This window comes from Pseudoclavibacter terrae (assembly GCF_008831075.1).
In the GTDB taxonomy this organism is placed as follows: domain Bacteria; phylum Actinomycetota; class Actinomycetes; order Actinomycetales; family Microbacteriaceae; genus Pseudoclavibacter; species Pseudoclavibacter terrae.
Genome location: NZ_WBJX01000007.1, coordinates 112,377 through 168,543, shown reverse-complemented (window position 1 = coordinate 168,543; position 56,167 = coordinate 112,377). Strand labels below are relative to the sequence as shown.

53 protein-coding genes (2 of these 53 only partly in view) are annotated in these 56,167 nt (G+C 68.8%); 26 read left to right on the top strand and 27 right to left on the bottom strand.

The features are described 5' to 3' along the window. From F8O03_RS17440 to F8O03_RS17420, 5 genes are all read left to right on the top strand, one after another. Positions 1–429: the final stretch of a class I SAM-dependent methyltransferase gene (locus tag F8O03_RS17440; protein WP_151425000.1), read on the top strand. It extends 687 nt beyond the left edge of the window; the window shows 429 of its 1,116 coding nt (coding positions 688–1,116); its start codon lies beyond the left edge, outside the window; its stop codon occupies positions 427–429. A 94-nt stretch (positions 430–523) separates the two neighbouring features. Next, positions 524–2,062 (top strand): maltokinase N-terminal cap-like domain-containing protein, encoded by a 1,539-nt coding sequence (locus F8O03_RS17435; protein ID WP_151424999.1) that lies wholly within the window; start codon positions 524–526, stop codon positions 2,060–2,062. A 178-nt stretch (positions 2,063–2,240) separates the two neighbouring features. Beyond that, a complete protein-coding gene (locus F8O03_RS17430; RefSeq protein ID WP_151424998.1) occupies positions 2,241–2,537 on the top strand; it encodes a hypothetical protein in 297 nt (98 codons plus the stop codon). A gap of 44 nt (positions 2,538–2,581) precedes the next feature. Beyond that, positions 2,582–2,869 (top strand): hypothetical protein, encoded by a 288-nt coding sequence (locus tag F8O03_RS17425; RefSeq protein ID WP_151424997.1) that lies wholly within the window; start codon positions 2,582–2,584, stop codon positions 2,867–2,869. Beyond that, complete coding sequence (locus tag F8O03_RS17420) at positions 2,866–3,993, top strand: zeta toxin family protein (protein WP_151424996.1); 1,128 nt, start codon at positions 2,866–2,868, stop codon at positions 3,991–3,993. The genes F8O03_RS17425 and F8O03_RS17420 overlap by 4 nt, the downstream gene beginning before the upstream one ends. Positions 3,994–4,024: 31 nt before the next feature. Here the strand turns inward: F8O03_RS17420 and F8O03_RS17415 are convergent, their stop codons facing one another. Both F8O03_RS17415 and F8O03_RS17410 read right to left on the bottom strand, forming a co-directional pair. Next, positions 4,025–5,284, bottom strand: coding sequence for an alpha/beta hydrolase (locus tag F8O03_RS17415; RefSeq protein WP_151424995.1), 1,260 nt, complete (start codon positions 5,282–5,284; stop codon positions 4,025–4,027). A 165-nt stretch (positions 5,285–5,449) separates the two neighbouring features. Then, the gene (locus tag F8O03_RS17410) at positions 5,450–6,229 is read right to left on the bottom strand and encodes an L-threonylcarbamoyladenylate synthase (RefSeq protein ID WP_104254793.1); all 780 of its coding nucleotides are present in this window, start codon (positions 6,227–6,229) and stop codon (positions 5,450–5,452) included. Between the two features lie 145 nt (positions 6,230–6,374). Between F8O03_RS17410 and F8O03_RS17405 the strand changes: the two genes are divergently transcribed. Continuing rightward, positions 6,375–7,325: a hypothetical protein gene (locus F8O03_RS17405; protein ID WP_151424994.1), complete on the top strand. Its 951-nt coding sequence runs from the start codon at positions 6,375–6,377 to the stop codon at positions 7,323–7,325. A 124-nt stretch (positions 7,326–7,449) separates the two neighbouring features. Continuing rightward, complete coding sequence (locus tag F8O03_RS17400) at positions 7,450–7,866, top strand: META domain-containing protein (protein WP_167516628.1); 417 nt, start codon at positions 7,450–7,452, stop codon at positions 7,864–7,866. Between the two features lie 15 nt (positions 7,867–7,881). On the opposite strand, the gene F8O03_RS17395 is transcribed toward F8O03_RS17400, so the two are convergent. Together F8O03_RS17395 and F8O03_RS17390 are read right to left on the bottom strand one after the other, a co-directional pair. Further along, positions 7,882–8,736 (bottom strand): hypothetical protein, encoded by an 855-nt coding sequence (locus tag F8O03_RS17395; protein WP_151424992.1) that lies wholly within the window; start codon positions 8,734–8,736, stop codon positions 7,882–7,884. A gap of 190 nt (positions 8,737–8,926) precedes the next feature. Further along, positions 8,927–14,329, bottom strand: a complete 5,403-nt coding sequence (locus tag F8O03_RS17390; RefSeq protein ID WP_151424991.1) for a chitinase N-terminal domain-containing protein — start codon at positions 14,327–14,329, stop codon at positions 8,927–8,929. A gap of 240 nt (positions 14,330–14,569) precedes the next feature. On the opposite strand from F8O03_RS17390, the gene F8O03_RS17385 reads away from it, so the two are divergent. Further along, on the top strand, positions 14,570–15,658 hold the full coding sequence (locus F8O03_RS17385; protein ID WP_151425021.1) for a substrate-binding domain-containing protein: 1,089 nt from the start codon (positions 14,570–14,572) through the stop codon (positions 15,656–15,658). 3 nt (positions 15,659–15,661) lie between these two features. On the opposite strand, the gene F8O03_RS17380 is transcribed toward F8O03_RS17385, so the two are convergent. Further along, positions 15,662–16,213 (bottom strand): methylated-DNA--[protein]-cysteine S-methyltransferase, encoded by a 552-nt coding sequence (locus F8O03_RS17380; protein ID WP_151424990.1) that lies wholly within the window; start codon positions 16,211–16,213, stop codon positions 15,662–15,664. Between the two features lie 187 nt (positions 16,214–16,400). Here F8O03_RS17380 and F8O03_RS17375 point away from each other — a divergent pair, with 187 nt between their 5' ends. The 3 genes from F8O03_RS17375 to F8O03_RS17365 all read left to right on the top strand — a co-directional run bounded on the left by F8O03_RS17375 (position 16,401) and on the right by F8O03_RS17365 (position 20,654). Then, on the top strand, positions 16,401–18,572 hold the full coding sequence (locus F8O03_RS17375; RefSeq protein ID WP_104254787.1) for an ATP-dependent Clp protease ATP-binding subunit: 2,172 nt from the start codon (positions 16,401–16,403) through the stop codon (positions 18,570–18,572). Positions 18,573–18,816: 244 nt separating this feature from the next. Then, positions 18,817–19,344, top strand: a complete 528-nt coding sequence (locus F8O03_RS17370) for a hypothetical protein (RefSeq protein WP_151424989.1) — start codon at positions 18,817–18,819, stop codon at positions 19,342–19,344. Positions 19,345–19,445: 101 nt separating this feature from the next. Continuing rightward, positions 19,446–20,654, top strand: a complete 1,209-nt coding sequence (locus tag F8O03_RS17365) for a hypothetical protein (protein WP_151424988.1) — start codon at positions 19,446–19,448, stop codon at positions 20,652–20,654. A gap of 114 nt (positions 20,655–20,768) precedes the next feature. On the opposite strand, the gene F8O03_RS17360 is transcribed toward F8O03_RS17365, so the two are convergent. Both F8O03_RS17360 and F8O03_RS17355 read right to left on the bottom strand, forming a co-directional pair. Next, on the bottom strand, positions 20,769–21,548 hold the full coding sequence (locus F8O03_RS17360) for an isocitrate lyase/PEP mutase family protein (RefSeq protein ID WP_151424987.1): 780 nt from the start codon (positions 21,546–21,548) through the stop codon (positions 20,769–20,771). A gap of 123 nt (positions 21,549–21,671) precedes the next feature. Then, on the bottom strand, positions 21,672–22,253 hold the full coding sequence (locus F8O03_RS17355; protein ID WP_151424986.1) for a nitroreductase family protein: 582 nt from the start codon (positions 22,251–22,253) through the stop codon (positions 21,672–21,674). 170 nt (positions 22,254–22,423) lie between these two features. Between F8O03_RS17355 and F8O03_RS17350 the strand changes: the two genes are divergently transcribed. Genes F8O03_RS17350 through F8O03_RS17340 form a run of 3 tightly spaced genes read left to right on the top strand, consistent with a single transcriptional unit; the run spans position 22,424 to position 24,670 of the window. Next, the gene (locus F8O03_RS17350) at positions 22,424–23,122 is read left to right on the top strand and encodes an NUDIX domain-containing protein (RefSeq protein ID WP_151424985.1); all 699 of its coding nucleotides are present in this window, start codon (positions 22,424–22,426) and stop codon (positions 23,120–23,122) included. Further along, a complete protein-coding gene (locus tag F8O03_RS17345) occupies positions 23,115–24,008 on the top strand; it encodes a dihydrodipicolinate synthase family protein (RefSeq protein WP_244296357.1) in 894 nt (297 codons plus the stop codon). Before F8O03_RS17350 ends, F8O03_RS17345 begins: the two co-directional genes overlap by 8 nt. Before the next feature lie 50 nt (positions 24,009–24,058). Then, positions 24,059–24,670 carry a 2'-5' RNA ligase family protein gene (locus tag F8O03_RS17340; protein WP_151424984.1) on the top strand — a complete coding sequence of 204 codons (612 nt, stop codon included), beginning with the start codon at positions 24,059–24,061 and terminating at the stop codon, positions 24,668–24,670. A gap of 130 nt (positions 24,671–24,800) precedes the next feature. Here the strand turns inward: F8O03_RS17340 and F8O03_RS17335 are convergent, their stop codons facing one another. Continuing rightward, positions 24,801–25,820, bottom strand: a complete 1,020-nt coding sequence (locus F8O03_RS17335) for an EamA family transporter (RefSeq protein ID WP_151424983.1) — start codon at positions 25,818–25,820, stop codon at positions 24,801–24,803. A 38-nt stretch (positions 25,821–25,858) separates the two neighbouring features. Here F8O03_RS17335 and F8O03_RS17330 point away from each other — a divergent pair, with 38 nt between their 5' ends. After that, positions 25,859–26,404 carry a CGNR zinc finger domain-containing protein gene (locus F8O03_RS17330; RefSeq protein WP_151424982.1) on the top strand — a complete coding sequence of 182 codons (546 nt, stop codon included), beginning with the start codon at positions 25,859–25,861 and terminating at the stop codon, positions 26,402–26,404. Between the two features lie 105 nt (positions 26,405–26,509). Here the strand turns inward: F8O03_RS17330 and F8O03_RS17325 are convergent, their stop codons facing one another. From F8O03_RS17325 to F8O03_RS17315, 3 genes are all read right to left on the bottom strand, one after another. After that, positions 26,510–26,848: a P-II family nitrogen regulator gene (locus F8O03_RS17325; RefSeq protein WP_104254769.1), complete on the bottom strand. Its 339-nt coding sequence runs from the start codon at positions 26,846–26,848 to the stop codon at positions 26,510–26,512. Between the two features lie 121 nt (positions 26,849–26,969). Then, the gene (locus F8O03_RS17320) at positions 26,970–28,223 is read right to left on the bottom strand and encodes an ammonium transporter (protein WP_151424981.1); all 1,254 of its coding nucleotides are present in this window, start codon (positions 28,221–28,223) and stop codon (positions 26,970–26,972) included. 82 nt (positions 28,224–28,305) lie between these two features. After that, positions 28,306–29,355: a phosphotransferase enzyme family protein gene (locus F8O03_RS17315; protein WP_167516626.1), complete on the bottom strand. Its 1,050-nt coding sequence runs from the start codon at positions 29,353–29,355 to the stop codon at positions 28,306–28,308. A gap of 235 nt (positions 29,356–29,590) precedes the next feature. Here F8O03_RS17315 and F8O03_RS17310 point away from each other — a divergent pair, with 235 nt between their 5' ends. From F8O03_RS17310 to F8O03_RS17295, 5 genes are all read left to right on the top strand, one after another. Next, positions 29,591–30,922 (top strand): aspartate aminotransferase family protein, encoded by a 1,332-nt coding sequence (locus F8O03_RS17310; RefSeq protein WP_208851903.1) that lies wholly within the window; start codon positions 29,591–29,593, stop codon positions 30,920–30,922. 298 nt (positions 30,923–31,220) lie between these two features. Beyond that, positions 31,221–31,883 (top strand): GAP family protein, encoded by a 663-nt coding sequence (locus F8O03_RS17305; protein ID WP_151424979.1) that lies wholly within the window; start codon positions 31,221–31,223, stop codon positions 31,881–31,883. Positions 31,884–31,928: 45 nt separating this feature from the next. Continuing rightward, positions 31,929–32,489: a hypothetical protein gene (locus F8O03_RS17300; RefSeq protein ID WP_208851902.1), complete on the top strand. Its 561-nt coding sequence runs from the start codon at positions 31,929–31,931 to the stop codon at positions 32,487–32,489. Positions 32,490–32,578: 89 nt separating this feature from the next. After that, on the top strand, positions 32,579–32,956 hold the full coding sequence (locus F8O03_RS18545; RefSeq protein WP_341872801.1) for an alcohol dehydrogenase catalytic domain-containing protein: 378 nt from the start codon (positions 32,579–32,581) through the stop codon (positions 32,954–32,956). Then, positions 32,908–33,603, top strand: a complete 696-nt coding sequence (locus F8O03_RS17295) for a zinc-binding dehydrogenase (protein ID WP_341872800.1) — start codon at positions 32,908–32,910, stop codon at positions 33,601–33,603. Before F8O03_RS18545 ends, F8O03_RS17295 begins: the two co-directional genes overlap by 49 nt. 134 nt (positions 33,604–33,737) lie before the next feature. Here the strand turns inward: F8O03_RS17295 and F8O03_RS17290 are convergent, their stop codons facing one another. Next, positions 33,738–34,382, bottom strand: a complete 645-nt coding sequence (locus F8O03_RS17290; protein WP_151424978.1) for an NAD(P)-dependent oxidoreductase — start codon at positions 34,380–34,382, stop codon at positions 33,738–33,740. Positions 34,383–34,560: 178 nt separating this feature from the next. On the opposite strand from F8O03_RS17290, the gene F8O03_RS17285 reads away from it, so the two are divergent. The 3 genes from F8O03_RS17285 (at position 34,561) to F8O03_RS17275 (ending at position 36,556) form a co-directional block, all read left to right on the top strand. Next, a complete protein-coding gene (locus tag F8O03_RS17285; RefSeq protein ID WP_104254762.1) occupies positions 34,561–34,929 on the top strand; it encodes a winged helix-turn-helix transcriptional regulator in 369 nt (122 codons plus the stop codon). Between the two features lie 102 nt (positions 34,930–35,031). Continuing rightward, a complete protein-coding gene (locus F8O03_RS17280) occupies positions 35,032–35,883 on the top strand; it encodes an SDR family oxidoreductase (RefSeq protein WP_151424977.1) in 852 nt (283 codons plus the stop codon). A 61-nt stretch (positions 35,884–35,944) separates the two neighbouring features. Continuing rightward, on the top strand, positions 35,945–36,556 hold the full coding sequence (locus F8O03_RS17275) for a hypothetical protein (protein WP_151424976.1): 612 nt from the start codon (positions 35,945–35,947) through the stop codon (positions 36,554–36,556). 15 nt (positions 36,557–36,571) lie between these two features. On the opposite strand, the gene F8O03_RS17270 is transcribed toward F8O03_RS17275, so the two are convergent. The 4 genes from F8O03_RS17270 to F8O03_RS17255 form a co-directional block, all read right to left on the bottom strand. After that, positions 36,572–37,009, bottom strand: a complete 438-nt coding sequence (locus tag F8O03_RS17270; RefSeq protein ID WP_104254815.1) for a VOC family protein — start codon at positions 37,007–37,009, stop codon at positions 36,572–36,574. 71 nt (positions 37,010–37,080) lie between these two features. Further along, positions 37,081–37,854 (bottom strand): class I SAM-dependent methyltransferase, encoded by a 774-nt coding sequence (locus F8O03_RS17265; RefSeq protein ID WP_151424975.1) that lies wholly within the window; start codon positions 37,852–37,854, stop codon positions 37,081–37,083. 40 nt (positions 37,855–37,894) lie between these two features. Continuing rightward, positions 37,895–38,599: an esterase/lipase family protein gene (locus F8O03_RS17260; protein WP_244296356.1), complete on the bottom strand. Its 705-nt coding sequence runs from the start codon at positions 38,597–38,599 to the stop codon at positions 37,895–37,897. Beyond that, positions 38,596–39,342 (bottom strand): DUF429 domain-containing protein, encoded by a 747-nt coding sequence (locus F8O03_RS17255; RefSeq protein WP_151424974.1) that lies wholly within the window; start codon positions 39,340–39,342, stop codon positions 38,596–38,598. Before F8O03_RS17255 ends, F8O03_RS17260 begins: the two co-directional genes overlap by 4 nt. Before the next feature lie 239 nt (positions 39,343–39,581). Here F8O03_RS17255 and F8O03_RS17250 point away from each other — a divergent pair, with 239 nt between their 5' ends. Next, a complete protein-coding gene (locus tag F8O03_RS17250; RefSeq protein WP_244296355.1) occupies positions 39,582–40,532 on the top strand; it encodes a DMT family transporter in 951 nt (316 codons plus the stop codon). A 62-nt stretch (positions 40,533–40,594) separates the two neighbouring features. On the opposite strand, the gene F8O03_RS17245 is transcribed toward F8O03_RS17250, so the two are convergent. From F8O03_RS17245 to F8O03_RS17225, 5 genes are all read right to left on the bottom strand, one after another. Continuing rightward, on the bottom strand, positions 40,595–41,851 hold the full coding sequence (locus F8O03_RS17245; RefSeq protein WP_425280959.1) for an MFS transporter: 1,257 nt from the start codon (positions 41,849–41,851) through the stop codon (positions 40,595–40,597). A gap of 144 nt (positions 41,852–41,995) precedes the next feature. Continuing rightward, positions 41,996–43,543: a glycoside hydrolase family 1 protein gene (locus F8O03_RS17240; protein WP_151424972.1), complete on the bottom strand. Its 1,548-nt coding sequence runs from the start codon at positions 43,541–43,543 to the stop codon at positions 41,996–41,998. Beyond that, positions 43,540–45,504, bottom strand: a complete 1,965-nt coding sequence (locus tag F8O03_RS17235) for a beta-glucoside-specific PTS transporter subunit IIABC (RefSeq protein WP_151424971.1) — start codon at positions 45,502–45,504, stop codon at positions 43,540–43,542. Before F8O03_RS17235 ends, F8O03_RS17240 begins: the two co-directional genes overlap by 4 nt. 133 nt (positions 45,505–45,637) lie before the next feature. Next, a complete protein-coding gene (locus F8O03_RS17230) occupies positions 45,638–46,462 on the bottom strand; it encodes a PRD domain-containing protein (protein ID WP_104254754.1) in 825 nt (274 codons plus the stop codon). A gap of 130 nt (positions 46,463–46,592) precedes the next feature. Then, positions 46,593–47,711 carry a Gfo/Idh/MocA family protein gene (locus F8O03_RS17225; protein ID WP_151424970.1) on the bottom strand — a complete coding sequence of 373 codons (1,119 nt, stop codon included), beginning with the start codon at positions 47,709–47,711 and terminating at the stop codon, positions 46,593–46,595. Between the two features lie 213 nt (positions 47,712–47,924). On the opposite strand from F8O03_RS17225, the gene F8O03_RS17220 reads away from it, so the two are divergent. Together F8O03_RS17220 and F8O03_RS17215 are read left to right on the top strand one after the other, a co-directional pair. Then, a complete protein-coding gene (locus tag F8O03_RS17220; RefSeq protein WP_151424969.1) occupies positions 47,925–51,092 on the top strand; it encodes a glycosyl hydrolase in 3,168 nt (1,055 codons plus the stop codon). Between the two features lie 111 nt (positions 51,093–51,203). After that, entirely contained in the window at positions 51,204–51,803 is a 600-nt protein-coding gene (locus F8O03_RS17215) for a TetR/AcrR family transcriptional regulator (protein WP_151424968.1), read from the top strand. Between the two features lie 41 nt (positions 51,804–51,844). On the opposite strand, the gene F8O03_RS17210 is transcribed toward F8O03_RS17215, so the two are convergent. The 6 genes from F8O03_RS17210 to F8O03_RS17185 form a co-directional block, all read right to left on the bottom strand. After that, the gene (locus F8O03_RS17210) at positions 51,845–52,876 is read right to left on the bottom strand and encodes an NADPH:quinone oxidoreductase family protein (RefSeq protein ID WP_244296354.1); all 1,032 of its coding nucleotides are present in this window, start codon (positions 52,874–52,876) and stop codon (positions 51,845–51,847) included. A 28-nt stretch (positions 52,877–52,904) separates the two neighbouring features. After that, a complete protein-coding gene (locus F8O03_RS17205; RefSeq protein ID WP_151424967.1) occupies positions 52,905–53,219 on the bottom strand; it encodes a DMT family transporter in 315 nt (104 codons plus the stop codon). Next, positions 53,219–53,596 carry a DMT family transporter gene (locus F8O03_RS17200; RefSeq protein ID WP_151424966.1) on the bottom strand — a complete coding sequence of 126 codons (378 nt, stop codon included), beginning with the start codon at positions 53,594–53,596 and terminating at the stop codon, positions 53,219–53,221. Before F8O03_RS17200 ends, F8O03_RS17205 begins: the two co-directional genes overlap by 1 nt. Continuing rightward, a complete protein-coding gene (locus tag F8O03_RS17195; protein ID WP_244296358.1) occupies positions 53,593–54,234 on the bottom strand; it encodes a TetR/AcrR family transcriptional regulator in 642 nt (213 codons plus the stop codon). The genes F8O03_RS17200 and F8O03_RS17195 overlap by 4 nt, the downstream gene beginning before the upstream one ends. A gap of 131 nt (positions 54,235–54,365) precedes the next feature. Continuing rightward, positions 54,366–55,070: a GntR family transcriptional regulator gene (locus F8O03_RS17190; protein WP_167516625.1), complete on the bottom strand. Its 705-nt coding sequence runs from the start codon at positions 55,068–55,070 to the stop codon at positions 54,366–54,368. 4 nt (positions 55,071–55,074) lie between these two features. Beyond that, on the bottom strand, positions 55,075–56,167 hold the 3' portion of the coding sequence (locus tag F8O03_RS17185; RefSeq protein ID WP_167516624.1) for a phosphotransferase. Its footprint extends 5 nt past the window's final position; only the last 1,093 of its 1,098 coding nucleotides appear in the window; its start codon lies beyond the right edge, outside the window; it ends in the stop codon at positions 55,075–55,077.

Sequence of the window (56,167 nt, the reverse complement as noted above, 5' to 3'; positions counted from 1 at the left end):
GCGGTGGACCTCGGTTGCGGCACCGGCGTGCTCGCGGTGTCGCTCGCGAGGCTCCGCCCCCGGCTGGAGGTCATCGCGAGCGACCGCTCCTGGGCTGCGGCCGCCTCCGCCCGCGAGACGGTGCGGCTGGCGGGCGTCGAGGACCGGGTGGAGGTGCGTCGGGAGGACGCGGGGTCCAGCATCGAGACCGAGACGGTCGACCTGGTGCTGCTCAACCCGCCCTTCCACGACCGCCACGAGGTCGTCGAGGACATGGCGCATCCGCTCTTCGAGCAGGCTGCGCGCATGCTGAAGCCCGGCGGCGCCATGCTGACGGTGTTCAACTCCGGTCTCGCGCATCGTGCCGCGCTCGAGCGGATCGTCGGCCCGAGCGCGCAGGTCGCTCGAGGCGCGAAGTTCACCGTTGTCCTCAGCCGTAGACGCGACTGATCGTCGCCTGCGCCATGCCAGGCAACACAGCGGCGGATTGACGCAAACCGGCGGGCATCCGGTCGGTAGGCTGATCATCTGAACCGGAGGCGCAATGACCGATCTCATCCACATGCTTCGCGACTGGATGCCGAAGCAGCGCTGGTACTCGGGCGGTGAGGGCCGGGCACCGCAGCTCACCCACCTCGGCAGCTACGTGCTCGCCAACCCGAACGGCGAGGCGGGTGTGCACCTCGTGACGGTGCCGTGCATGCTCGATTCCTCCGGGGACGTGCCGGTCGTCTACCAGGTGCCGATCGTGCTCCGCGAGGTGGATGCTCGCGTGCCCGCCCTCGGCTACATCGGGTCGATCAGCAACGCGGCCGGGCGCGTGAGCGCCGTCGTGGACGGGCCGCACGACATCGCGTTCGCGAAAGCGCTCCTCGCGCTCCTCGAACGTGAGGGGCATGCGACCGGCGCTGGGGGGCGGAGCGACATCGCCGCGTACGGTCTGCCGATGCCGGGGGCCGTGGTCGGCAGCTTCGTCACCAGCCGGGTGCTCTCAGGTGAGCAGTCGAACACGTCCATCATCTGCGAGATGCGGCTGCCGGATGGCAGCGATGCTCCACCGCTCATCCTCAAGGTCTTCCGGATGCTGCACGACGGTGAGAACCCGGAGGTGACGCTCCAATCCGCGCTCACCGCGGCCGGGTCGGTGCGTGTGCCCCCTGCCATCGGGCATCTCTCGGGCTTCTGGCCCGACCCGCGCACGAGCAGCGGGCGCGCGTCGGGGAACTTCGTGTTCGCGCAGGAGTTCCTTCCGGGTGTCGAGGACGCCTGGCGCGTCGCGCTTCGGGCCGCCGAGACGGGTGACGACTTCGGCGACGCCGCCTACACCCTCGGAACGGCAACCGCTGAGGTGCATCGCACGCTGCGCGACGTGCTTCCGAGCGTCGAGGCGACCGTGCCGAAGGTGCAGGCTGAGGTCGCCGCCATGCGCCAGCGACTGGATGCGGCCATCGCGGTCGCACCGTCGCTGGAGCGTCTCCGAGGCGCGGCGGAGGAGGTCTACGCGCGTGCGGCGGACATGAACTGGCCGCGCCTGCAGCGTGTGCACGGAGACCTTCACCTGGGCCAGGTGCTGGCCGTCGAAGATCGCGGCTGGGTGTTCCTCGACTTCGAAGGGGAGCCGTTGCGCAGCATCGAGCAGCGCAACACCGCTGATGCGCCGCAGCGTGACATCGCCGGAATCCTCCGCTCGTTCGACTACGTCGCAGGGTCGCTCGAGATGACGACCGGCCGCAACGTCGCGGGCGATTGGGCTGCGCGGGCCCGCCAGTCGTTCCTCAACGGCTACGCGGCGGCCACGAGCGGCGAGTCGCGGGTCGGTCGACACACGGGGGCGATCACCCTCGACGGTCGGGCGGCCCGCCGACAGTCGCAGGATGCCCGCGGTGGCGACGGCGCGGGCGCGTCAGGCGTTCACCTGCCAATGGACTCGTCGGGGAGCCAACCGCTGAGCGCCGCCGAGGCTGCCGCGCTCATCCGCGTGTTCGAACTCGACAAGGCCCTCTACGAAGTGATCTACGAAGCCTCGCAGAGGCCTGCCTGGCTCCGGATCCCCGTGCGGGCCGTGCAGCGCATCCTCGCCTGAGCGGAGGCGGGCTTGCCACTCGGCCGCGATACCTGACGTCTGGTTGTCGGCGTGGGATGCAGTCGAAGTTGTCCACAGATCAGGCACGGCATCGTTCCGGGTGCGTCCTCGCGACTACGTTCGCGAGTACGCAATCGGAAGGACGTACGTGACGCGTGACAACACTTTCAACAGTTTCGTGAGCGACCCGCGAGGGGTGCCGAGCGCCGGAGGCTACTCGCCCGAGGTGTATGACCTGCTGCTGGACGCGGGGGGCCGGCTGGCTTCGTTCTACGCGGCGAGAGCCGCTCGGGCTCGAAGCGCCCACGAGTACCGGCGCTGGCAGGACAAGCTCGCCGCGCTCAGCGCGGAGGTCGCCGACGTCGATGCGCAGTCGAACGTGAGCGTCGTCACCAAGCGCAACGAGCTGGTCGAGCGCTACCGCGCCGAGACGCGCGGCAGCGAGGGAGCTGGCACCGTGCGCGGTGCGAGCTGACCGCGACGGCGATGCGTGCAGACCACCACGAGGAGAGGACGAGCATGACCGAGGAACCCAAGAACGACGAGCGGGTCGAGCCTGCCGAGCCTGCCGACGACTACGACCCCATGATCTACGACGCGATGCGTGAAGCCGCGAACCGGCTCGGCGGCTTGTACATGGAGCGCTGGCATCAGGCGAGGACCACTGAAGAACGCGACCTGTGGTTGCAGAAGAACATCGCTGTGAGTCTGGAGGCCGATGCCGTCGACAGCTACTCGTTGGCTGAGGTGCAGGCCAAACGGGCAGAACTGGTGCGGAGGTTCGAAGCCGAGGACCGACGGGCATGAGCGCCGGTCACGAGCTCAGCAGGCAGGAGCTCACAGAGCTCTTCGACAACGCGATCGCACCGTGGGTCGAGGCTCGCCTGGCGCGAGCTGCGCCTGGACCCGCGACCCTGGTCCTGGTCGGTGCGCAACCCGGCGCAGGGAAGACGCGTGTCGTCTCACGAGCCAGTCGGGACACGGGCAGCGCCGTCGCCGTGGTCGGGGACGATCTTCGACAGTTTCACCCCGACTACGCGCGTCTCATGCGTGAGGATCCGCTGCGCATGCCGGAGGTGACGGCGCAGGCGGCGGGTGCGTGGGCGCGCATGTCGAGCGACTACCTTCGGGAACGCCAGGCGTCGGTGGTGTTCGAGACGACGTTCAGGCAACCGGACGCGGTCGTGGCGACGGCAAAGGAGTTCCGGGATGCCGGCTACCGCGTCGAGGTGCGTGCGCTTGCCGTTCCCGAGGCCGTCTCACGGCTCGGAGTGCTGTCGCGCTACGCGGAGCAGGTCCGCGATCAGGGAGTCGGCCGCTGGACTCCGCAGGAGTTCCACGACAACGCCGCCGAGCAGATGCCGAAGTCGCTGGAACGTGTGATCTCCGAGGGGTACGTGGACAGGGCGCTCGTCGTCGACCGCGCCGGTCGCACGCTCTACGCCGCCGACATCGACCCCGCCCATGCGACCTCGCCAGGCGCGAGAGACGGCGCCCACGCTCGTGCCGCTGTCGGCCGCGGCAGGGCACTGGGGAACCTCGACCGTGCCTCCGCCCGCTCATGGCTCGGCACGCTCGACCGAGACGCGAACGATGTCCTCGACCGCGCCACTCTGGGCCGCGACGTGCTGTCCACCATCGACGACCTCCGCCGAGACGGCACCCGAATCGCGCCCCTCGCGCACGAACCGAACAGCGCAGCAGCATCCACCGCGACCGCCAAGCTCTCGGCCCTCGGCGAGCGCACCAGCCAAGCGCGAGACTCTCTGGAACGCGGCGCCGGCCACGGCCACGCTGCAGCGCCCCGCACCCGACACGTGCAGTCGCAACTCGCCACGAACCTCGACACGACGATCGCCACCAGTTCCCGACCGAAGCCTGCAAGCGCGCGCACGCACACGCAGCAGGCAACCCCCGGCCAAGAGCGCTGAACCGCCACCCAGATCACCGGGCTGCGTCAGATCAACCGATCCGGCGCAGCTCCGGCTCCCGCACCCGCAGGAACGGCGCATACGGCAGCAGGAACCGCTGCGCGAGCCGACCCAGAACTCCGACATCCGGAGCCAGCTCCACCTCAGCACCACCGCCAACCAGCACCGCCGCCAGATTGCGCTTCGCCGTCGTACCCCACTGCTCCAGAATCGACGTGTGCCCCGTCAACAGGTCCCCGAAAGCCAACGGCGCCCCAGAGGCCCGCTTCTCCTGAGCGGCACCCAGCACACCCGTCTCAAGACGAACAACACCCCGCACGTGCGCCGGATCCGCTCCGTGCCCGAAATGCCCCGCCCGGCCCAGGAACGGGAGATGCACATTGATGCCGAGAATCGGACCCACCGACGGATCCACAGGAGCCAGCAACGCATAGTGCGGCACACGAGCCGACGCAGGCAGATCATCAAGCGACGTCACCCCGTGCCCAAGACCGGCGCTCGACACGTGCACAACACGATCGACGCGCATCCCCAACGACATGGCACGCCCCGTCACCCCGCCGCCGAAGCTGAAGCCGAACGCCGTCAACGCGACCCTTCCATCCCGAGGAATCGCATTCACGAACGCCCCCAGCTTCCGGGCAAGACCGTCCGCCATCGCCGCCGACAACGCCAGCGGGCCACGGGGGAACCGGCCGCCCTGCCACACCACCAGCCCAGCCTCCCCAGCTGGTGCGAGCTTCAACAACTCCGACATCGTGTGCGCCTTGCCCTCGAAGTCCAGCAACCTCGCCTCGTTGCCAGGCACGAAGATGCCCACGGAGGAGACGCCCTCGGCAAACGGGGAAGCCAGGGGATCCTCCGTCTCCGAGATGGCGGTCCCCACGTACTCGACGATCGAATCGCGTTCAGGATCGAACGCCAACACAAACCGTGGCTTCCCTCCACGATCCACGAACCCGCGCCCGCCGTGCAGCTCCTTCAACTGATGCACAAGACGCTCGCGGTCACGAAGCTCACCCCGGCTCGCGTCCGCCAGGATGCTCTTGATCTCGCCACCCGCGAACGCACTCGCGCTGCCGAGAGCCCGCTCGATGGATGCGCCGGATTCGAGCGCTCGGATGGCACGCCCCAGCGATTCCCGATTGGCGCGCACGCGCACCGACCACGGGATGCCGTCGAGGTTGCCGACGAGCAGCGGCACCTGCTGCAGCAGACGCTCACGCTCCGGGGCAGGCAGTGCGCCCCACCACTCCCGCGTCGTCGCAGCGGACGGCGGCGCGTTCAGCACGCGGCGCAGGCGCCCGCGCGAGATCGGCCTCGACTCGATCAGGCGGGTGAGGTCAGCTAACGAAGAACGGGCTCGCACGCAGAAAGCGTAGCGAGCCCGTCCGACAATCCACGACGTGAATCTGCCGAGACGCAGGAGGCGGTCAGCCCCCGGTGCGAACCAGAATCAGTAGTACTCGCCCTGGCGGAAGTCCCAGCTGTTGAACGATTCGGCGAGGATCGCCATGATGCGGTTGATGTCGAGGCCCTTGCGGATCACGACGGGCGCCGGCGAGATCGAGCGCTGGCCGCCCTGCTCGGGGATGAGGGTGCCGTCGGCGTCCACCATCGAGATCATGACGCCCTGCTCGTGGCGCGTCTCCGTCGTCGCCTCCGGCTGGATCGACGCGACGTAGTCGTTGGCCTCGATGATGAGGTCCGCGCGGTCGTGGATGCGCTCGCCGATGCCCTCGACAAGGCCGCGGTTGCCCTTGCCGGACGGGTTCGCGGAGCTGGCGAACGCGAAGCGGCCGTGCTTCTCGTAGAGCTCCTTCGCGAGCTTCTCGCCGGGGACGCCGAACTTGATGACGAAGCAGCTCGTGCCGCGGCCGTCCATCATGAGCTCCTTGGTGCCGTCATCGGGGAGGGCGGCGACGGCCTCTTCCTTCCAGGGCAGGATGCAGCCGAGGAGGATGTCGTCGTTCCAGTGGCGCTCGTAGAACGCGTCGATCTCCGGCGTGAGCTGCGCGAGCGCACGGAGCTGCTCGAGCGAGCCGCAGAGCACGACGCCCGGCTTGTTGCGGTTGCGCTCCTTCGCCTCGAACTTGCGCTCGAGTCCCTCCTTGTCGGAGGTCATGATGATGTAGCCGACCTTCGTCGGGACGACGACGAGTCCGCCGTCTCCGGTGAGGATGTCGACGGCTTCTGGCTGCACGTCGCCGTTCCACGCGATCAATTTGCTGTCCATAGCTGCGTTTCTCTCGAGAGTGGTGCTCGGGCTCGTCGAGCCGGAGTGAACTGTCGCGTCCGCTTGGGTCGCGTCGAGCATCGATCCTACTTGGTGTTGGCGCTCGGCCAGGGTCGGGGGAGGCTCCGCCCGTAGGGTTGAGGGCATGGAGACTCCCCAGCAGGCCCCAGAAGACGGTGCTTCTCCCGAGTCCGAGCTTGAGACGCTGGTCGTCGCGTCCGGTTCCCGCCCGACCACCTCTGACGAGGCGGCTGCTGTGCTCGAGCGCTTCCTGCGCGAGACGGTTCCGCCGATCTTCGCCCTCGACCCGACCATGGACGTGCGCGGTTTCGATGCGGCGCGCGTCACCGCGCATCCTCTCGCCGGCGACCTCGTGGGGCTCGACCTCGACTTCACCGGCCTCGAGGTGACCCTCGATCCGACGGTAGTGGACACCCCGCCGACGCCCGACTTCCCTGCGTTCGGCACCGAGGTATCGAGGACGGATGCGAAGGTCGCCGAAGTGCGTGCGCGTGCACTCCCCATCCGCATCCAGGACGTCGACGTCGATGCGACGGTCACGGCCACCGGGGTGCACGTCGATTGGGCGGAGGACGACCTCGGTCAGCTGGCCCTCGCGCTCAAGCGCGGCATGGCCGGGGGTGAGGCCGTGACGGTCTTCCCCGTCGATGCCCTGTCGATCGATCTGTCGGCGCAGCAGCAGGCGGTGTCGGACGCGGTGATCAGGTTGGTGCAGGAGTCGGCTGCCAGCCAGGGCTTCAGGGTGCCGCGCCTGGAGTTCGAGCTGACGCAGGCCGGGCCTCGCGGAGCGCGTGTGCACGTCTCGGGCAACGTGAAGCGGGGGCTGCTGGGCGCCAGTCTGCACTTCACGACGGAGGCTCAGCTCGGCGACGACCTCAAGCTGCGGCTGCTCAAGCCCGCGCTCACGAGCCACAACCCCATCATCGGGCTGCTCCTGCTCGCCGTGCGGAAGCAGATCCGCGAAGAATTGAAGGACCCCATCGACCTGCGCGACCTGCAGCTCGACCCGCTGAAACTCGACGATGTGCAGTTCGAGGTCGGCGAGCGCCTGCGGCTGCGCCTCGACTACAAGTAGACGCGCGGCGGCGGAGGCCGCGCCTTCCCGGGGAAACGCAGCGCTTCATGGCCGAGAGGAAGGACGCTCCGTAAGGTGATGACGAGAGGATGAGCGGAGAAAGCCCGCGGAGACCGGAGGAATCGTGCACAGCCAGCCCAAGTCCCGCCGCGCTCGGGTGGCCTTGTCGTTCCTCGCCCTCGTCGCCCTCGCTCCTGCAGGCTGTGCTCCGCCGTCGCTCTCTGAAGCGGAACTGGTCGGCACCTGGGCGGTCAGCCGATCACCAGCTGGTGTCCCTCCCGAGTTCGCGATGGCGACGATCGAATTCACCGACGAATACGCCTTCACCGGAGCTGGTTGCAATGGTGCAGGTGGTGCCTATTCTGTGCGAGGCAACGCAATCCGGATAGGCTCCTGGGCAGCGACGGAGGTGGGTTGCGATCCGAAACTTCACGAGGTAGAAGACCTGCTCTACAGCGGCTTCACGGAGCTCACCATCGAAGGTGAAGAGATCGTGATGTCAACGTCGGCCGGAGAAGCCCGTTTCGTTCGCGAGGACTGAACCCCGAGGTTCGCGTCAGCCGGAATCTCCGCTCGACCGAACCTCCCGCAGAGCGACGGCGATCTGCTCCGTTTTTCCGAAGCCCGTGAGGCCCAGCCAGAGCATCAACGTCGAAGACGCGAACGAAGCCATGCGCGGAAACTCTTCGCCGCCTGAAAGGGCGAGCTGAGCGCCGGTGGCCGCGACCACCGCAACGGTCGCGCTGGCCGCGATGGGGACGAGCAATGGGTAGACGGCACGTCGCTGATCGATACCTGCCTGCAGCTCCTCGAGCCTGGCGGTATTGATGCGTATGCGGTCGTTCGCGGGATTGATGGATTGCTCGAGGAGCCTTCTTGTGCCGCGATCAAGCGCAGCATCCCGGTGAGCGATAGCCAGCCAGGCGAGCAGGAGCACGAGTGGGAGCACCAGCGCTCCGGTCACGCCGAACAGTGCGGCACCGAGGCCCGTCTGCCAGGGCTCGGGAGCATCGGTGAGGCCCAGGGACATCCAGACGCCCGCGCCCGCGCCGAGGAGTCCTGCGATGATCAGGGCGCGCATGCGCGCTGGTGGCAACAGGGGTGGGAGATGCTCCAGGGTGGCGCGCCAGCCGAGTGTTGCGATCGGTACGTCAGTGACATCCATTTCGCGGATCTCACCTGGGCCCAGAGCAGTGAGGACACCCGGTCCGGCCTTCGCCATCCTGGCGTCACCCCAGCGAAGGCCAAGCAGCGCCGCTGGCACCAAGACGAGAGGGAACCCGACGATGGCGATGAAGATCACCCATCCAGTCGGAGTGCCGAGCAGTGCAGCAGCGGCCACGATTCCAATGAGCAGCAGGGCAGCCGCGAGGACGGCGAACATGCCTGTGCGGTTGCGGTCCTTCGGCATCGACGCCTCCATTGTCGGATCACCTGTCGGCCAGCACTGTGAACCGTTCGGTTGCTGACCAACGCTATCGAACGGGCGTTGCGAGTAACTGGAGACCGGTGGTCCCGTCGAGTGCCGTCGGCTCGTCCTCGAGTGCCGCTGGCTGGGCGCCGCATCCACCTGCGATACGGCGCCCGACCTGTGGGTGCAGCTACTTCGTGACCGAGACCGTGTGCGTCGCGCTCACGGTGCTGCCGGCGGCGTTGATGAGCTCGACCGTGTACTCGTACTGACCCGGGGGGTTGCCGGCGACGTCCAGCACCGCCTTCTGGGCTGCGGGGCTCGCTGCGGTGAGCGTGCCGGCACCGACCTCGACACCGTTCTCGAGGAACCGGTAGGAGGTGGCGTTGGTGCCCCACCAGAGGTTCGCGGTGACGGTGTAGCTGCCGTCGCCGTCCCAGTTGTCCGAGGAGAGGGACGGTGCGCCGGGGGAGGCGTTGGTCACCGTCACCGTGAGCGATTCTGTCGAGGTCGTTCCCTTCGAGTTCACCAGCTCACCGGTGAAGACGTAGGTTCCGTTCTTCAGGCCGGCGATGTCGACGGCAGCTGACTGTGCCGCCGGCGAGTTCATGGTGAGCGGTGTCGTGCTGACCAGCTGGCCGTCTCGGTAGAGGCGGAAGACGGAGCCGTTCTCGCCCCACCAGAGGTTCATGGTCAGCTGGAACTCGCCGTCGCGGAGGCCGGTGTTCCAGCCGTCGTTGGAGGAGAGCACGCCCTTGCCCGGCGCCTTCGTCGCGCCGTCGTCCGTGGGCGCTTCGCTCAGGGTCACGGGTGCGGTCGCGGCCGATCGTGGGCTTTCCCCGGAGGCGTTGACGCCGGTCACCTCGTAGGAGTGCGTCGAGCCGGAAGCGAGTCCCTCGACGGTGCAGCTGGTCTCCGTTGTCTCGCAGACCGGGTCCGAACCGCCCGCCTCGTACACGCGGTAGCCGGTGAACGCCGCACCGGTGTCCTCGAGGTCGTCCCAGGAGACGGTGATGGCGGTATCGCCCGCCTGCGCTGCGACCGCGTTCTGCGGGGTGCCGGGCAGCGTCTCGTCGGCGACTGCCAGCCAGGAGATGACGGGCTTCTCGCCGCCGGCGCCCTCGTTGGTCACGAGGTAGTCGACCGTGGCCGCCTCCGAGAGCGTGAAGGTCAGTCCTGCGGAGAGCTTGGGTGTGGAGCCGGAGAGCGGGATGCTTCCCTTCGCGAGCTCCGTGCCGTTGACCGACACGGTCTGGTACATGGTCCTGCTCAGGTTCCACCACTCGGTGAAGCCGCCGGTCAGCGTGTAGGTGCCGGGTTCCAGCGGGAGCCGGTAGCTCAGCTTGGTGGTGTCCTGGTACAGGCCGGTCGAGTACTTGTCCTTGACGTCGGTCCCGGTCTTCAGCTTCATGCCGTCGGCGACATGTCCCCATTGCTCAGCTGACGTGGAGACCTGGTCGACCTTGTCGTTGCGCAGTGCGTCGACGGCGCCTGACACTGCCGCGTATTGCGGTGAGGCGACACCGTTCGTCCCGGCGTCGATGAAGTAGACGAGCCCTGGCGGCACGATCTCGTACTGCGCGACGACTGGTGCGTCACTGTCGTCGAGGCGTCCCTTCGCTGTGATCGTCTCGTACTCGGTGCGGGCCTGCTCGTGGGCGGCTGGCTCCCACGTGACGGCACGTTCGGCGTCTGCGACCGTCACCGTGGCGGGGAGCGGGTCGTCGGTGCCGAGCACGCCCTGCACGCCGAGGTCCCGGGGCAGCGTCTGCACGTAGACGAGCGCGAGTCGCGCGTTGTACCCGCTTGTCCCGTTGGTGCCGAACTCCAGCTGGACGACCGCTTCCTCGTCGAGCGTGAGCGTCTGCGCGATCGGCGTCGCCGCCCCTGTCGAGACCGCCGTCTTCGAGGTGGTCTCACCGTTCGCGGTGAGCTTCGCGGACAGGTTCGTCGTGAGTCCCGCACGTGGAGCCTGCACTCCGACGATGTTGTAGGAACCGGCGGGGAGTGTCAGGGAGTAGGTGACGGGCTTGTTGAAGTCGGCGCCGATGTACGACGATCCCCAGTCCTGCGGCGTGCCGCCCGCGAGCGTTGTCGCAGCGGTCGCATACCCCCACGTGCTGCCTGGGGCCGCGCCGTCCCACTTCTGGTCGGCGGTCTCGTTGCGAAGCTTGGGTGAGACGGCCGCTGCGGCCGCATGAGCGGAGCCTGCTGCCGAACCGCTGGAGCCGGAGTCGATGAAGTAGTCGAGATCGGCGGGGACGACGAGCACGCTCGCCGAGAAGCGCTGGTAGACGCCGGCTTCGGTCTTCTCCGTGGTGCGGCCGCTGGCCGTGAAGCTCGCAAGCTCACCCGTGGTCCGTGCGCTGGCGTTCGACGCGGCAGTCCAGATGACGTCCACCTCGGTCCCCGACAGCGTGAGGGAACCGGGCAGGGCACGTTCGGCGGCGGTGATGGCGACGGAACCCAGGTCGGTCACGTCGGCGCTCACATCCTTCGGGGTGAGCGCGTCTGCAGCGGATGCGAGTCGCGCTTCGATCGCCGTCGCCCCCTCGACGTCGAGTCCGTACCCGAGCGGGTCGGCGATCGCGGTCTGCGCCGCCGTCCGAGCGGCAGCGAACGGGGCCCATGACTGGGGTGCGTAGTCCGCCTCGACGAGCTGCGCGACGCTGGAGACGGCTTCGGTGAGTGCTCCCGTGTCGACTCGCGCCGAATCCGCGACCGCACTGATCGTGGCGACCGAGTCGACGTTGATCGAGCTGTCGTTGGCCGTCTTGACGACGACCGTGTGGGCGCCGTTGGCGAGGCCGCGGAGCGTGAACGTGGTTCGGGCGCTGCCTGCGCTCCAGGTCGGGGCTCCGAGGACGACGGGGATCCCATCCACCTCGACATCAAGCGTTGCAGTTCCGGGGTTGGAGCCGATGATGTCCAGGCCCGTTCCGGTGAAGGAGTAGCTCAGCGCGGCGCCCTTGGCGGTGCTCTTGGATGCGGTTCGCTGCCACTCGAACATGCCCTGTCCGTTGACGTGGCTCCAGTTGGCGTCGAACTCGAGCACCGGCGTCGACGTGTTCGACCAGCTGCTCTGGTGCATCCCATCGATGATCTGCGTGGCGTATGGCGTGTATCCGGGCAGCGTCTGGATCTTCAGGTTGTCGAACTGCACGAAGTTGAAGCTGGATCCGAGTTGGATGCGCCCCGTGGCCTGCGGTGCGGCATCCGTGTACGTGGCGATCTGCACGCCGTTGATCGATGCCGTGTACGTGTCGGCGGCGACGGTCACGGCGATGGTGTTCCAGACGCCCGCGCCTGCAGTGAACGCGACGTCTGCGTTGCCTGCCACGGTGCCCGTGGAGAGCGTCGTGCCGTAGCGCGTGAAGGTCCACGCTCCGGTGGGCTCGACCTTCAGCTCGGCTGCCGAGACGTTCTGCCCGTTCGCCGTGCCGCCCTGCTCTCGGGCGCCGATGGTGGCGTACTGCGCCCCCGCGGCCTCGAAGAGCACGTCGGCCGACACCGTGTAGTTCGCCCACCGGGCGTCACCGATCGTCGTCTTGGGGTCGCCGCTGTTCCAGGCGCCGCCGGCCATACCTGGGCCAACCTGCTGCCTGAGCGCGCGGCCGTGGGTGGCGTCGGCCGTGGCGACAGACTCGAATGCGCCGTTGGTGTCGTTCGTGTACCGGGGGGTCACGCCCTGATCTTCTGGCTGCAGGGCTGGCGTCCCGCTCGGCTTCTCCTTGGCGCCGCGGCTGTCCAGGAATGACTCCCCGGAGTCGACAAGCGATCCGGTGGCCGGGTCGTAGCCGCTGATGTTGCCGGTGCTGGCGTAGTCGAAGTCGTCGGCGTAGAGGAACGCGTCGTCGGCGACACCGTTCTGGGCGCCGGTCGAGTCGGTGTCCAGGACGTCGCGGCCGCCGGCCGGGTCCGTGTATTCGGGGGACGTCGGCAGCGCGCTCGCGTAGCCGTCCTTGGCGGACAGCGTGCCGTCGGCTGCTGCTGTCGCCTGGTCGAGCGTCGTGAGGGTCATCGAGGACCAGGGCTTGACCTCGACGGTGTAGAGCCCGTCCCCGTTCGGCTCGATCTCCCCGACGGGTGCGAGGTAGTTGGCGTTGTACGCCTGCCCCTCGTCCGCGGCGCGCGTCTCCCAGAGCTCCGCTGTGCGGTCTGCGCCGAGCGCCATGTCCTTCGCCGTGATGCGGTAGGTCTTCGTGAAGCTGCTGTCGTTGATGATGACGGTCGAGAAGTCGGTGGCATCGGGAGCCGCGAGGGTCGTGAAGGACGCCCCTCCCAGACGGGCGCCATCCGGCGGGTTGCCCTTCCCGAGCTCGCTGTCGGAGGCCTGCGGGATGGCGCGCCAGATGCCGGCGGTGTTGTCGTCGTTCTCCCATCCGAGCTTCGCGAACTTGGTGAACTGCTCGATCATGGCGAGACCGCCGTCGTAGTACAGCCAGCCGGACCACGGGTCGCGGGCGCTCACGAGTTCCTTGGAGGAGTACTGGAAGCCGTCGTAGAACGAGCCGATCGCGGGCTGGAAGATGTTGAGGGTGCGTCGGGACTCGTCGAACCCGGTCGTGACCCAGTTGCCCATCTCGAGGGCGCTGTTCGGCCCGCCGAATCCGGTGCCCGTTCCGCCCCGCTCGTCGCTGTTGGTGTTGTTCGGACGGTCGGCGGAGTTGGAGAACGTGGACTGCCCCTCTGAGTTCCACACCTCCTTGTCGAGCTGCTCGGCCACCTTCGTGAGGTTGCCGGCGCTGTCGTCGGCGCTCGAGTAGTGGAAGCCGACGACGTCCACCGCGTCACGCAGCGACGAATCGGTCGGGGACATCATCTCGTTGCCGAACGACACCGGCGGGGTTCCGACCGTGTCGGCGGCGACGGTCTCGATGGATCGGTAGAGGTCCCGCTCCTCATCCGAGGCGAAGCCGCTGTTCGGGTCTGCCGTGCTCGTGCCCTCGTAGCCCTTCTCGTCGCCGCGGAGCCAGCCGGAGAAGTCCTTGTACAGCTGGATCTCGGGGGTACGCGTCTCGTTGGCGTCCGGGTTGATGGAGTCGACCATGATCCCGTACTCGCGGTAGGCGGCGAGCACGGTGTTCTTGAACCAGATGTACTGGGCGGCGTGGTCGGTGGCCCAGGCTGGGCGGTTCCAGCGCAGGATGCTCACGTGCACGTCGCCGTGTGCGACGAGCTGCGCGTCGGCGGCGAGCTGGAAGCCGGGCTCGCGCTTCACGTTGGGGTACTCGTCACGCGTGCGCATCGTCGACGGGTTCGGTCCCGTGGAGGTGTTGCGGTCGTTGCCCATCTCGATCTTGATGGTGTTCATGATGGGGCGGTCGCCCCCGAAGAGGGTCTCGATGAGCTCCCAGTACTTCTCCGGATGCTGCGCCTTGTAGTCGAGGAGCAGCGCGCTCGTCGAGTTGGCGGTGAGGACGCCGAAGCCCTTGAAGGTGAGCCCGTTCACGTTCTCGGCGGCCGCCGCGACGTCCGCGCCGTCGATGGTCACCGAGACCGGGTCGGCTCCCGCGGCCTGGGCGGGTGTCGGAGAGACGAGGACCGGGGCGATCATCGCCACCGCCGTCGCCGCGATGAGTGCGAGACTCATCCGCCTCCTGCGAGTGCTCGGGGTGCTCGAGACTCGACCGAGCCGCTGGTCCTGAGGCATGTGCGCTCTCCGTTCTGTGCGCTGTCCGCGCTGCCTCGTCGGGCGAGTGCGCGGGGGGCACGACTGTGTGCTTCCGAGCTGATCCTGGTGGGGGCCCGGGGAAACCGCCAGCAAAACGAACAGGATCGTTCATGCTCGACCCGAAGCGAACACCTCTGTACGCTCAGGGCTGTGGACGACATGCCGCCCTTCGGTCTCACGCGACGCGAACGCATCCTCGGCGAGCTCCGCCGTGCGGGCTCGGTTCGCGTGGCCGCGCTCGCGCGGCAGCTCGAGGTGTCCGAGCTCACGATCCGACGCGACATCACGAACCTCTCCGATCGTGGCCTCCTGACCAGGGTCCACGGCGGTGCGACCCTGCGGAGTCGCCTCGACACGTCGGTGCCGACCGTTGCCGCACAGGCGACCCCCATCCGCTTCCGGGTCGGCATGGTGACCCCCTCGCTCAGCTACTACTGGCCCCAGGTCATCGTCGGTGCGCGAGCAGCGGCCACCGACCTCGGCGTGCAGCTCGTGCTGCGCGGTGCCAGCTACTCCGTCGACGATCAGCGTCGCCAGATCTCGTCCCTCGTCGAATCCGGAGGTCTGCACGGGATCATCGCGGCACCGGAGACGGCCGGCGCAGACGGCTGGGCGCTCCTGCACTGGCTGGAGTCCCTTCCGGTGCCCGTCGTGCTGGCGGAACGCCATGCCGCCGCTGCCGGCTCGCTCACGAGTCTCGAGTGGGTCACCACGGACCACGTCTTCGGCGGTTCCCTCGCCGCGGAGCATCTTGCGGCGCTCGGACACCGTCGTGTCGGCATCCTGACGTCGGCCGGCTCTCCCACCTCAGCGCAGCTCCGGCAAGGGTGGAGCGCTGCCGTCACGGAGCTCGGCCTCGAGACGGACGTCGACGTCGACGCGAACCTCGACGCCATGGACGGGCAGGCGAGAGAAGAGCTCATCGCGCGAGTCCTCAGCGACTGCCGCCGAGCTTCGGTGACCGCCCTGCTCATCCACTCGGACCCCCAGGCGGTGCTCCTGCAGCAGTACGCCCGCGACCATGGCTGGTCGATACCGGACGACCTCGCGGTCATCGCCTACGACGATGAGGTCGCGCAGAATGCAGAGCCGCCCATCACGGCGCTGCGTCCACCCAAGCAGCACATCGGGCGCCTGGCCGTCGAGACGATGGTGTCTCGTCTCGATGAGGGGCCGAGTCGTCCAGTCCAGCGCACACGCGTCCTGCCCGTGCTGCACGCGCGGAGGTCCACCGCCGTCCCATCCTGATCGTCAGCGGCCCATCCCCATCGTCCGCTCGTGGTCGATGAGCGCCTGACGCACGGCGATGTCGTCCGCATGACCCGCGAGCTTCCCGCTCGCGCGCACGATGCGGTGGACGGGCACGAAGAGTCCCACGAGGCAGGCCCCGCAGGCGCTCGCGGCCGCGCGGGCGGCACGTGGATGCCCGGCGATCGCGGCCACGTCGCCGTAGCTCGCGAGGGTGCCCGGCTCGACGAGCCTCGCCGCCCGCCACATGGCGCGCCGCAGCTCGGTGCCGTCCTGGTGCACGTCGACCTCGTCGAGCAGGGAGGCGTCGCCGTCGTCATAGGCGCGGACGGCGGCCAGCGCGGTGTCGTTGCCGCCCAGTTCACGCACCGCGAGCAGCTCGGCCTGTCGCCCGAAGGTCGAGTAGGCGAGCGAGCTCGGGCTACCGAAACCAGCCGCGCGAACGACCTCGGCTTCGCCCGCCTTCACGACCGAGAACGTCTCGCCGAGGAGCTCCACGCTGCCGACCCGGAGCGAGTGAATGGGGAGTGCGGATTCTTCACGGGCATCGGCCATGCAGCAAACTCTGCCACGTCCGGAGAAGTCCAGGTCACGGGCACAGAATGCGCGCTCAACTCCCGCTGGGAGTTGACTGAGCGAAGCGCATTCCAGTGGCGATGTCGCGCGTCAGGTCCTAAACTTGAGCCATCTCGACTCAACTTTTCACGGTTTGAGTCGCAAGCAACGTTCTCGAAGGAGCCCCATGGCAAACATGCAAGGCGCTCAGGCACCAGACGAAGAGGCCAAGAGCGCACTCGAACAATACGGAATCAACCTCACCGACATCGCCCGCTCGGGCAAGCTCGACCCGGTCATCGGTCGTGACTCCGAGATCCGCCGCGTCAGCCAGGTGCTGACCCGCCGCACGAAGAACAACCCGGTGCTGATCGGTGAGCCCGGCGTCGGGAAGACGTCGGTCGTCGAAGGCCTCGCGCAGCGCATCGTCGCCGGCGACGTCGCCGAGTCGCTCAAAGACAAGGAGCTCGTGAGCCTCGACATGTCGGCGCTCATCGCCGGCGCCAAGTACCGAGGCGACTTCGAAGAGCGCCTCAAGGCCGTGCTCAAGGAGATCACCGAGTCCGACGGCCGCATCATCACCTTCATCGACGAGCTGCACACCCTCATGGGCGCCGGCGGCGGCGAGTCGAGCATCTCGGCCGCCAACATGCTCAAGCCCATGCTCGCCCGGGGCGAGCTGCGCCTCATCGGCGCGACGACGCTCGACGAGTACCGCCAGTTCATCGAGTCGGATGCGGCGCTCGAGCGACGCTTCCAGCAGGTGTTCGTGGGCGAGCCCAGCGTCGAGGACTCGATCGCCATCCTCCGCGGCCTGAAGGAGCGGTACGAGGCGCACCACAAGGTCTCGATCGCCGACCAGGCGCTCGTCGCCGCCGCCGCCCTCTCGAACCGCTACATCACCGGCCGCAAGCTGCCGGACAAGGCGATCGACCTGATCGACGAGGCCGCGTCCCGCCTCCGCATGGAGATCGACTCCTCGCCCGTCGAGGTCGACACGCTCCAGCGGCAGGTCGACCGGCTGCGGCTCGAAGAGCTGGCGCTCAAGAAGGAGCACGACGACGCGTCCAAGCAGCGCCTCGCCGCGCTTCGCGCCGACCTCGATGCGAAGAACGCGCGCCTCGGCGAGCTGAAGGAGCGCTGGAACGTCGAGCGCGCCTCCCTCAACCGCATCGGTGAGCTGCGCGAGCAGCTCGACAACATCCGCATGCGCGCCGACCGGGCGCAGCGCGAGGGCAACCTCGAGCTCGCGTCGCGCCTCCTCTACGGCGAGCTGCCCGGCATCCAGAAGCAGCTCCACGAGGCCGAAGCCACCGAGGACGGCGGACCCAAGCTCGTCAACGACCACGTCACGGCGGAAGACATCGCCGGGGTCGTTGCCGCGTGGACGGGCATCCCCGTCGGGCGGCTGCTGCAGGGCGAGATGGAGAAGCTCCTGCACCTGGAGGCGGAGCTCGGCAAGCGACTCGTCGGGCAGGAGAAGGCCGCCGCGACGGTGGCGGACGCGATCCGCCGCACCCGCGCGGGCATCGCGGACCCCGACCGCCCCACCGGCTCGTTCCTGTTCCTCGGCCCCACCGGAGTCGGCAAGACGGAGCTCGCGAGGGCACTCGCCGAGCTGCTGTTCGACGACGAGAAGGCCATGATCCGCATCGACATGTCCGAGTACGGGGAAAAGCACTCCGTCGCCAGGCTCGTCGGCGCCCCTCCGGGGTACGTCGGCTACGAGCAGGGCGGACAGCTGACCGAGGCCGTGCGGCGCAGGCCGTACTCGGTTGTGCTGTTCGACGAGGTCGAGAAGGCGCATCCGGAGGTCTTCGACATCCTCCTGCAGGTGCTCGACGACGGTCGGCTCACCGACGGGCAGGGCCGCACGGTCGACTTCCGCAACGTCATCCTCATCCTCACCTCCAACCTGGGCTCGCAGTTCCTCATCGACCCGCTGCTCTCCCAGGAGGAGCGCGAGGACCGCGTTATGGCGGCTGTCCGGCAGTCGTTCAAGCCGGAGTTCGTGAACCGACTCGACGACATCGTCGTGTTCAGCGCGCTCTCGCAGGACGAGCTCGCGCAGATCGTGGCGCTCTACATCGACCGGCTGCAGCGCAGGCTCGGTGAGCGGAGGCTCACGATCAAGGTCGACGACGATGCGCGGGCGTGGCTCGCCGAGCGCGGCTACGACCCCATCTACGGGGCCCGGCCGCTGCGGCGCCTCATGCAGCGCGAGATCGACGACCGCCTCGCGAGGGCGCTCCTCGCGGGCACCGTGCGCGACGGCGACACCGTCTCGGTGGTCGTGGCGAGCGATGGCGACTCGCTCAACGTGCAGTCGACGACGCCGCACACGGCAGCCGTGGAGTAGGCGGCAGCCCCGCTGCTTGCAGCCCGAGCCCCGGTTAGCCGTGGCCGAAGAGTGAGCCAGATGCATCCTCCAGTCCGCTGGAGCCTGCGCCTGGCTCACTTTTCGCGTGGTGGATGCGGGCGGGGGCAGGGGCGAGGGGCAGCGGATGCGCGGGGAGCGGCTGCGTGGTGCCGGACATCTCTGGTGGGTAACTCGGGCGCGTCGTGCACATCGCCTGTCCGCATCCGCGCTTATCTTGAGCGGCATGGAGCACCTGCGCTGGATACTGCCACTCATCGCCGCGCCCGTCGTCGCCGTGCTCGGCATCGTCGGCGTCCTCGCCCTCTCGTTCCGGAGGCTCACGTCCGCGCCGGTCGCGAGTGACGACGTCATGGTGCTGTTCGGTCGCGACGCCTACCAGTTCTTCCTCGGCACGCTCGTGCCGTTCGTGCTGCTGGTCTTCATCGTCGGCCTCATCGTCTACGCCGTCTACGCCGTCGGGACGACGTTCGGGTGGATCGCGCTCCGCGAGACGCCGCTCTTCAAGACGTGGACGCTGCCCCTGCTCTTCTCGCCGGCCATCGCCGTGGTCGCCTTCTTCGTCGTCGCGTTCATGCCGTTCGTCGTGGGACCGAGCGAGGCGCTCGTGCCGGTCGTCAGCGCGTTCGGCGCGTTCATGGTGTGCCTCGCCGTCGCGGGTGCGCTGTGGTTCCGTGCGACGCTCGGCGCCCGCGCCAGCAAGCGCGCCGCGGAGGCGGCGCCGGTGACCGGCGAGGTCGGCGTCACCGCCTGAGGTCGTCCTCGTACCCGCATTCGGGTGCCGTTTCCGCTTCTGCGACGGAGCGGGGAGGACTGACCTGGCCGAACGTCGGCGGGCGGTCGTACGTTGGCAGGATGACGTCGAAACGAGGCTCTCAGGTCGGTCGCTTCATCTGGCTCGGGATGCTCGTCGCCCTGGTCATCTTCGGGCTGGCCACCGCGCCTGAGCTGCTCGAGGGGCTCCACCTCGGTCCAGGGGCAGACGAGGTCGCGTTCAGCTTCGCCACGCTCGCGTACTTCCTGCTCCTCCCCGCCGCGCTGCTCGCGCTGGTGATCCTGTCGACGTACGTCGTCCGCGTCGACCTCCTGCACGCCATGGAGAGTCGGTGGGCATCCCGGATTCGTACTGAGTCAGGCGCCACCGAATCCAGCAACGCCGAGAAGTTGCGGAGGCGAGGACGTTGGGCGCTGCCGCTGCTTGCGCTGGCCGGAACGCTTGCGCTCACCGCGGCTGTCGTCGCCCTGGCCTTCACCGGGTATGACGGGGGTCCGTACGCGGAAGATGACGTCGCCCGGACACTCAGGGGTCTCGGCCTGGCGCTGCTGTTCTGGGCTAGCGTTCTCTTCGCAGTACTTCTGCTCTTCGGACTCGGGCGGGCGTCGCTTCGCGGGGCGGCTGCGAATCGACGAGAGAGCAGGCACCGCAAAGGCAACTACACGCGCAAGGAGCGTTCGCAGCTCGAGACTCAGCGGTACTCGCATGACCGGCTTGCGGCCGCGCTCCGCTTCCGAGATGAGATGCTCGATGAACGCGTTCCGCAGACCATCGATGTCTGGGATTTCGGAGCCGCGGACGGCGAGGTGTTCTTCCAGGACACGCCGGCGACCTATGCGCGGTACTACGGCCGCGACGTCGCGTACTCGACGAGTTCAGGCTTCTTCTTCGGCCACCCGGCTTTCGTCCTGGCTGGTCTCGCGGTGACCGCCATGGGCAACGCCTCGGCGCGATCTCGAGCTCAGATGGAAGCCGCGGAGCAGTGGCGCGAGTGGCAGACCGCTCGTGTCCTCGTCTCGAACCAGCGCCTCGTGTGCTTTGCGGGTGGGCGGTGGTTGTCGTTCTGGTACTCGGGCGTCGTGGCCAGCTATCCGTCAATGCGCGAGCGCACGCTCACCCTGCAGTTCGGTGATGCGGAACCGCTCATGCTTGTCGGTGACCACGTGCCACTCGCCATCGTCATGGCGACGTATTCGATGCACGGGCGGCGCGGCCTGCTCGGACACCCCGACCTGGTCGCCGCTGCTGCTGCGCTCAGCGCCCCGGTTCGTGATGTGCGAGAGCCCTAGGCCGAGTCGTCGCGGCCCGCGTTCTGAACGCCGAGAGCGGCCTTGTGGTCGTCAGAACTCAGCTCTGACGGCCACAAGGCCGCTCCTGGTCGGCCCCGGAATGGGGGGTCGCGACTAGTTCAGTGCGGGCGTGTCCTCCGGGATGACACCCGTGCCGTACAGGTCGGTGGCGAGGTCGCGCAGCGCGCGCAGGGCGACGCGCTGCGTGAGCGGCCCGTAGGAGACGCGGGCGACGCCGAGCTCCTCGAACTCCGCGGCGGTCAGCGCGCCGGGGAGGCCGATGACGGACAGCTTGCCGACGCCGAGACCCTCGACGAGCGGCTCGACCGTCTCGCGGTTGACGGCACCCGGCACGAAGACGAGGGATGCGCCAGCGTCGAGGAACGCGCGACCGCGCGCGATCGCGTCGTCGATGCTCTCGGAGATGGGGCGCTCGCCGCCGCGCACGATGGCGTCGGTGCGGGCGTTCAGCTGGAAGTTGACGCCCTCCGCCTCAGCCGCGCGGATGATCGCGGCGACGCGGGCGACCGACTCGTCGAAGGGGCGCAGGCGGTCCTCGACGTTCGCGCCGACGATGCCGAATCCGATGGCGCGGCGGATGGTCTCGGCCGGGTCCTCGTACCCGTCGTCGAGGTCGGCCGTCACGGGGAGGTCGATGGCGTCGACGATCACCTTCGCGCCGGCCAGGGCCACGTCGAGTGGCATGGCGCCGTCCGCGTACCCGTAGGAGGCAGCGATCGAGTGGCCCGCGGTCGCGATGGCCTTCGTCTCGGGGAGGGCCGCGACGGTCTGGGCGCTGATCGCGTCCCACACGTTCACGACTCGGAGGATCTCCTGGGCCTGGTGAAGTTCTGCCAAGCGATTGGCGCGGTCTGCTGTGCTGACATCCGTCATCGTGCTGTCCTCTGCTTCTGGTGATGCGGGCCGGGGCGACCCGGGCGGCATGGCCGTGTGGCCACGGTCACTGTTCTTACGGCACCCGGCTGATGCCGGGCGGTGAGCCTCGTGAGGCCCCGGTCAGCGCTCGATCGATGCGAAGTCGGTCAGCTCGCGCCGCGAACGGGGCGACGTGTCGCGGGCGCGGATCTGCTCGCTCACGGCGTCGGAGTCGTCGTGCTGGCCGACGGCGATGACCGTGATCGGGGTCCGACCGGCGGGGAGCTCGAGCGCCTCGGCGAGCGCATCCACGTGGAAGCCGCCCATCTGGTGCGTGTGGAGACCACGCGACTGCGCCTCGATCGAGAGGTGCGCGGCAACAGCGCCCGCGTCATACTCGGCCCAGCGCAGCGCCTTCCCGTCGCGCTCGTGCTCGACGGTGACGGCGATGAGCAGCGAGGCGCGATCGGCCCAGGCGAGGTTGAAGTCCATGAGGGTGCCGTAGATCCGGTCGAACGTCGCGGTTCCGCGAACGCCCGCCACGAGGGTCGTCGGCTGCGTGTTGCTCGCGGACGGTGCCCAGCGGCCCGCCTCGAAGATCGCCGTGAGGTCCTCGTCGGAGATCGCGTGGTCCGCATCGAAGCCGCGCGGGCTCCACCGGTCGGACAGGGCGTCGAGGATCGGGACGGAGGTCTCGTTGCGGACGGTCAGCTGCTCGGTCATGTGACTCCGTTCTTGGCGCTGTGCGCGGGTCTGCGGGGAAGGTGGCCGCGGCCACCCGTACGGCAACAACCAGTTGTAACTGCAAGCTATTCCCCCGAGCTGTGCGGGGCGATCAGGGTTACGGCGTATTTCCAGATGCGCCCGCCCAAGCTCGTGCGTATCTTTGGGGCATGTCGCATCCACACACCCACGGGCACCTCGGCGTCGACGTGCCCGACAGTCGCGGTCGCACCGGCCTCGACCAGGTCGGGCGCGACCTGACCCGCAACCCCAACGTCGAGGTCGAGAACGTCGAGGTCACCTCCGACGGCTGGCACGTGCTGCGGCGCACGACGTTCCGCTACCGCGGACGCGGCGGCGAGTGGGCGACGCAGCAGCGCGAGACCTACGACCGCGGCAACGGCGCCACGATCCTCCTCTACGACCTCGACAGCCGCAAGGTGCTCCTCGGCCGCCAGTTCCGGTACCCCGTCTACGTCAACGGACACGAAGACGGCATGCTCCTCGAGACCGCCGCGGGGCTCCTCGACGGAGACTCACCCGAAGACGCGATCCGCCGCGAAGTCGAAGAAGAGCTCGGCGTCGTCGTCGGCGAGGTGACGCCCGTCTTCGAGCTCTTCATGAGCCCAGGATCGGTGACCGAGAGCATCCACTTCTTCGCAGCACCCTGGTCGGCGAACGCCCCCGTCTCCGGAGGCGGGGGTGTCGAGGAGGAGGGCGAGGAGATCGAAGCGGTCGCACTCGACTTCGACGAGGCTCTGCAGATGATCGCGAGCGGTGAGATCCAGGACGCGAAGACCGTGCTGCTGCTCCAGTGGGCCGCGCTGAACCTCCCCTGGCCCGCCGCCGGAGGAGGACCCCATGTCTGATCCACTGTTCGAAGGCCTCAGCGCCTTCCCGCTCACCCCGATCACCTCCACCGGCGTCGATGCGGCCAGCTACGCAGGGCTCGTCGAGCGGATGCAGGCGGCCAGCGTCGACTCCATCAGCGCGCTCGGATCGACGGGAAGCTACGCCTACCTCGACGTCACCGAGCGCGCCTCCGTCGCGAAGCTCACGGTGCAGCACGCCGGGCCCGTGCCGGTGATCGTCGGTATCGGCGCGCTCCGGACCCGCGACGTGCTCCACAACCTGCGCTCCGCGGAGGACGCAGGCGCTGCCGCGGTGCTGCTCGCCCCCGTGTCGTACCAGCCGCTCACCGAGGACGAGGTCTACGGCCTCTACGAAGACGTCGCCGCCACATCGAGCCTGCCGATCATCGTCTACGACAACCCGACCACCACGGGGATCGTCGTCAGCGACACCCTGCACGCGCGCATCGCGGGCCTCGACCTCGTGCGCTCCATCAAGATCCCGCCGGCCTCCCTCGACGTCGCCCAGGTCAGCGAACGCGTCACCGCGCTGCGCGACGCCGTCGGCCACCCGATCTCCGTCGGCATCAGCGGCGACCCCTACGCCGCCGCCGGCCTGCTCGGCGGGTGCGACGTCTGGTACTCGGTGCTCGCCGGCGTCCTGCCCGCGGAGTGCCTGGCCATCACCCGCGCCGCGCTGACTGGCGAAGCCGAACTCGCCCTGCAGCTCTCGGCGCGACTGGACCCGCTGTGGGAGCTGTTCCGCGCCCATGGCAGCTACCGCGTCGCATCCGCCATCGCCGCGCAACTCGGTCTCGTGCCGACAGTGAACCTGCCGAGGCCGGTCCACGAACTCGACGCGACCGGCCAGCGCGCTGTCGCCGCCGCGCTCCGCGCGATCTGAGGTGGGGCAGGTCGGCGGGAGTGTCTGGTTGGCCAACCCGCGAGTGACGCGTGAGTGAGATCGTCAGCCTCGAGCTGCTGTTCGACGAGCTGACCGAGGCTCGTATCCGGGACGAGTGGCGGATGCTGCAGGAGCTCGGCGTCTCGAGCATGGGCGCCCACACCAGTGCCAGCAATCGCCCGCATTTGTCGCTGCTGGTGCGCGGCCGCGTCGCCCCGGTCGACGCTGCCGGGCTGAACGCTGGTGCTGGTGCTGTCGCCGCCGCAGAGTCCGAGCTCGATGCTGTGACGGTGCATCCTCCACTCGTGTCTGCCCAAGTGCGCCGAGCATCCGGTCGCCTTCCCCTGGCGGTGACGTTGGGTGCGCCCATGCTGTTCCGGCACGGCGACCGCGCGGTGTTCGCCCGGAGTGTGCTGCCGACGAGCGGATTGCTTGACCTCCACGCCGAGGTGCACGCACTCGCCGGGATGCTGCCGTCCGCCACCGACCTGCCGAACACGACGCCGGGACACTGGACGCCGCACGTCACCCTTGCCCGGCGCCTGAAGCTCGCCGATCTGGAGCGCGCACTCTCGGCGCTCGAGCTGGAGCCGATCGAGGCGCAGGCCACCGAGTTGCGGCTCTGGGACGCGCGAATCGGCACCGCGCGCCAGCTCGCCTGACCAACATGAGTGCAGAATCGGCCCGCGCGGCCGGCTTGCGCCGGTTTTCGAGCGATATCGCACTGATGTTGGTCAGCGTGCCCGGCCCCCGCGCCTGAGCCGCCGCCGCGAGCCGAGCGAACCGTGCAGGTCAGCGGGTGATGCGGGCCTCGCCAAGCCGGACGACGACAACCCCGACGAGGATCAGCGCGCCACCGGCAAGTTGCACGCCGTTCGGGAGCTCGCCGAGCAGCAACCACGCGAACAGCACGGCGCCGATCACCTCGGACAGTCCGACGAACGACGTCAGGCGCGGACCCAGGCGACGGGCCGCAGCGATCCCGGTCACGTAGGCCCCCGCCGCAGTCACGAGACCGAGGACAAGCACGGCGACCCACCACGGCATGGACGCCCCGCCCAACTCGACCGGCGCATCCGTCACGCTCATCGGCAGCACGCCCACGAGGCCCGCGAGCCCGAGCACAACCGCTCCGACCAACAGCCCACCGCCCGCGAGCACGGTCGCCGGAAGCTCCGTCTCCGTGTCCGCGGACATGACGAAGTAGAAGGCGACGCCCAGCATCGCGCCGAGCGCCCACAGCACACCGGCGAGGTCGAGCTGCACGCCACCGAAGATCTGCAGCACGAGCAGGAGCCCGCCCGCCGCGATGACCGCACCCAGCAGCGTGAGCGCGTGGGGGCGCTGGCGGTGTCGCATCCACATCCACAGCACGACGATGGCCGGTGCCGTGTACTCGATGAGCAGTGCGACGCCGACCTGCAAGGTCGCGACGGCCGAGAAGTACGCGAGCTGCGTGCCCGCGACGGCGATGGCGCCGTAGACCACGAGTGTCACGAGGTTGCGGCGTGCAGCCAGGAGCCGCCAGCGTCCCCGCAGCGCCAGCACGGCGACGGGGGCCAACGCCAGCGCGGCGAGGGAGACGCGTGCGGTGACGGCGGCTCCCGGTGTCCAGCCGGCATCGAGCAGGCCGCGGGCGAACGGGCCGGAAAGCGCGAAGGCGCCGGCTGAGATGAGGGCGAACAGCAGGCCGGATGCGAGACGCGAGCTGTTCGCGGGCGAGGCCGCAGTACGCGGGGCCGCGTTCGGAGCGGCGACACTGGCTGTCGCGGAGGCGTCCCTGAACGCGACGTCATTGGCGTTGGTGTCCATAGAACATGACACTAGTCTCGCTTTGGTAATCTGCAAAGGTGCTTTTCACCAATGACACAGAGGAGGCGCTCGCCGCCGCAGCGGCCCTCGTCAACAGCGACATCGACCCGCTGACGCTGCAGACGCGCGCCGAACTCGCCGACTTCTTCCGCGACCGCGGCTACACGGGACGGTTCGACGGCGACGACGCAGAATTCAAGCGCGTTCGAGCGATCCGACCGAAGCTCCGCGAGCTCCTCACCGCCGACCGGGACCTCGCGGCCAGCCTCGTCAACCAGACGCTCACCGAGTACAACGCGACCCCGCAGCTCGTGCGCCACGACACCCACGACTGGCACCTGCACGCAGTCGACGCAGACCGTCCCCTCGACGAGCGCATCTCGGTCGAGACGGCGCTCGCGGTCGTCGACGTCATCCGCTCAGACGAGATGTCGCGCCTCGGGACCTGCGACGCCGACGGCTGCGACGGCGTCGTCGTCGACCTCACCCGCAACCGCACGAAGCGCTTCTGCTCGACGCGCTGCGCGAACCGCACGGCTGTCGCGGCCTACCGCGCCCGCCGCCGTGAGCATCCCGACACCTGAGGCTGCGGGGAACCAACTCCAAGGCACGAAGTTGTGGCCCGTTGCTGCTCCCAGTGCCGGGAACAACAACGGGCCACAACGCTCTTGGGAGCCGGCCGGCGCGAGCTACACGGCGGCGGGTCCGGACTCGCCGGTGCGGACTCGGATGACGTGGCTCACATCCGTCACCCACACCTTGCCGTCGCCGACGTTGCCCGTGCGGGCCGCCTCGACGACGACCTCGAGCGCCTTGTCGAGGGTCTCGTCCGCGACGAGCACCTCCACGCGCGTCTTGGCGCGGAACGACACCTTCACGGCCTGCCCCCGGTAGTACTCGGTGAGGCCCTTCTGGTGGCCGTGCCCCTCCACCTCGGTGATGGTGAGGCCCGTGAAGCCTGCCGCCTCGAGGGCGTCCTTCACGTCGTCGACCTTCGTGGGCTGGATCACTGCGGTCACGAGCTTCATCGGCGGGCGCTCCTCTTCTGTGCGGGCGTTGTCTGCGTGTTCTGGTCGTGCGGGACGCGGGGCGTCTGCGTGTTCTGGTCGCGCGGGGCGAACTGTGGTCGGGCGGATGCACCCATCATGGTCAGCGAGTCTCCATCTCGTACGCGCGCTCGGCGTGGATGCCACGGTCGAGACCGACCGCTTCCACGTCGTCCGGCACGCGGATGGGCACGATCTTGTTCATGACCCAGGCGATGAGGTAGGTCACGACGAACGCGTACACGCAGGTCACGACGATGGCGATCAGCTCCCGCCAGAGGAGGCTCGGGTCGCCGCCGAAGAAGACGCCCGCGATGCCGGCCGGTGCCGCGGCTGCGCCGAGGAACACCACGAACAGGGCTCCGACGATGCCGCCGATACCGTGCACGGAGAACGCATCGAGCGCGTCGTCGACCTTCGCGCGGTTCTTCCAGCCGATGCAGAGCGCTACGACGGCACCCGTGATGAAGCCGAGCGCGAGGGCGCCGACGGGGGTGACCGCATCCGCTGCGGGGGTGATGCCGACGAGGCCCGAGATCATGCCGGTTGCCATGCCGAGTGTCGTGGCGTGCTTGTCGCGGATGCGCTCGATGAGCAGGTAGCCCAACGCGCCCGTGAGGGCGGAGAGGGTGGTGGTGAGCACGACGTAGCCGGCGAGGAAGTTCGCGCCAGCGGCCGTGCCGCCGTTGAAGCCGATCCAGCCGAAGAACAGGAGGCCGGCGCCGAGCAGCACGAGCGGCATGTTGTGCGGGCGCAGCTCCGTGTTCTTGCGGCGGCCGAGCACCATCGCGAGGGCGACGGCGGAAGCGCCTGCGTTCATGTGCACCGCCGTGCCGCCGGCGTAGTCGTGCAGGCCGAGGACGTTGCGCATCCACCCGCCGACCGTCTCGCCGTCGTCGCTCGTGAACGCGAACACCCAGTGCGCGAGGGGCGCATAGACGAGGATCGTCCACAGGGCGGCGAAGATCAGCCACGCCCAGTACTTCATGCGGCCGGCGGCACCGGATGCGACGATCGCGATGCTGATCGCGGCGAACAGGATGTAGAAGGCGCCCCAGTACGCGTCGACGGAGATGATGTCGCCCTCGGACGCGTCGGTCATGAACGATTCCATGCCGACGAACGCGAGCGGGTCGCCGATGATTCCGGCGCCGCCGACCGAGTTGCCGAGCACCATGCCGTGCACGAAGAGCACGTAGATGACGGCGACCACGGCCATGGATCCGAAGACCATCATGGCCATGTTGAGCATGTTCTTGCTGTTGAGCATTCCTCCGTAGAAGAACGAGATTCCGGGGAACATCAGGAGGACGAGACCGAATGCGGCGAGCATCCAGGCGAGATCGGCAGCGGGCATGCATGGCTCCTTGGGTTGGGGTCATGGGAGAGAGGCGTGCGGGATGCACGGGTGGAGCAGTCGGGGCGCAGTCGCCCCGAAGTCAGTCGACGAGCCAGGTGGGCGAGGCGAGGAAGTTGTCGGCGGCGAGGATGGCCGCGTCGATGACGCCACCGCCCTGCAGGTCGGGTGGCAGTGCCTCGTCGCGGTGCGTGGTGCTCCAGCCGAGCATCGTGAGGGTGCGCACCATCGAGAGTGCGCAGCCGAGCTCGAGCTGCGCTGCGGTGAGCTGGCCCTCGGATCGATATCCATCGATCCAGTTCCGTGCCATCGTGCGCACTTCCGGCTTGTGCTCCTGGAAGGTGAGGGCCGACGCGAAGTCGTAAAGGAACCAGCTGAAGCCCGAGTCGTCGAAGTCGATGACGATGAGGCGCTCGCCGTCGCGGATCACGTTGGTCGGGCGGAGGTCTGAGTGGACGAGGCCCCAGTCCTGCCAGCCGGCGGGCGCCGACTGCACGCGCATGAGCGCCGCCATCTCGGCGCGCTCGAGGTGGTCGAGCTGCGCCGGGGTCAGTGACGCGCGGCGCCAGTCGCCCCACCTCGCCGTCGAGCCGAGCAGGTCGGGGAGGCCCCAGGTGAAGCGGTCGAAGCCGGCGGGCCGACGCCAGCTGCGGGCGTGATCGTGCAGGCGTGCCGTGATCTGCCCGAGTTCCGTGAACCACGGAGCGGCGTCGTCGACGTCCTGCAGGATAGAGCCGGTCACGTGCTCGAAGTAGACCGCTTTGAGGGCCAGCCCGTCCGGCGACTGGATGCTCTGCGTCACCTGCCCGTCCGCCCCGGGGATCGGGGACGGGACGTCCGCGCATCCGGAGTCGCGGATGGCCTCGACCCACAGCATCTCCGAGCGGAGCTGCTCATCACCCTCCTGGTAGCCGGGCTGCTGGAGGCGGACGACGCCCGCAGGCCGGCCGGCGAGCTCGACGAGGTACGAGGCGTTCTCGGAGACGGAGATGAGCTTCGTCGACGCCTCCTGCGGAATCCCGAAGGCAGCGAGCATCCCGTCGTGCAGCCATGCAGGCGCAGCCTCCCCCTTGATGAGAGCGTCGAAGACGCGCAGCCCCGAGACGGGTTGCTTGAGCGTTGCCTCGATCATGGTCGTCTCCTCGGGCTGGGGCGATCCGGGCAGCGGATGCGCGGGTCGCGGCGGCTCTGGTGTGTGCCGGCTGAGTGCGGGGTGTTCCATGTCTAGGTGCTGATTCGCTGAACACGCGGCCCAGATGGGCACTCGTTACACACGATTTACCGGGAGGAAACAGTGCGAGTGCCCGCGCCGGTCAGGATCGAAGCGCCGAACGGGCGAAGTGCGCCCGCGGGAGAGGACACGCCACGTGAGCAGATCGACGATCATGGACGGCAACAGCTACCGGGTGGGGGAGTCCTCCGCGGCGACCGAGACCTCGGCCATGATCGAGCGGCGAACGCGGCTCCTCGGACCCTCCTACCGGCTGTTCTACTCGAACCCGGTGCACCTCGTGCGGGGCAGCGGCACGTACCTCTACGACAGCGACGGCGTGGAGTACCTCGACATGTACAACAACGTCGCGAGCCTCGGCCACGCGCATCCGCGGGTCGTGGAGGCGATGGCGGCGCAGGCAGGAACGCTCAACACGCACACGCGCTACCTGCACGAGGCGATCCTCGACTACACCGAGGACCTGCTCTCGACCATGCCCGCCGAGATCGGCCAGGTCATGTACCAGTGCACCGGCTCGGAGGCGAACGACCTGGCCCTGCGCGTCGCGGCCGCCTACACGGGTGGCAGCGGCGTCATCGTCACGAGCGAGGCGTACCACGGCACGTCCGGGCTGACCTCGGCCGTGTCTCCTGCGCTCGGCAGCGGCCAGACGCTGGGGCTCGAGGTGCGGACCGTGCCGGGGCCGGACACCTACCGCACCGCGCCGGAGCTGGTCGGGGAGAAGCTCGCCGCCGACATCCGCGCCGCGATCGCCGACCTGGCCAAGCACGGGGTGAAGTTCTCGGCGTTCCTCGCCGACTCGGTGTTCTCCTCCGACGGCGTCGCCGCCGACCCGACGGGCTTTCTCAAGCCCGCGTTCGACGCCGTGCACGAGGCGGGCGGCGTCTGGATCGCGGATGAGGTGCAACCCGGTTTCGGTCGCCTCGGCCCCCGGATGTGGGGCTTCGCGCGGCACGACATCGTGCCCGACATCGTGACCATGGGGAAGCCCATGGGCAACGGCATCCCCGTCTCCGGCATGGCCGCGCGCCCTGAGGTGCTCGAGCCGTTCGCCACGGGCATCCCGTACTTCAACACCTTCGGCGGCAACCCGGTCGCGATCTCTGCCGCGCAGGCGGTGCTCGACGTGCTGCGCGACGAGGGTCTGCCCGAGCGCGCGGCAGTCGTCGGCGATCAGCTGCGGGCCGCGATCCTGTCGGTGGGGGATGCGCGCATCGGCGACGTGCGCGGGGCTGGCCAGTTCACGGGCGTCGAGATCGTGGCCGACCCCGCCTCGAAGACCCCGGACGGGGCGACGGCGCTCGCGATTGTGAACGCGCTGCGCGAGCACCGAGTGCTCACCTCGACGGCGGGGCCGAACAACAACGTGCTCAAGGTGCGGCCGCCGCTGTCGTTCCAGGAGCACGACATCGACCGGTTCACGGATGCGCTCGCCGCGGCGCTCGCGGACGTGCCGGCGCGCTGAGGCGACTGCGTCGATGAGGTGCCGCGTCTGCGGCGCTCATCGGGACGCTCTGGGTCGCCGGGCTGACACTCAAGGTGACGTGGGGTGTGCTTTGCGCAATCTGCGATCGATCCGTGTGCCACGTCACCCTGACTGCGCGGGCAGCAATCAGAGGGTGTCTCCCGGGGGCCTCGCCTCGCCGCGCACGGCTGGCCTCCACGCATGCGCTGTCGGGGTGCCACATCGCGAGGGGCGAGAGGCGAGAGGCCTGTGAGGGTGCCGCGCCCGGTAGAGTCCACGGCATGCGGGGGAACGAGCGGTGAGCGGCGGCCTGGTGGCGGCGCTCATGGGCCTCGCGGTCGTCGACTCGTTGAACCTGTCGACGATCGCCGTTGTGATCCTCATCCTGCTCACCGTGCAGCGGCCCGTCGCGACCGGTTGGGTGTACGCGGCTGGCGCGGTCGTCGCGTTCTTCGGGCTGACGATGCTCGTGTACTTCGGGGCGAGCTTCGCCGGCACGCTCGTTGAGGATCTGGCGACGTGGATGCGGCGCGTCATCTTCGTCGGCTTCGGCGTCATGTTCGTCGTGTTCGGGGTCCGACGATTCCGCACGCGCGAGCGCCGCGGGTATCCGCTGCTGCGCTGGGTGAGTCCCGTCACCGCGTTCCCGCTGGGTGTCGTCGCGACGCTCGCCGACCTCCCCAACGCGTTCCCCATGTTCTTCGCCGTGGAGCGGCTCATCGACGCCGAGGTTCCAGGTGCCGCAGCTGTTGCCGCGCTCGCGGGGTATACCGCGATTTATGCGGTGCCGACCGTGGCGGTGCTGGTGGTCGGCATCGTGCTCAAGAATCGACCCCGCGACCGGTTCCGCGACGTGTACGACCGCCTCACGAGCGGCGAGGTGGCAGCGAGCCGCCGCATGGCCGGGCTGCATTTCACGCTCGCGGCGGTCTGCTTCGTGGTCGCGGTCTTCTTCGTGTGAGCAGCGTGGGCAACGTGACGGACGGCCATGGGTAGTCTCGCTCGCATGAGCGTCGAGAAGCCGTCGCGGTCGGCCGCTGCCATCGTGGTCGGCTGCGTCGGGTTCCTGCTCGTGACCGGGTACGCGGTCTTCGGGATGCTGCAGGTTCTTGTGCTCGACCCGCTCGCGGCGGTCCCCGACATGACCCTCGAGGAGATCTACCTCCATGCTGCTCGTTCCAACGAGACCATTCACGTCTGGGTCGTCGCCATGCTCCTGGGGCCGGGGCTCTTGCTCGGGCTCGGGAGTCTTGTGCTCTCCTGCCGGAGGGGGGCGACGTGGGTCCAGAGCGCTGCCGTGGCAGCGGGTCTCCTGTTCCTGGGTGGGTTTCCCTTCTTCTGGGCCTGGTTTGGGGTCGGGATGAATGTCGCGGATGCGTTCGGCACCAGCGGTGGCGACCACACTGGGTGGGGCGCGGTCATGTGGGCGACGAGCGGATGCGCGGCGCTGGTCTTGCTTCTGCTCGCGGTCTGGGTGGGTGTCAGGAGCGGCGTCAGGGCTTGGTGGGCGCGCCGCGCCGCGCTCGCCCAGGACAATCTCGCTGACTCGACACATAGCGAGGCGTAGCATCGGACGGGACCCCACTTCCGGGTTCGCGGCGCTTCGCGTCGCACACTGAAGCCGGGTTGTTGCTCCGCCCGGAGAGAGGCAGCGCCATGAAAGCACTGCAGTACCGCGCGATCGGCTCGCGCCCCGAACTCGTCGAGATCGACACTCCAACACCGGCTGCCGGGGAGATCCTGCTCAAGGTGACGGCCGCCGGCGCCTGCCATTCGGACGAGTTCATCATGGGTGCATCCGAGGAGGACTACTACTTCAAACCGCTGCCGCTCACGCTCGGCCACGAGGTCGCGGGCGTCGTCGAAGCGATCGGCAGTGGCGTCCACGACGTCGAGATCGGCGAATCGGTCATCGTCTACGGGCCGTGGGGTTGCGGCCGCTGCTACCACTGCGCAGGCGGGCTGAGCAGAACTGCGAGAAGGGGATGCGCGCGCCCGGCATCTTCAGCGACGGCGGCATGGCCGAGTACATGATCGTCGACGACGCGCGCCACCTCGTGCCGATCGGCGACCTCGACCCGGTCAAGAACGTGTCGCTCACCGACGCTGGGCTCACCCCGTACCGCGCCGTGAAGTCGGCGCTGCCGAAGCTCGTTCCCGGCTCGACCGCGGTCGTCATCGGGTCAGGCGGCCTCGGCCACGTCGCGATCCAGCTGCTCAAGGCGCTGTCGGCCACGACGGTGGTCGTGCTCGACGTCGGCGAGGCGCAGCTCGAGCTCGCCCGCGCCGTCGGGGCCGACCACACGTTCCTGTCGAACCCGGATGCGATCCCAGCGGTCAAGGACCTCACTCGCGGTCTCGGGGCGACGGTCGTGTTCGACTTCGTCGGCATCCAGCCGACGGCCGACCTGTCGGCGAAGATGGTTGCGGCCGCCGGCTCGGTCGTGGTCGTGGGCGTCGCGAGCGGTGCCGTGCCCATCGGTCAGACGACGGTGCCCCTCGACGTCACGGGCCGCGCCATCAACTGGGGCTCCAGGACGGAGCTCATGGAGGTCGTGGAGCTCGCGAAGCGCGGCGCCATCAACATCCACGTCGAGCGGTTCTCCCTCGACGAGGCGCCCGCCGCCTACGAGAAGCTGCACGCTGGCGAGATCCGCGGCCGCGCAGTCATCGTCCCATAGCTCGCGCCAGCTCGCTCCCGCCTGCCCCCTCCGGCCCGCTCCCAAGGGCATCCACGCGAGCCATGCATGTTCGTTGCGAAACGCAACCTGCAGTGCTCGTGTGGATGCCCCCGGTCCGGGCAAGGTGCCGCTGCTCAGTACGCGACGCCGAAGCGCGCGCGGCGGTGGGCGGGGTTCTCGATCTCGGCGACGATCGCGGCGGCGAAGTCGGCGCCGGAGATGTTCGAGTCGCCGTTCTCGTCGGCGAGGAGCACGTCGCCGCCGATGCGGTACTCGCCCGTCGCCTCACCAGGTGCCCAGGCGCCGAACGCGGCGGCGGGGCTGACGTAGAACCAGTCGAGCTCTGGGGCGGATACGCGGAGGTCGTCGAGCACGCCGGCCATCTCGGCGGCTTCCGGCTTGATCGCATCCGGGAAGCCCTCCGTGTCGAACAGCCGTGGGCCGCCCTCGGCGACGAACAGCGAACCGGCGCCGCCGACGACGCCGAAGCGCACGCCCTTCGCGGCGGCGAGTGCCGCGGCCTGCGCGAGCACGCCGCGGGTTCGGCCTTCCAGGTCGCCGCGAGGCGCGAGGGCGGAGACCACGACATCGGCGCCGTCGATGGCGTGCTCGAGCGTGCCGTCTTCGAGGGCGCTGGCGCTGACGTAGGTGACGCCCTCGATCTCTTCGTCGGGGCGCGAGCGGCTGAACGAGGTGACCTCGTGGCCCGCGGACGCTGCCGCCTTGACGAGGTTGCTTCCGGCGTATCCGGTTCCGCCGAGGATGGTGATCTTGGCCATGGTGGTCCTTTCGTCTCGGCGACCGGTGTCGGGCGCCGACAGTCACCGTAGGAGACCGACTGCGGGGAGGGGAAGAAGGCACTTTGGGGAGCGTCGGTTACCGAGAAGTGCCTGTGGCGCAGCCCTTGAGTCTCTGGCGGTAACTGAGTACCGTGCAGTTACCGATGAGAGGTGGGTCATGTCCGAACCCCTGTGGGACCCGTACGTGCGCGACTGCCCGTCGCGCCGCCTGCTGGACCGCATCGGCGACCGGTGGACGGTGCTCGTCGTCGGCACGCTGCACGAGGGTCCGAAGCGATTCTCGGAGATCCAAGCCGCGGTCGACGGGGTCTCGCAGAAGATGCTCACCCAGACGCTCCGTGGGCTCGAACGCGACGGCCTCGTCACGCGCACCGTGTTCCCGCAGGTGCCGCCGCGCGTCGACTACGAGCTGACGGACGCCGGACTCAGCCTGCTCGGCCCACTCCGCGTGCTCACCGAGTGGGCGACCGAGCACATGACGGGCGTCGCCGAAGCACAGCGGGAGTACGACACCGCGCGTGGATGAGCGCCGGCCGAACCGAGACGAACGCGTGCCGGGCTCGACGCACGATACCCCACCCCCGCAGCACAACCCCACCACAGCGGCACCGAGTCCAAGGAGTTCAGCATGACCGAAGCATCCACCGACCGCATCGCGGTGACCGGCAGCACGGGAGCGGTGGGCGGCGTCGTCGCCAAGCGGCTCGCCGACGCTGGCGCCTCGCAGCTCCTCCTCGCACGCACTCCGGCGAACGCGCCGCAGCTGCCCGGGTGCGTGGTCGCGCCGTTCAGCTACGCGGACCGCGCCGCATCCACTGCCGCACTCCGCGGCACCCGCACCCTGTTCATGGTCTCGGCGGCCGAGAGCGAGTCGCGACTCGACGAGCACAAGGCCTTCATCGACGCCGCGGCGGAGGCTGGCGTCGAGCACGTCGTCTACACGTCCTTCTTCGGCGCCTCGCCCGCCTCGACGTTCACGCTGGCGCGCGACCACCACGCGACGGAGGAGCATCTCAAGGCGTCCGGAATGACGTGGACCTTCCTGCGGGACAACTTCTACATGGACGTCATGCCGATGTTCGTCGGCGACGACGGCGTGCTGCGCGGCCCGGCCGGCGACGGCCGGGTCTCGATCGTCAGCCGCGCCGACGTGGCGGCGGTCGCGTCGAGCGTGCTGCTCGCCCCGGATGCGCATCGGGAGGCCACGTACGACCTGACGGGCCCGGAGGCGCTCACGGCGACCGAGATCGCGGCGGCGATCGCGCACGCTCGCGGCACCGCGGTGACGTTCCGCGACGAGAGCCTCGAGGAGGCCTACGAGTCGCGGGCGAAGTGGGGCGCGCCCGCCTGGCAGAACGACGCCTGGGTGAGCACGTACACGGCCATCGCGAGCGGCGAGCTGTCTCGCGTATCCGACGATGTCGAGCGGGTCACCGGACGGCCGCCGCTGTCGTTCGCCCAGTACCTCGCGGGAGCGTAGCCGACGTCGGTGGCGCATGAGGCGGTGCTCGGTGCGCGGTGCTCGGTGCGAGAATCTTCCGATGACGTTCGCAGCCGCTCGCCTCGCCCTCGTGTCCACGCTTGTCGCCGCGGCGCTCACGCTCAGCGGATGCGCGGGGATGGGAGGCGTCGAGGCTCAGCCTGCCGAGACGCCGACCCCGACGGCGACGATCGCGGAACCCCCGAGCATCCCGATCGTCGAGCAGACGGTCACGGATGAGCTCACGGGGACGTCTGTGACGACGCTCGCCATGGTCACGGATTTCCAGTCCGCGGCGAACGCGTCCGTCTCGGACGGGCTCCAAGCGGTGCTCGTGAAGGTCCGCTTCACCGCCGGCGACGAGTACGGCGGTGCGGAAAGGCCGACGCCGGTGTCCATCACCGACCGCGGCGTCAACCTCGACTACGTCTCGCTCGGCCTGACGAACCCGGAGACGCTCGCGCCGGCGATGACCGCCGCCGGATACACGCCGATCAACAGTGTCAAGCCCGGGGAGACGGTGACCGGCTGGGTCGGAGCCTGGCTGCGCGATGACTACACGCAGTTCGACCTCGTCTACGACCGCGGCGAGAGCACGGTCTTCGGCGGCGACCAGAGCGGGGAGAAGATCCCGCCGTTCCAGCAGATCGTGCCGCTCGAGCCGAGCGCGTAGCGTCGGCGCGGCGCGTCAGCTCTTCGTGAGGTCCTGCGCGAGCATCACGATGATGCCGCTCGGGCCTCGCAGGTACGTGAGCTTGTAGACGTCCCGGTAGTTCGCGACACCCCGCAGCGGGTGGCAGCCGTGCCTTGCCGCGATCGCGAGCGACTCGTCGATGTCGTCGACGGAGAACGCGACGCGATGCATCCCGATCTCGTTGGGCAGCGTCGGCTCGGTCTCGATGGCCTCCGGGTGGATGTACTCGAACAGCTCGAGCTGCCCGTGGCCGTCTGGCGTCTGCAGCACGGCGATCTTGGCGTGGTTGCCGTCGAGACCGACTGCGGTGGCTGCCCAGTCGCCGCTGACCTCGTCGCGGCCCAGCACGGTGAGCCCGAGGTCGGTGAAGAAGGCGATGGTCGCTTCGATATCGCGGACGGCGATGCCGACGTTCTCGAGTCTGATGGGCATGGCCTGCATGCTACTCAGCGTCGTCGTGTGGGCGCAGGATCCGCGTTACGGCCGCGGGCCACCCGCGCGACTCACGCCCCTGCGGTGCCGACGCGCCCGACGCGGCCCCCGATGGGCCAGGTCGTGAGTCGTTCCGTCGCGGGGTCGCCCCAGAGGTCGGCGAGGTCGCGGCCCACGTCCTCGAGCAGGCGCGCCTGGCCCGCCTCGCGCGCCGCACGGACGGCCGACCAGGTCGAGAAGTAGCCGAGCAGCGCATCCAGGGTCAGTCGCTTCTGGATGCTCGGCGCCCGGAACTCGATCTCCTCGAACGGGAACGACAGGTCGCGGTACTCGCGCTCGACCAGCCGCCGAGACGGTGGCCAGTAGGCGTCGAGGTCTTCGGCGTAGAAGCGCTGGGCGCGTTCGTCGATGGCGGGGTCGTCGAGGTGGAGGACGCCGTAGCAGAGCAGCGCGATGACGCCGCCGCGAACGCTGACTCGGGTGACCTCGTCGTAGAACCTGGGCAGGTCGAACCAGTGCGCGGCCTGGGCGGCGCTGACCAGGCTGACGGAGTCGTTGCGGATGCTCGCCGGCAGCGACTCCGCGGGAGCCTGCTGGTACGCGACGCGCGGATGCGGGGCCGCGTTCGCGATCTGCTCCTCGCTCGGGTCGAGGCCGATGACCTGGTCGAAGGCCGCTCCGAGCGTGGTTGTGAACTGGCCGTTGCCGCACCCCGTATCGACGGCGAGGTCGGTGCTCGGGGCCAGCTGCGCGAGTTCGCTGGCGAGCGAAGCGGGGTAAGTGGGGCGGAACTGGGCGTACGCCTGCCCGCCTTCGTCGAACCAGTTGCGTGCATCCGGAGTCATGGCGCTGATGCTAGGCCCGCCGCCTGAGGCGACGCCCCCATCAGTGCTCTGTCGGCTGCGCGGCGAGGCGTTCGAATTCCACGAGGACGCGCGGGTGCTCGAGCACGCGGAAATGCCCACCTGTGTCCAGCTGCACGTTCTCGGCGCCCAGCAGGAAGCTGCCCTTCGGGATGTGCGGGTCGAAGCAGCCGAAGACCGACACGATCCGGGAGTTCACCTCCTTCTCGAGGGAGAGCGCCAGGATCGTGCGGTCGCGCGGCGAGAATATGCGCAGGCTCGGCGTGAACAGCAGACGCGCGTATGAGGATCCGCCGAAGGGGGTCGCCACGGCGAGCATCGAGCGGATGCGCGGCACCCCCGCACCCCGCGTCATCGCGTACTTGCCGACGAGTCCGCCCTTGCTGTGAGCGACGATGATGACGTCCTCCAGGTCCTGGCCTTCGAGCGCTTCGACGAGATGCGCTGCCGCGTCCGGCACCGGCTTGCGATTGAAGCCGAGCGGGTCGAGGACGTGCACCGGATGCCCCATCGCGTGGATGGTGCGGATGAGCGGCAGCATGAATCGCCACGGCTCGTACACGCCGGGGACCACGACGACGGGGGCGCGGTGACCGTCGAGGAACATCGCCGGGTCCGTGCGATCGAACGCGGCGCGTGCCTGCTGCGCGACGACGTAGGCGTAGTCGAGGGCCCACCACCAGAGGCGGGTCGCTGAACGGCGCATGGTGCGGAGAACACGGATCATGCGGCTCCCGCGAGCTCGCCGATGCCGCAGGTGGGGAGTGCAACCCACCCCTCGATCTTCGCTGCGTCGAGCAGTTCCGGCGGTACCGGCAGCGTCTTGCCGAGCGCGTGAGCTCGCGCGATGAGCGACGCGACGAGCGCGTCGAGCGCGTCGTCGGACCTGCCCAGGAGCGAGCGCTGCTCGGCGGTCGTCTCGAGGCGGGGGAGCGCGGCCAGAACCGCCTGCGCCGCGAGGATGCGGGCCTCCGGCTTGGTCTTGTACCCCGGGGTCAGCAGGCCCCACGCGCGGAGCGCGGCCGCCGGGTACACCTCGGCGAGGCGACCGCCGCCGGAGCGGTCGACCTGCTCTCCTGCGGCCGCGAACCCGTCGAGCAGCTCGGCGCAGTGGATGGCCGTCATGCCGAGTCGGTCGGTGGAGACGCTGAGCGGCCAGCGGCCCGTCTGCTCCCGCACGACCCGGTCGGTGTGCCGGTAGGCGAGGCGGCGGCGCAGGTCGATGCCGGTGCGTGCGTGCGTGCCCGACACCCGGGTGGCGTGGGCCGAGACGAACTCCACGAACTCGATCGGCCACCCGAACGCGCAGTCGATGCCGACACTCGCCGCATCTGCGGCCAGCTCGATGATCTCGGTGTCGGAGGTGCCGAGCTGCACGTGGCTGAGGCGTGCTCCGTCGGCACCCCACTCGATGACGGCCATCGCCGTGCGCGTGGGTTCTGCTGCCAGGTCGACGCCAACGGTCTTCACCCGAGCAACGCTACGCGTACGTGCTCTGGTCGGTGCTCAGCTCCCGCAGGGTTGACAGTCACGGTGACGACAGCGCGATTTCTGTCCCCGGGAAGCGTGATCGGGCTGTGTCGTCACCGTGGCTGGCAGCTTGGCGCGCGCACCGGGCTCTGCCGCGAGGGGCGGTCGGTTCGGCGGCACCTGGCTAGGCTGGCGGGGTCGAGGCGCGCTCCGCTGCGCGGGGTCGGGGAGGTGCGCGCGTGAGCGTGAGGTCGAGGAATGCGGGGCCGGATGCGTCGGCCCGCCGTTCGCTGCTGATCGCGGTGCTCTCGCTGCTTGGCGCGACGTTGTTCTGGGCGAGCAACTACATCGTCGGCGCGGCTGTGCTCGAGACGATGGACCCGCTCAGTCTCGTGCTCTGGCGGTGGACGCTCGCCGCTGTGCCGTTGCTCGCGATCGCGCACTTCGCGGAGCGCCCGGATTGGCGCAAGGTGCTGCGGGCGTGGCCGTGGCTGCTGGCGCTCAGCTGCACTGGTCTGGCCGGGTACAACCTGACGCTCTACGCGGCGTTGCAGTACAGCGACGCCTTCAGCGCGTCGCTCATCAACGCGTTCAACCCTGCCGTGATCGCGGTGGCGGCGGCGATCTTCCTCAGGCAGCGCCTCACGCGGACCGGGGTCGCCGGCGTGGTGATCGCCCTGGTCGGGGTGTTCGTCGTGGTGAGCGGCGGTGATGTCGGCGCGTTCCTGGAGACGGGGTTCGGCGTCGGGCAGCTGCTCATGTTCGGTGCTGTCGGCATCTGGACGGCCTACACGATCATCGGCCGCAGGTCGCCTCCCCTGCCGCCCATCACGTCGACGTCCATTCAGGCGGTCATCACGGTGCTCCTGGTCGCGCCCCTCACGTTCGCGACGGGTGGCCCGCACCTCCCGGTCTCAGCGGATGCGGCGACCTCGCTGGTGCTGATCGCCCTGTTCCCGTCGGTGCTGTCCTACCTGCTCTGGAACCGCGCGCTCGCGGTCATCCCGGCGGCTCGAGCGGGGGTGTTCCTGAACCTGATCACGGTGTTCACGGTCGCGTTCACCCTGCTGGCGGGTCAGCCGTTCACGGTCGGCCAGCTGGTGGGCGGGGCCATCGTGATCGTCGGCGTGGTGGTCGCGAACGCCGAGGCGTTCCGGCGGCCGGGGGAGCCGCATCCGCGGATCTCCTGATCAGCTAGCTTGCGAGCGCGCGTGCCTTCACTGCGGCGAGGTCGGGAGAAGCTCGGATGCGCTCAGTCGGCTCGTGTGCCTGCGGGCGCCGTCGGGGCTTCGGCCGGGTCTTCGCGCGTCGGCTTTCCGCGGCCGACCAGCCAGCTGGCGACGGCTGCCAGGGCGACCAGCACCAGCACGGCGATGAGCGCGGACCTGAGCCCGAAGTCCTCGCCGAGGAAGCCGAGTGCGGGCGGGCCGACGAGGAACGCGATGTATCCGAGCGTGGCGGCGAACGCGACGCGGGCATCCGGCCGGTCGCCTGATGCTCCGGCTGCCGACAGTGCGACGGGGAAGCCGAGTGCGGTGCCGAGGCCCCACAGGATCGCGGCGCAGGCGGCGACCGCCTGGTTGTCGATGAAGATGATGAGCGCCAGGCCGGTCGCGCCGATCAGGGCGCTCGCGCACAGCACTGCGGGCCGGCCGAAGCGGTCGACGAACGAGCCGCCCACGAACCGGCCGATGGTCATCGACAGCGCGAAGACCGCGAAGATCCCGGAGCCCCAGGCGGCGTCGAAGCCGTGGCCGTCGACCATGACGAGGGGCAGCCAGTCGTTGGCGCTGCCTTCGGCCATGGCGAGCGCGAGCACGATGACGCCGATGAGCAGCAGCGTCCTGTCTCGCCAGAGCGGGCGGCTCGCAGGCCCGCCGCGCTCGTCGGTGCTCACCGTGGTCGCAGCCTTCCCGGTGGCGGGCGGCAGGAGGCGGATGGACGCCACGAGCCCGACCGCGACGACCACGACGGCGATGCTAAGGTGCGCCAGGATCGGGAACGACGTGGCCGTGGCCACGATGCCGCCGACGGCGCCGATGGTCGTGCCGAGGCTGAAGAAGCCGTGCATGGCGGGCAGCGTGGACTTGCCGAGCTGCCGTTCCACGTCGGCGCCCTCGATGTTGAGGGCCACCTCGGCGCCGCCCATGCCGAGGCCGAAGAGTGCGAGGCCGAGCGCCACGACGGCCCCGGACGCCAGTGCTGCGCCCGTCCCGATGGTGAGGGCGCTCGCGGCGACGAGCGACATGCCCACGGTGATGACGGGGCGGGCGCCGAACCTGCTGACGAGCCTGCCGGAGCTGAGGATGCCGAGCATCGACCCGACCGAGAGGCCGAAGAGGATCAACCCCATCTCCGCGGTCGAGGCGCCGAGCGCGTCCCGAACGTCCGGGGTGCGGGTCACCCAGGAGGCGATGGTGATGCCAGGCAGGAAGAAGAGCACGAACAGCGCGATGCGGCGCCGTTGGGGGGAGGGGGACATGGTTCCATCTCGGTCGCGGGGAGTCACGACGAGCGTAGCGGCGAGCGCGACGCAGACGCAGACGCAGACGCCAACGCCAACGCCAACGCCCTGAGGGCCGTCATGCACGCATGACGGCCCTCAGGGGATGAGCGGGTCGCTGCTTCCGAGCGGCCCGGCGCGACTTCGCCCCTACGCTCCTGTTGCCGGGAGCGCCTCGAGCGTCGCCCCGTTCGAGGCGATGAGCTCCCGGTACCAGTGGAAGCTGTCCTTGCGGATGCGGTCGCCGCTGCCGGCGCCTTCGTCGTCGAGGTCGACGTAGATGACCCCGTAGCGCTTCGTCATCTGCGAGGTGGAGGCGCTGACGATGTCGAGCCCGCCCCACGACGTGTAGCCGAGGAGGTCGACGCCGTCTTCGATGGCTTCCCGCACCTGCTGGAGGTGCTGGCGGAAGTAGTCGATGCGGTACTCGTCGTGCACGGCGCGGTCGGCGCCGGTGCCCTCGAGCACATCCGTCGCCCCGAGCCCGTTCTCGACGATGAAGAGGGGAACCTGGTAGCGGTCCCACAGGTCGTTGAGCACGTAGCGGAGGCCCTCGGGGTCGAGGTGCCAGCCCCATTCGGTGGTCTGCAGGTGGGGGTTCTTGATGGTCGAGAAGAGGTTGCCGCCGGTCGCGCCGTAGAGCTCTGGGCTGACGGAGGAGACGAGGCTCATGTAGTAGCTGAAGGAGATGAAGTCGACCGTGTTGGCGGCGAGCAGCGCCTCGTCGCCCGGTTCCATGGCGACGTGGATGCCCGTGTCGCGCCAGAAGCGGCGCACGGTTCCCGAGTACCGGCCGCGCACCTGCACGTCGGTGTGGAAGAGGTTCATGTTGTTGTCCCACTGGGCTCGCACGATGTCGGCGGGGGCCGACGTGGCGGGGTAGTGGGCCATGCGCGCGAGCATGCAGCCGACCTGCGCGTCCGGTGCGATCTCGCGGGCCGCTTTCGTCGCGAGGGCGCTTGCGACGAACTGGTGGTGCAGGGCCTGGTAGCCGGCCTGTCGAGGGTCGACGCCGTCTTGTGGCTCGCGTTCGATGATGCCGCCGCCCGTGTACGGCTCGATGAGGGTCGTGTTGATCTCGTTGAAGGTGAGCCAGTAGCGCACGAGCCCGCGGTAGCGGGTGAGAATGGTCTTCGCGTAGGTCTCGAAGAAGCCGACGACGGCGCGGTTGGACCAGCCGCCGTATTCGGTGACGAGGTGCAGGGGCATCTCGTAGTGCGACATGGTGACGACGGGTTCGATGCCGCGCTCGCGGAGGCGCGTGAAGAGGCGCTCGTAGAAGAGGAGTCCTTCTTCGTTGGGGGCCGCGTCGTCGCCGTTGGGGAAGATGCGGGACCAGGCGATCGACATGCGGAGCGCTTTCATGCCGAGTTCCGCGAAGAGCTCGACGTCGCCCTCCCAGCGGTTGTAGAAGTCGCTTGCGGATCGCTTCGGGTAGCCGGCGGCGCCCGGGGTGGCGATGGCCTCGGCGATCTGCGCATCCGTCGCCTTCATGAGCGAGGTGATGTCGACGTAGTCGCCGGTCTTGCGGAAGGGGATGACGTCGGCCTGCGAGAGGCCCTTGCCGCCCTGGTCGAAGCCGCCTTCGACCTGGTTCGCGGCGAACGCGGTGCCCCAGAGAAAGCCTTCTGGGAAGGTTCCGGATGCGCCGTGCGGGCTGGGGTCGGTGGCAGTGCGCTGTCGGTGGGTCTGGTTCATGCGGTCTGCTCCTTCGTGGTGGCGTCGGCGTGGATGGTGGCGAGGACGTGCATGAGCGGGTCGCCGTTGCCGCGCGTGCCTGGCGTGCCTGGCACGATCGAGCGGAGGCCGAGGTTGGTGACGACGATGACGGTCACGGTGTCGTTGGTGGCGCTGACGGCGTCGAGGTCGACGTCGATGAGCGGGTCGCCGACGGTGACGCGGTCGCCCTCTGCGACGTGCGCGTCGAACCCGCGCCCCTGCAGGGAGACGGTGTCGATGCCGATGTGGATGAGGACCTCGGTGCCCTCGTCGCTGCGGATGGCGACGGCGTGCTTGGTCGGGAAGACGGTGACGACTTCGCCTGTGACGGGCGAGGTGACGCGTCCGCTGGTGGGGCGGATGGCGGCGCCATCGCCGACGAGGCGCTGTGAGAACGTCTTGTCCGGCACGTCGTCGAGCGAGATGAGCTCGCCCGCCATGGGGGAGGCGATGAGCTCGCCGCTCGAGGGCGCGAGGGGCGCATCCGCTGCGGAGCGGTCGGTGGATGCGGTGGCAGGGGCGGCCGCAGTGGTGCTCGTGACTGGTGCGGCGGCCGGCTTCTCGGACGTCTTCGCGAGGATCGACTCGTCGATGCCGAGGATCGCGGAGACGACGGTGGAGACGATGAAGGCGAGCACGATGCCGAGGATCGCCCACCCGAAGGTGGCGCCGACGAGGCCGGGCAGGCCGGGGAGTCCGCCGTTGCCGGCGAGCACGTAGGCCTGCACGCCGAAGCCGAGGGAGATGGCACCGCCGACGCCGGCTCCCGCCATGGAGGCGATGAGGGGGCGGCGCAGGGGGAGGGCGAGGCCGTAGAGGGCGGGTTCGGTGACGCCCATGAGGGCGGTGAAGGTCGTGGAGAGCGAGAGGGCCTTGATCTGCGCGTTCTTCGCGCGGAGGAAGACGCCGAAGACGGCGCCGGCGGTCGCGAACGTCTGCACGTAGGTGAGTGGCAGGAACTTGTCGTAGCCGAGGGTGGCGAGGTTCTGCAGGATGAAGGGGACGAGCGTGTAGTGCATGCCGGTCATGATGATGAGCGGCAGGAGGGCGCCGATGACGAACCCGGCGGGTGCGCCGCCGTTGTCGAGGGCCCAGTTGATGCCGCCGGCGACGCCGTTGCCGACGAACGTGCCGAGCGGGCCGAGCACGACGAGCGTGATCGGGACGACGGTGACGAGGGTCAGCATGGGCACGAAGGTCAGCTTCAGGAAGGAGGGGATGATCTTCGTGAAGAGTCGCTCGGCCCACGACATGAGGTAGACGCCGAGGAGGACCGGGATGACCGAGTAGGCGTAGGAGACCGACGTGACGGTGACGCCGAGGAGCGCGACGGGTTCGCCCGCGCTGAGCATCGTCGTGAGGGCCGGGTAGACGAGGACCGCGCCGAGGGAGGCTGCGACGTAGGGGTTCGCGTTGAGCTTCCGGGCGGCGGACACGGCGACGACGATCGGCAGGAAGAAGAAGACGGCGTCGGCGATGGCCGAGAAGATGAGGAACGTCTGCGAGGTCGGGTCGACCCAGCCGAACGCGTTGATGAGCGCCAGCACACCCTTGAGGAGACCGGCGCCGGCGATGGCGGGGAGGATGGGCGCGAAGACGCCGGCGATGAAGTCGAAGAAGCGGGTGTGCAGCTTCTGCTTCCCGCCCGTGGTGTCGGCGGGCGCATCCGCTGCCGAGTCCTCGCTCGTCGCAAGGCGTGGCAGCTCGGCGACGATGGCCTTGTGCACGAGCGGCACGTCGTTGCCGATGATGACCTGGTACTGGGAGCCGGCGTCGTTGACGCCGACGACGGGGCCGATCGCGGTGAGCGCGGCCTGGTCGGCCTTCGTGTTGTCCTTCAGGCCGAAGCGCAGGCGGGTGACGCAGTGGTAGAGCGAGGAGATGTTCTCGTCGCCGCCGACCGCGGCGATGATCGCCGCGGCGTCTTTCTCATACTTCATGGGGTGTCTCCTGGTTGGGGAGAATCCCGGCTTCACGCGGTTGCCCTCACGCTGCGGTGGATTCTTGGGGGTGTTGAAAACTGTGGGTCTGAACGCCTGGATGCGCTCGCTCGCTCGCGTGCTCGCTCGCGTGTCAGAGGAAGTTGGCGATGTGCAGGCCGAGGTAGACCTTCTCGGAGGCGCTCATCGCGTGGCCGTGGCTGCGTTTGACGAAGGCGTCCACCTTGTCGACGCTGGCGAAGGCGGTGGGCTTCTGCTCGGTGAGGATGCGCAGCAGCTCGGCGTCGTCGCGTTGCACGGTCTCGCCGAGGAGCACGCGCTGGGCGAAGAAGCGCACGTGGGTGACGAAGCGCAGGTAGGCGGAGTCGGCGTCGTCGTAGTGGAGGCCGAAGTGGAGGCGCACGATGTCGAGGATCGAGTGGGTGAGCTCCATGAGGCGTGCCGCGCTGTCGGCGGCGCCGCCGACCTGCGCGTTGATGACGTGGAGGGCGATGCTCGTCGCCTCTTCTTCGGGCAGCTCGACGTCGAGCCGCGAGTTGAGCTCTGCGACGGCGCTCTTCGCGAAGGCGTACTCGCTCGGGTAGTAGCGGCGCACCTCGACGGCGAGAGGGACGGTGAAGTCGCCGCCGTCGCGGGCGCGCTGCACGGCGAACACGAAGTGGTCGGCGAGGCTCGCGTAGAGGCTGTCGCTGATCTTCGCGCTCAGCTCGGTGCGTGCGCGGGCGACGAGGTCGGCGGTAGCGGTGAGGATCTCCGCCGGGATGGAGTCGACGATGGATGCGAAGTGACGGCTGGCGGCGTCGTCTTCGAGCCGGAAGACCTTCTCGACGAGGGTCTGGTCGACGCGCTCGCCCGGCTTCGAGCGGAAGCCGAGGCCCTTGCCGAAGACGATGACCTCCTGCAGGGAGTCGTCCAACGCGTCAACAACGTTGTTGTTGAGTACCCGCCGAATGATCATCTTGCTCTCCTAGGAAACACGCTTGCTGAAATCGTCGTCGAAACAGCTGCGGTGTTGCCTGCGGAAGCAGTGACAAGCCGCTGTCACCGTACTCGCATACTCCCGACATGGCAAGCCGTGACCTACGGACCTACGCGGTGGCTTCCCCCGGGTAGACGACGCCGATGGCTGCTCGAGCCTGGTCGAGCACCTCCATGACCTCGACGGATGCTTGCCAGGGCATCACCCGCGACTGCGTGGCGCCGCTCGCGAGGAGGCGCGCGAACTCCGCGGCCTCGAACTGGAAGCCACCCGGTACGGTCGCATCCCACTCGGTGGTGATGGCACCGCTGACGCCGTCGGTCGACTCGTCGGACGCCTGCTCGGAACCGTCGCCGCCGAACTCGCTCACACGCAGTATCCCGGGAACGAAGAACTCTTCCGGCAGCTCGACGATGCCGCGCTCGAACACGAACTCCGCCGTCGACGGGGCCCGCCCCTCGAAGCTGCAGCGGGCTGTGCCGACGGTGCTCGCGGTGCGCATGATGACGGATGCTGAGCCGTCGACGGCGTACCCGGGGAGCAGGTTGCCGGCCGCCGCGACCTCGCTGGGCGGGCCGAGGAGGTCGTGCACGGCGGCGACCGAGTAGACGCCGATGTCGAGCAGGGCACCGCCGCCCTGCTCGACGTCGACGATGCGCGGGACAGGGGTGTGCATGACCCCGGCGAAGTTCGCGTGCGCCGTGACGAGGCGGCCGAGCAGCCCGTTGGTGGCGATCTGCCTCGCCACCGTGAACTGGGGGAGGAACCGGGTCCACATGCCGTCGACGACGAGCACTCCGTGCTCTTCTGCGGCGGCGAAGACGTCGAGGGCCTCGGCGGCGTTGAGGGTGAAGGGCTTCTCGACGAGCACCGGCTTGCCGGCGCGGATGCACGCGAGCGCGAGGTCGTGGTGGGTCGAGTTGATGGTCGCGAGGTAGATGGCGTCGACGTCCGGGTCGGCGATGAGCTCGGCGTAGGAGCCGTGCGCGCGATCGACGCCCAGCTCGTCGGCGAACGCCTGGGCGCGCGACAGCTCGCGCGCCCCGACCGCCGCGATCGTCGACCGGGTGTGCTCGGGCACCTCCTGCGCGAACCTGCGCGCGATGTGGCCTGCGCCGAGGATCCCCCAGCGCAGCGGGGGCGCATCCGCCGGGTCCAGCAGCTCGACGCCCTCCACGAGGCGGGCAATCGGGGCGGGGAGCTGGGCGACGAACGCGGGGGAGGTCATCGTTCGAGTCTGGCAGGGGAGCGGACGATCTCGCGAGCAGAGCAACGCGCGCCTGGCTGTTGCCGCACTCCTGAGCCTTGCGCGGTCGCCACCGTTCGACTAGCTTCCTAAACCAAGCACTGATTGGTTTAAGGTTCAAGGGAGAACACGGTGAGATTGAAACGTTCCACAAGGCAATCTGGTGGCGCTTCGCCGCGAACTATCGCGGCCGCGGTGGCGTTGCTGCTCGCAGCCGGCAGCCTCACGATTCCCGCGGGCCCGGTTGTCGCGGCGCCGGACTCAGGTGCGATCGACCAGGCATCCCTGAGAGACCCGGGCTCCGACCAGCGCCCTGGCATGCGCTGGTGGTGGCAGACCCCGATCTCGGAAGCCGAAGCGCTCCGAGAGCTGCACGCGATCTCGGACGCAGGTTTCAGTTCAGTCGAGATCGCATTCTCGGCCGAGTTCTGGGCGAATGAGGTCCAGCGCGACATTCTTGGCGCAGTCCTGGACGAGGCTGCCGAGATCGGCGTGAAGGCGAGCATGACCATGGGGGCTGCCTGGCCCGTGCAGACCCCGAACACCGGTGTCGGCACACCGTATGTGCAGAAGGAGCTCCAGTACGGGCGGATTGATGTGGCCTCCGGGGCGACCTACAGTGGCACCCTTCCGAAGGCCCTCGACGATGCCGAGGGTAGTCGGGATGCAGAGCTCGTGGCGGTCTCTGCCGCCAGGGTCGTGACTGCTGGCCCCGTCGTGGAGGGTGAGGCGATCCCTCCTGCCTCGTCGACGATCCTCGACCCAGCCTCCGTCGTCGACCTCACGAGCACGGTCGACGACGGCTCCATCACCTGGACGGCACCACCAGAAGGCGACTGGATCCTCTTCGCCTACTGGCAACGCGACGCGGAGCAAGGAGTCACGAGCGCGTTCGACGCCGACGCCGCGCGGGCAGCTACCGAATACCTCGACGAGCACCAGATCGGCGACAACGGGCCCAAGCTCACGAAGGTCGGTGGTGACCTCTTCGAGGACTCGCTCGAGCTCAACGCCGACTCGCTCTTCTGGACTCCCGACTTCGTCGACGACTTCAAGGCCGCGCGCGGCTACGACCCCACCGCCTACCTGCCGTTCTTCTTCGCACACGGCATGGCGCGCTACTGGGTGCCGAACGAGGAGCCGACACCCGACTTCGCGGCTGCCGATGAAACGGGCGAGCGCATTCGCACCGACTACTACACGACACTCACTGACCTCTACGTCGACGAGCATCTCCGGCCCTACCAGGAGTGGGCGCAGGGGTATGGCGTGGACTTCAAGACGCAGCCCGCCTACGGCCAGAACCTCGATGTCATCCGCTCGGCTCGAGAACTCGCGCTGATGGGGGCGAACATCGAGGGCGAGTCGCTCAACTCCGGTGATCGGTTCCCGGTCTCCTCTGATGAAGCCACGTGGCGGTACGCGCTCGACTGGCAGCGGACGCTCGTCGCGGGGGCGCATCAGGGTGGCGCGACGCGCATCTCCTCCGAGCTCGGAGCGCAGTTCACGCGAGCCTACGAGATCACCCTCGGCGACTACCAGCAGCTGATGGACAAGGAATGGGCCGCTGGCCTGACGAAGCCGTACGTGCACGGATACGCGAGCCAATCCGAGAACGCACCGTGGCCGACCCAGGACCGCTTCTGGGGCATCGTCGGCGAGAGCTGGAACGACCAGACGTATCCGCAGTGGAGCGGATGGAATGAGCTCACCGACTACTGGGCGCGAGGCACGCTTGTGCTCGAGACGGGTGTCCCCAAGACCGACCTCGCAATCTACTCGACCGAGTTCCTGACGACCACGGCCCGCGGAGCCTTCGACACGAGCGTCGACGCTGAAGCGCCTGACCAGCTCTACGAGACCAAGGCGCTCGAGGACAACGGCTTCTCGGTGCAGTACATCGACCCGGCTGGTCTTTCCGCAGACGGCGCGATCGGCGGCGAGACGCTCTTCCCCGACGGCCCGGCCTACCAGGCGGTGATCATCGACGAAACAGCGGTCGACGGCGCCGCGGCCTCGGCACTCGAGGACGCCTCCCGAAGTGGAGTGCCGATCGTCATCGTCGGGTCCGCACCGTCGACCGACGCGAGCTTCGCGAGCGGCGAAGCTGGAGCGCAGGGCGTCGCGCAGGCGTTCGAACAGATCCTCGCTTCTGATCGCACTCGGGTCGTGGCCGACACCGACGGCGTTCTCGGCGCGCTCCGTGACCTCGGGGTCTCAGCAAGAGTCGCCTGGAACGACGCGCCCGTGCTCACGCAGTACCGGCAGAGCGGCGACACGACCTACGTGTACCTCTACAACACCTCCGCTGAGCCGGTTGAATTCGCACCCATGGTCTCTGCGGTCGGCGGGGTCAACGAGATCGACCTCTGGACCGGCGAGCGCGTGCCGGTGGCCCAGTACTCGGCGACGGCAGATGGCACTCGGATACCGATGGCGCTCGAGCCGCTCGGCACGAAGGTCATCGAGATCGACGGCAGCCAGGCGCCGAGCAGCGATGCCATCACGAACGCGGAGCCGCTGCCGCTCAGCGTCCTCGCGGACGGATCCGTGTCCTGGACGGCGACGAGCTCGGATCAGGTCTCACTCGAGTTCGCAGACGGCCAAAGCAGGGAGCTGGAAGCCACCCTCGGTGGTGACCGCGATCCACGTGCGCTCACCGAATGGTCGCTCTCGGCCGAGACTGTCTCGCCAGACGGCTCCACCACATTCGATGCACCTGCCGGCACGCCTCTCGGGGACTGGCGTGAGATCGACGGGCTCACCGGTGAATCAGGTGTCGGCACCTACCGCACGGAGTTCACTCTGCCGGAGTCCTGGTTCGAGGACGGTGCTGGTGCGCAGCTGGCGCTGAACGGTGCCAAGGGGACAAGTGTCGTCCGCGTGAACGGAGTCGAAGTCTCTCGTCACGTCGGGGAGAACACGATGGTGGACGTTGCCTCGGCGCTGACCGTCGGCGCCAACATCGTGGAGGTGGAGATCGCCACGACGCTCCGGAACAAGGTGACGAGCCTCAGCGCCGGAACGCCGAATCCCTTCCCCGGGGAGCGCAGGACACACCCGATCGGGCTGACGGGACCGGTGACCCTCCTCTCGACGCAGGAGGTCGCCGTCAACTCGGAGGAGCCGGGAGCCACACTTCCTCCGAGCGTTGCCCCGACGGCGACTGCCGACGCGGGTTCTCCACCCGCTTCGACCGCCGAAGCGGGGGCACCGCCCACAGCCGACGGCGGCAACCCCGGCGGGCTGGCATCAACTGGTGCGGACGCGCTCCCGCTGGCCGCACTTGCGGCACTGCTGCTTGCCGCCGGCGCGACGGTCATGGCAGTGAGGAAGCGGAGGAAGGGCCGAGCGATCGAGTAGAGCCCGGTCCGATGCGCAGGGTGGGCGGACGGTGTCAACGCGCCGCCGCCCACCCGTGCAGGTGCGCCCCTCGAAGGTCGCGTTCCGCTGGATTGCTCCTACACTCGCACCATGAGCAGGCAACGAGCGAGCCCGAAGGGGACGGCGAAACGGGACGAGATCCTTGACGCGGCGCTGCGCCTGATCGGCGAGCAGGGCTACGCGGGTGCCACGGTGCGAGCGATCGCGGCAGCCGTCGACCTCAGTTCCGCCGGTCTGCTCCATCACTTCGGCACGAAAGAAGACCTGTACAGCGCGATCCTTGAGCGTCACGACATGTTTGTAGAGGCGTACGTCACGAACGACGTCGGGGCGAGCGCCTCGCTCGAGCAGGCACTCCAGGCTGTCCTCGAACGGAATGCGCAGGTGCCGGGACTCATCGAGCTCTACGTTCGGTTCTCCATCGAAGGTGCGCGCCCCGAGCATCCTGCGCACGCGTACCTTGCAGCCCGGCTCGAGGAGGCTCGCCACAGCTACGAATTCGAGCTGCAGAACATGGTCGCCCGCGGGCAGTTGCCGCTCGCAACTGATGCCGCTGCCTCGGCTCCGGTTCTGTTGACTTTCGTCGAGGGGGTGCAGATCGCCTGGCTCCGGGATCCCAGAGTCGACATGGGGGCGCAGCTTGCTGTTTTCTTCGACCTGCTCGGGCGTCCCGGCCAAGCGTCGGGGTAGGGGGCTCCGCGGCGCGTTTCGCCCGCCCGGCAGCCGCAGCGCTACAGGCTCAGGTCGATGACGATCTTGCCGCGCGCGCGACGCTCATCCAGGCTCGCGACGGCCTCCGGGGCCTGCTCGAGCGGCACGACTTCGCTGATGGAGGCCCGCAGCTCACCGCGCTCGACGGCGGGTGAGAGCCTGGCCCACTGTTCGGGGAGCGAGACGAGGCACTCGGGCATGAGCCCCTCCCAAGCGGCTCCGACGACGGAGATGTTGTTCAGCAGGAGTCGGTTGGTCTTGACGGTCGGGATGCTCCCGCCCGTGAACCCGAGCACCACCAGGCGGCCGCGCTTCGCGAGGCAGCGCAGTGAGTCGGTGAAGCGGTCACCGCCGACCGGGTCGAGCACGACGTCGACGCCGCGGCCCTGCGTCAGCTGTCGCACCTCCGCGAGGAAATCTACTGCGAGGACCGTGTGGTCGGCGCCGACCGACTCGGCCAGCGCGCCTTTCTCCTCGGTCGAGACGACGGCGATCACAGTGGTGCCGATGAGCTTCGCCTGCTGGATGAGGGCGACGCCGAGCCCGCCCGCGGCGCCCTGGATGAGGACGGTCTCTCCTTGCTTCACCTGCCCGCGGTCGCGGAGCGCGAAGTCGGCGCTGAGGAGGTTGAGAGGCAGCGCGGCGGCGTCAACGAAACCGATCGAGTCGGGCAACGGCAGCACGCGGTCGGCCAGAGCGACGACGTAGTCGGCGAACGCGCCGTGGCTCGCGACGCCGAAGACCCGGTCACCCTCCGCGAACCCGGAACCTTCGCCAGCCTCGGCGACAACGCCCGCGAACTCGCTGCCCAGCGCAAACGGGGTCGGGATGCGGTGCTGGTACTCGCTGCGCGACTGCAGCACATCCGGGAACGCGACGCCGGCCGCACGCACCTCGACGAGCACGTGGCCGGGCGGCCGGTGCGGGACGGGCATGTCGCGGAACTCGAGGCTGCGCGGCCCGCCATCCGTCGAGTTCACGATCGCCCGCATGGTGGCCGCCTGGCCACGAGTCCGGTTCAGCTCGGGCGGGTCTGATTGCGCATCCGACATGCCTGCCACGGTAGCCGCTGGAACCCGCTCAGTGGCCGAGTTCGACCAGGAAGACGCCGCCGATGATCAGCGCTATGCCACCGCCCATCATCCAGGTGAGGGGATCCTTGAACAGCAGTCGCCCGAGCACGGCTGTGAGGGCGACACCGCTCGCCGCCCAGACGCCGTACGCGACTCCGATCGGGAGGCCGAAGGAGAGTGCACCGGCCAGGAGCGAGAATGCCGAGATGTATCCCACCGCTACGGCTGCATACCAGAGCTTCTTGCCGTCTGTGGCGAGTTTGAGGCTGATCGTCGCCCCGACTTCGAGGACGATCGCGATCGAGAGAAGTACCCAGCCCATCAGCTGACTCCATCGGTTGCTTGCGGTTCGACGATCTGGTGTGCACGAGCAGCAAGGGCTCGCTGCGATCCGAGCTCTACGAGGAGAACGCCGCCGACAATGAGGAGGAGCCCTGCGATCATGACCCCCGTGAGTGCCTGACCGAACAGCACGGCCGCAGCGACTGCGGTCAGCGCAACTCCCGATGCGCCCCAGATGCCGTAAGCAACACCGACGGCCATGCCCGCTTTCAGGACTCTCGTGAGCATGAAGAACGCCGTGAGGTAGCCGGCGACGACAAGTGCGTACCAGCCTGCCTCGTCGACAGCTGCCTGGAGCGCGAGAGCGCCGGTGACCTCTGCCGCGATCGCGACACCAAGGAAGAGCCACTTCTTCATGCGTCCTCCTCGATGAGTGTGGCGATGGTCTGCGCCGCCAGCTTGATGCTCCGGTTGGCGGCGTCCGCGTCGCGGTTCTTGAGCCAGGACGACGACACTCCGTCAGCCACGGCGACGAGGAATGCGGCTGCCTCGCTCGTAGGGATCGTCAATCGCAGCTTCCGTGTGTTCGCCCATTCGTCGAGATTGGCTGTCACTTCCCGGATGTACTCGGTGTGCTCCCACGTTGAAAGGTGCTGAAGGTCGGGGTCCCTGTGCGCGATCGCCGTCAGCTCGTTGAGTGCGAGTGCACGTTCCGGGTGTGCTCTCGTCAGTTCGAGGTGCGCAAGGAGCCCACGTTCCAGGTGTTCCTTGGCGGAGTGGGATTCCTGCGGCGGGGTGAAAGCGACGCCCATGGTCTGGCTTATCTCGCTCTCGAGTATCGCTGCGAAGAGCGCGCCCTTCGTCGGGAAGCAGTAGTGGAAGGAGCCATGCGGAAGGCCCGCGCGTGAGGTGACGGCGCGAGTGGTGACAGCAGCCACGCCTTCTTCGGCCAGCAGTTCGATGCCTGCATCGATCAATTGCTGTCGCCGCTCATCGATCGGTCTGTGTTCTCTAGGGGGACTCATGCGAGCACCGTAGCGCAATTTTGGCCACATGGCCAAATTAAAGTGGCCATCTGGCCAAATCTTGTAACGCAGCTGACGTCAGTGCGCATCTGGACGGCTTGCGCTTGCGGCAACGGTCGGAGCTCGCAGGCTGTGACACGCAGTTCGGCCAGGTGCTCCCCTCAGGCCGCGACGAGCCGCAGGAGTCGCCGTTCGTTGAATTCGATGTGCTGCAGAATCGCGAGCTGCGCCTCCACCACGTCCCCGTCCAGCAGGTGGCGGTAGATGGCCGAGTGGTCGGCGACGACATCGATGTCAGCCACGCCAGATCGGGTCTCATCCTCTCGGAGCAGTGCGATCGCGAACCGCATCTCATCGCCGATGTGACGGAAGAACCCATCGATACGAGGGCTGTCGGCGAGCCCGACGACGGCACCGTGGAACGCGAGGTCAGCGCGAATGATCTCGAAGGAGTCGTTCGATTCGCCGCTGGCCACGAGGGTCTCGTACGCACGTGCCAGGTGGGTGCGTGCGGCGGTGGACGCCGTTGGTGCCGCTCGGGCGCCCTGCACCTCGAGGATGCGTCGGACGCGGTACAGATCCAGAACGTCCGCCTGGCGCATCCGGCGAACTCGCGCGCCTCGGTTGTGCTCGTGGAGGACCAGGCCTCGGCGTTCCAGGAGGAGGAGCGCCTCCCGGACCGAGCGCCTCGAGACCCCCAGTCGGGTGGCAAGCGCAATCTCACGCAGGGGCGCATCCGGCGCGTGCTTGCCTTGGTAGATCTCGTCCCCGAGCAGCGTGGCAATCGACTCTGCGGTGCCTTCGCTGCTCCTCGCTGCTTCCTTGTTCGCTGGGCTCGCGTCGGTCGGGATCGTTGCCTCGGTCATTGCATCATTCTGCGCGACCAGCGGCCGCCCGGTGAAGTCCATCGGCAGCCGCCTCGGTTTGAGCCGCCGCCAGGAGGCGCACGACCGGCCAAGTGCGCGCCATCCTCGCAGCGCCGTACGTCGCGTTGTGCCCTTCGGCCCGCACGGTCCACACCACGGCGTTCAGGCAGAGACGCACGGCTGCTCCCGCGAAGATCGCCGATACCTCCTCGTCGGACCACGCGCGCACCTCCGATGCGCCGTCGACCACGTCTCTCAATGCGGCAAGCGGGTCCACGTCTGCGCCCAGCGTGGCGTAGGCGGCTGCGATGCTCACCTCGGACAGCAGTGGCGCCAGCCGGGCGTCATCGAAATCCACGACACCAGTGAGGTGGCCCGTTTCAGGGTCGACGAGAAGGTTGAAGTCGTTGAAGTCGTGGTGCGTGAGGCCGTGTGGTGCGGCGAGCACGACTTCTCGCAGCGCTTCGAATCGGGTGATCAGCCCTTCGACGCAGGAGCGATCGGTCTCGGAGATCCCCGTGCGCCCTGCATCAGTACCCAGGGCACCTCGGATCGTCTCCGACATGGTTTCGAAGGCCCACTCGTGCTGGATGTCCTCCTGTGGTGCCGGGTGGGTGGACAGCGCCTCGACCATCTCGGCTGCTGCCCGACCGATCTCGCGACGGGTCGAAGCTGCGTTGAGTCGTGTCGGGTGGTATTCCGCGAGTGGGACCCCAGGCATCCACTCGGAGACCACAACGAGCAGCGTGGCACCATCGTGCTCGACGATCGCGACATCACCGCCGGCGAGGCAGGGCTCCGGCAGTGCGGCGGGGAGTCCCGCAGCGGCCGAGGTGCGGGCCAGGGAGCTTCGCCACTCAAGTCGTGTGCGGAGCTGCTCTGCGTGATCTGCGTCGCGTGCACCCACTGCCTTGAACATCCGCCTGGACCCGTCGGCGAGATCGAGGCGTGCGTTGCTGGCCCACTCGCCTCCGAGTGTGCTCGCGCTCTGCACGTCGAGCCCGTGAGTGCTCGCTGCGATCGGACCCACCTGCTCAAGCTCGAGGTGCGGAGGAACAGGGGCGGACCGATCGCCGACGGTGGCGAAGTCAGAAGTC

Bases quoted from the DNA above. Each gene is read 5' to 3' on its own strand.
- F8O03_RS17435 (WP_151424999.1), top strand. From the start codon at position 524: ATGACCGATCTCATCCACATGCTTCGCGACTGGATGCCGAAGCAGCGC.
- F8O03_RS17425 (WP_151424997.1), top strand. From the start codon at position 2,582: ATGACCGAGGAACCCAAGAACGACGAGCGGGTCGAGCCTGCCGAGCCT.
- F8O03_RS17420 (WP_151424996.1), top strand. From the start codon at position 2,866: ATGAGCGCCGGTCACGAGCTCAGCAGGCAGGAGCTCACAGAGCTCTTC.
- F8O03_RS17410 (WP_104254793.1), bottom strand. From the start codon at position 6,229: ATGGACAGCAAATTGATCGCGTGGAACGGCGACGTGCAGCCAGAAGCC.
- F8O03_RS17405 (WP_151424994.1), top strand. From the start codon at position 6,375: ATGGAGACTCCCCAGCAGGCCCCAGAAGACGGTGCTTCTCCCGAGTCC.
- F8O03_RS17395 (WP_151424992.1), bottom strand. From the start codon at position 8,736: ATGCCGAAGGACCGCAACCGCACAGGCATGTTCGCCGTCCTCGCGGCT.
- F8O03_RS17390 (WP_151424991.1), bottom strand. From the start codon at position 14,329: ATGAGTCTCGCACTCATCGCGGCGACGGCGGTGGCGATGATCGCCCCG.
- F8O03_RS17385 (WP_151425021.1), top strand. From the start codon at position 14,570: ATGCCGCCCTTCGGTCTCACGCGACGCGAACGCATCCTCGGCGAGCTC.
- F8O03_RS17380 (WP_151424990.1), bottom strand. From the start codon at position 16,213: ATGGCCGATGCCCGTGAAGAATCCGCACTCCCCATTCACTCGCTCCGG.
- F8O03_RS17375 (WP_104254787.1), top strand. From the start codon at position 16,401: ATGGCAAACATGCAAGGCGCTCAGGCACCAGACGAAGAGGCCAAGAGC.
- F8O03_RS17370 (WP_151424989.1), top strand. From the start codon at position 18,817: ATGGAGCACCTGCGCTGGATACTGCCACTCATCGCCGCGCCCGTCGTC.
- F8O03_RS17365 (WP_151424988.1), top strand. From the start codon at position 19,446: ATGACGTCGAAACGAGGCTCTCAGGTCGGTCGCTTCATCTGGCTCGGG.
- F8O03_RS17360 (WP_151424987.1), bottom strand. From the start codon at position 21,548: ATGACGGATGTCAGCACAGCAGACCGCGCCAATCGCTTGGCAGAACTT.
- F8O03_RS17355 (WP_151424986.1), bottom strand. From the start codon at position 22,253: ATGACCGAGCAGCTGACCGTCCGCAACGAGACCTCCGTCCCGATCCTC.
- F8O03_RS17350 (WP_151424985.1), top strand. From the start codon at position 22,424: ATGTCGCATCCACACACCCACGGGCACCTCGGCGTCGACGTGCCCGAC.
- F8O03_RS17345 (WP_244296357.1), top strand. From the start codon at position 23,115: ATGTCTGATCCACTGTTCGAAGGCCTCAGCGCCTTCCCGCTCACCCCG.
- F8O03_RS17335 (WP_151424983.1), bottom strand. From the start codon at position 25,820: ATGGACACCAACGCCAATGACGTCGCGTTCAGGGACGCCTCCGCGACA.
- F8O03_RS17325 (WP_104254769.1), bottom strand. From the start codon at position 26,848: ATGAAGCTCGTGACCGCAGTGATCCAGCCCACGAAGGTCGACGACGTG.
- F8O03_RS17320 (WP_151424981.1), bottom strand. From the start codon at position 28,223: ATGCCCGCTGCCGATCTCGCCTGGATGCTCGCCGCATTCGGTCTCGTC.
- F8O03_RS17315 (WP_167516626.1), bottom strand. From the start codon at position 29,355: ATGATCGAGGCAACGCTCAAGCAACCCGTCTCGGGGCTGCGCGTCTTC.
- F8O03_RS17300 (WP_208851902.1), top strand. From the start codon at position 31,929: ATGAGCGTCGAGAAGCCGTCGCGGTCGGCCGCTGCCATCGTGGTCGGC.
- F8O03_RS18545 (WP_341872801.1), top strand. From the start codon at position 32,579: ATGAAAGCACTGCAGTACCGCGCGATCGGCTCGCGCCCCGAACTCGTC.
- F8O03_RS17295 (WP_341872800.1), top strand. From the start codon at position 32,908: ATGCGCGCGCCCGGCATCTTCAGCGACGGCGGCATGGCCGAGTACATG.
- F8O03_RS17290 (WP_151424978.1), bottom strand. From the start codon at position 34,382: ATGGCCAAGATCACCATCCTCGGCGGAACCGGATACGCCGGAAGCAAC.
- F8O03_RS17285 (WP_104254762.1), top strand. From the start codon at position 34,561: ATGTCCGAACCCCTGTGGGACCCGTACGTGCGCGACTGCCCGTCGCGC.
- F8O03_RS17280 (WP_151424977.1), top strand. From the start codon at position 35,032: ATGACCGAAGCATCCACCGACCGCATCGCGGTGACCGGCAGCACGGGA.
- F8O03_RS17275 (WP_151424976.1), top strand. From the start codon at position 35,945: ATGACGTTCGCAGCCGCTCGCCTCGCCCTCGTGTCCACGCTTGTCGCC.
- F8O03_RS17270 (WP_104254815.1), bottom strand. From the start codon at position 37,009: ATGCCCATCAGACTCGAGAACGTCGGCATCGCCGTCCGCGATATCGAA.
- F8O03_RS17265 (WP_151424975.1), bottom strand. From the start codon at position 37,854: ATGACTCCGGATGCACGCAACTGGTTCGACGAAGGCGGGCAGGCGTAC.
- F8O03_RS17260 (WP_244296356.1), bottom strand. From the start codon at position 38,599: ATGATCCGTGTTCTCCGCACCATGCGCCGTTCAGCGACCCGCCTCTGG.
- F8O03_RS17240 (WP_151424972.1), bottom strand. From the start codon at position 43,543: ATGAACCAGACCCACCGACAGCGCACTGCCACCGACCCCAGCCCGCAC.
- F8O03_RS17235 (WP_151424971.1), bottom strand. From the start codon at position 45,504: ATGAAGTATGAGAAAGACGCCGCGGCGATCATCGCCGCGGTCGGCGGC.
- F8O03_RS17230 (WP_104254754.1), bottom strand. From the start codon at position 46,462: ATGATCATTCGGCGGGTACTCAACAACAACGTTGTTGACGCGTTGGAC.
- F8O03_RS17225 (WP_151424970.1), bottom strand. From the start codon at position 47,711: ATGACCTCCCCCGCGTTCGTCGCCCAGCTCCCCGCCCCGATTGCCCGC.
- F8O03_RS17215 (WP_151424968.1), top strand. From the start codon at position 51,204: ATGAGCAGGCAACGAGCGAGCCCGAAGGGGACGGCGAAACGGGACGAG.
- F8O03_RS17210 (WP_244296354.1), bottom strand. From the start codon at position 52,876: ATGTCGGATGCGCAATCAGACCCGCCCGAGCTGAACCGGACTCGTGGC.
- F8O03_RS17205 (WP_151424967.1), bottom strand. From the start codon at position 53,219: ATGGGCTGGGTACTTCTCTCGATCGCGATCGTCCTCGAAGTCGGGGCG.
- F8O03_RS17200 (WP_151424966.1), bottom strand. From the start codon at position 53,596: ATGAAGAAGTGGCTCTTCCTTGGTGTCGCGATCGCGGCAGAGGTCACC.
- F8O03_RS17195 (WP_244296358.1), bottom strand. From the start codon at position 54,234: ATGTGGCCAAAATTGCGCTACGGTGCTCGCATGAGTCCCCCTAGAGAA.
- F8O03_RS17190 (WP_167516625.1), bottom strand. From the start codon at position 55,070: ATGACCGAGGCAACGATCCCGACCGACGCGAGCCCAGCGAACAAGGAA.